This window comes from Bacillus cereus group sp. MYBK108-1 (assembly GCF_051917185.1).
GTDB lineage: Bacteria > Bacillota > Bacilli > Bacillales > Bacillaceae_G > Bacillus_A > Bacillus_A cereus.
Map to the genome: position 1 here is coordinate 171,106 of NZ_JBQAHZ010000007.1, position 50,654 is coordinate 221,759.

Here is a 50,654-nt window from a genome sequence, read left to right on the forward strand (position 1 = left end):
GCAAATGGCCATGCTTTTTTCACAAACTTTTTCACTGTCTTGTCCCCCTAATTAGGTTATTCATTTCCCACTATCAAATTTAATGGAAGACTATTAAGAGAAAATTAGCTGTATGTAAATTTTTTGTTAACTTATGTAAATATCAGTTATAATTTGTATAACTTTGTCTTTTTGTATCAATCATCCCGCCCTTTACAATTTAAATATAAACAAGTTGGATTTCATTTAACGTAAATCTCTTTTTTTACATTTTGACTCTATTTTTATGAAAATAAATAGAAATGCGGTGAGCCTTTATGAAAATAGTAAAGCTAAATGAGTCTTTTATTTTTGAATTACTTAATCTTTGCAAATCTGTTGGATGGTTACACGATGAAATTTTTATGAAAAAACAATTCGAAATGTATCTTTCTATCGGCACACTTGTAGGTTACATTCATGAAAACAAACTCATTGCGACTGGAGGAGTATTTCCCTTTCCAAGTAACTTCGCTTCCATTGGTATGTTAATCGTTCACCCTAATTTTCAAGGACGCGGATTAGGGCGCATGTTGCTAAATCATTGCTTGGAACAAATTCATCCAAAACAACCCATTGCACTTATTGCGACAAAAGCTGGCGAACCTCTATACACATCATGTGGATTTCAAACAGCAACAACGATTCATCGTTTTGAAAAGCAGACTATTAAGACGTATCCTTCTCACTTACAACAAGTACAAGAAGAAGACCTTATATCTCTTACTTCTCTGGATCAAATTGCAACTGGTATGAATCGTTCTCTACTTTACTCTTTGCTATTACCAAGGGCCGTATACTCTTTTAAAATTGAAAGAAATAACTGTATAGAAGCTTTTTCATTATGCATACAAAAGGGCAATATATTATGTATCCATCCACTTATCGCCAAGCAAGAAGAAGATGCTATCCAATTATTAAAAAAGATATGTGAATGTTGGAATGGTATAGTACGAATTGATGTTCCACACTCACAATTTACATTTCGTCAATTTCTTCAAACAGAAAATTTCCAAGAAACGCTCCTTTCACCTCTTATGATAAAAAATGGTAGCCAACTTCCTGGAAATCGTAATATGCTATTTGCTATGATAGATACAGCGTTATGTTAGAAAGGAGACACCTAATTGAAGCGATTTAGCTATTTTATGGTAGGTTGTCTTACTCTTACACTATTAGTAGGATGTAGTGCAGCAGAAAAGCCAGTAGAACAAGTAAAACAAGTTAAAAATACAATTACAGCGAAACTAGCTACCGAGGAAAAAATGGTAGAAATAGATGGTCAAACCATTTACTTTAAAAAGATTGGTAATGAAAAACCACCTTTACTTATGATTCATGGCTTTGGAGGGTCATCAGATGGTTTTCAAAAGATTTACTCCGATTTAGCAAAAGATCATACAATTATTTCTGTAGATGCTTTAGGATTCGGGCGCTCATCTAAGCCAATGGATTTTTATTATTCTTTTCCAACTCATGCAAATTTGTATTATAAATTAATGAAAAAACTAGGGTATGATTCATTCGCAATACTGGGGCATTCCATGGGGGGAGAAATTTCTCTAAATTTAACATATTTATATCCTGAAGCAGTTACTCACCTTATTTTAACTGATGCTACAGGTGGCCCTCATACATTCGTTAATAAACAAGGCTCACCAAAACCACAATTGTCGACTGATTTAAATGCCGTTTCTTCTATTACAGATTATGATGAAAGCAAAGTGAAATTCAAACGTAATGATGAAGAGCATTATAATAAAATGAAATTATGGCCTAGACGTCTTAAAATTAATGCAAATGAAATAAAACAGCCAACTTTAATTATATGGGGCAGAAATGATAGTAGCGTTTCCTGGAAAGAAGGAGAAACGTATCATCAATTCTTAAAAAATAGCACTTTACATATTATTGAAAAAGGTTATCATGCACCATTTCGCCAAGAACCACAAGAATTTGTCGGGTATGTAAAAGATTTCTTTAAGAATAATCCGATTAAAGTTGAAAAATAACATAAACGGGTATCTCAAAATGAGATACCCGTTTTCATATATTAAGCAGCTTGCTTTTGGCGTTTTGGAGTTTTTGATCCTAATACTTTCGGGATAACGAAGCCATCCATTCCAAATTTCCCAGCGTTCATACCGGAAACAAGAACAAACATAGATAAGATAACCATCTCAGGGTTCACACCAATTGACCCACTAAACATATAGGAAAAGTTCATTACAAGACCAAAAAAGACCGCTGTTTTTGTTAAACAGCCTACAATTAAACCAATTCCGACTAAAATTTCTCCCCATGTTACAAGTGTATTAAACAAATCTACATTTTGAATTGCAAATTCTTGTAAGAATGATGCCCACCAAGATTGAACAGCCGGTTGTGCACCTTTAGATTTTTCAATTGCCCCTTGCAAATAACCTGTTGCATCGAATCCTTTTCCTTGTAGTTTACCGATTCCAGCCATTAACCATGTGTAACCAAGATATACTCGAATTACTGCTAATGCAAAAGAAACTGCTTTGTTTTCTCTTAAAAATTGAATAACCATATCTTCCTCCTAAAGTTGTAATTAAGTTAGTTACAGATAATATAATAGCATTAGTTACTTATTTTTCAAACGTTAATTATGAATAATCTGTGACATGCGTATGAAACATTAAAAACTAACGTTTATATAGTAACTTTTATTACCTGTAAAAACTTGAACATATCATACCACAAGTGATAACCATTTTCATTGAAAAAAAATGTAAAAAAAATGTGAGTTAAATGTGAAACACGTTTATTCGAATATAGAATAAACGTGTTTCACGCTAATTATAGAATCGAAATGTATGTGTCTCCTCATCAATTAAACTCGCTTCTTGAAAGGCTTCTTCTAACGTTTTCCCATGGTTAATAACCCCATAAAATAAGCGTATAGTAAACATAAGTGCTGCATTTCCATCTACATAATCAATCGATCCAATATATGATTTCGCACCACTATGTAAAAAAGATTTTGCTAGATTTTGCTCCCCTAACGTGCACCCGCTATTTACAATATGTGTATTATGCAATTTTGCATATTTATAAATTTCTTCTGTACCAAAATACCCTCTCGGTTCATCTTGTTCATATACTTCTTCGCCTAACTCTTCCATGACAAACTTCCCTTCTTCACCATGAAAGCAAAAAATAATATAATTAATATCGTTAAATAAGTTCTTTCCAGAAAGAACTTCCACAAAATCTTTCGGTCTACCAATCCAATATGTCACAACCCTTGCACCAAAATATTCAAGAGATGCTCGGATTGATTGCGCCTCTAAATCCGAATTAAAACCAACTACTAGTGCAACATTCAACATACACCCACCATCCTATAATTAGATCTCCTCAATCAAAATTTTAAGGGATACATCCATTTCATATATACCCGCTTCTTGCAAAAAATCAGATCTAGTTAAAACGACTTTCTGTAAATATTGCCTATATGCTGTAATTGTCCCGTCGTGAGATACAATGCAAATTCTTTCAGCGCCTAGCTCACAACACCAAAGAAGAAATTCATCTACGATTTGCTGAAAACGATTCTCTGAAATAGTATTTATACCTTCCGTCCATAGCTGTTTATTTGTACTTTTCTCTATCGAAAAATGTGGAAGTAAATTTGTTATTACCCCCTGATCTACTATGTGGTCACATGGTAATGTTTTTGCTCCTTCTCGATAAGGAAAAATACGCGGAGATACATATGGATGAACGATTTTTTGACAAGCAACTTTCGCACTCCATATTGTCGCCGTTTGCAAAGTTCTAAGTGTAGGACTAGCAATTAATATATCCGCCTCTTGTAATGGCACATTGCATTGAAGTAATTTAGCCTGATTCCTTCCTTCATCCGTCAATGGCGGATGAAGCACTTTTAAACTTGATGGCAAATCCCTTGTATGTTCTCCTTCCCCGTGCCGAACAAAGACGATTTTCATCCCCTTCCTCCTCTCATTATGAAATCCTCTTACATATTTCTTCCCTATCTCATACTTTATTCCTGCTATATGAAAACCAATATGTAAAAAACATTTGACATGAAACTTTGTAAAATATTACAATATTCTATGTAAAAAACTTTTTACATAGAAAGGAGAATTACATATATGAAATGGATAATTGTCTTTATTGGAATGATTGTATGGGGATATATAAACGGCTTCTTTAGTAGTGATAAAACTGCTAATCCTTGGATTACAGATGATGAACGTGAAACAAAAATTAAGCAAAAAGCAATTACGGCAAGCTGGTCCGGTGTTTTTATGTTTTGTACCATTAGCCTCTTAAATAAATGGTTAGGTTTAAGCACAAACGATAAATCACCGTACTTACCAGACACTATCGCAGCTATTTTAAAAGAAAATGTAGAGTTACAAGTTTTACTCATGCTATTTGTTATGTATGGAATATTTTACTTACATTATCGAAGAAAATTAAGTGCCTAACTTCTAACTCATGATTATCCTCCTAAATGGTTATAGTAATCATGACAAAATGAAAGGAGAGATATAAACATGAGTAACTCGAATGAATTTTTAGATACACTACATGAAAAACAAGCAAAAGATGAACAAAATAGAAAGCGCCAAGGGAACGGAAACCCAGCGAAAAAAAAGCCAAATAAAACACATAAATAACAGTAAAAAACTGCCTAAAACAATCTTTTAGGCAGTTTTTTATTCTTCTTTCACCGAGATAACATTTTCCCAATTCCATTTCTCATAATACCACTCTGGTACATCTACATTTTCAATCCACTTCTTTTCATGTTTTCCATCACTATGAGCTATCCATATATCAGCTTTCTTACGATCTGAACGTATCCATATTAATTGATTGCTCTTCTTCATGAAAATTGGATGATAATCGCCTTGCTTATTAGATGACTTTGTAATTTGATATTGTTTATCGCTTGTGCTATTTATCTCATATAAAGATGGGAATGGCCTTTTTTCTGGCAGAGTTTCAAACCCTCCCTCTTTTGCTCGTGAAACGATAATTACATTATTGTTCTTCCATGTAAAATCCCAATCCACATATCCTTTCGGCGTAAATGTTTGCTGCTGGAGTACTGGCAGTTCTTTTATTTTTAAATGTTTATTCTCTAATGCAACTCTCCCGCTTCCTTCAATATAAGCCAATATGTTTTTTGATGGCGCCCATTTGAACCATTCTGTATTTAATAGCATTTGATCTACTATTTCAAACCGACTACCATCTGCTCGAACTAAGCAAAGCGTATTACTATCAGCTGACCATGAAGCTGTCGGTACCGCTAAAAATGAAATCCACTTTTGATCTGGTGACCACTTAAAGCCACTTGCTACTAGCGCTAGAAAATCATCATGTTCATTTGGCAATGCATACAAATGCTTCATTTTGTGAGGATTCATATGTGCATCTTTTTGCACTTCATATAGCTGAGCCCCTGTCCATCCTGTTGGAAGTAAGTGCGCTTCAGAGGATACAAGAAAGTTCTTTCCATCAGGATACCATGCATAATCTCCCACACCAGCCGATACATTTTCAAAATCTGCATTCTTTTTTTCTACATCAAATGTATTCAATGTACCTGTAAATATAAATGCAATTATATTTTCTGTTGGTGACCATTGATAATTCGATGCTTCTGAGTGAAACGGCGTAACTTTCTTTCCATCTTTCAGCCGATATAACTCAAGAATATTTTGTTTCTCCCCTTTTACATATGCCAGCCATTCTCCATCATGTGACCACTTTGGCCCTGTTATGTTCTCTCCTTTTGTAAGTTGTTTTTCTTTCCCATCAACTTTAATCCAAAGGTTATGATGACGAATAAAAGCAACTTTCACACTATTATTTTCTGCGCTAGTAATAGCGATAGAACATAAAAACATAAACAACACTACACTACCACTTACTATTAGCCTTTTCATACCATCACTCCATTTCCCTCATAGCATTCCTCACTTTCTTCCTACAATATGTGAAAAATATCGATTCGACATAATCAGAAAAAATTCCCCAAGAAATTTTCAATTCATAGAGGATTGGTATGAATTATGTCGAAAGTATAGTTTAGCCAACATTTATATTTATAAGTTCTAACTAAAATGTAAGATTACATTTCTGAATATTGGCACTTTTTATTAGGGGGAGTATCAATGAAAAAAACTACATCTACACTATTAAGCATGGCGCTTGTCTTTTCTAGTTTTGGAGCTTTAAGTGCTCATGCTGAATCACTACAAAAGGAGAAGCAATTTAGTCCACAATTAAAAACAACGATTGAACAGTGGGGAGAACATAAAATCGCTCAAAATGTTGAAACGAAAACAACAAAAGAAATATCAGTAATTGTAGAATTACAACATGCACCTCTCGCTGCTCAAAGTAATATTCAGCATGCTCCAGATTTACAAAATAGTAATGCACAGTCTTATCATGCTGAGCTCAAAAAAGCACAAGAAGATACGACTAAGAAAATAAAAGAAAAAGCACCTGGTGCAAAAATTAAAGAAGTGTATAATACGTTATTTTCCGGATTCTCTATTTCAATTCCTGGAGATCAAATTACCTCTCTTGCCTCTTTACCTGAAGTAAAAGCAGTCTATCCGAACTTAACATATAAATTGCATGAAACATCAAAAAGTGCTACTAACGAAGAAGCACCAAATATCGGTGGACCGACAATTGGTGCACCTGAAGCGTGGAATTTAAAAGATCCATTTGGCAAACCGCTTGATGGAAAAAGCATGAAAGTAGCCATTATCGACTCTGGCGTAGACTATACACACCCTGACCTAAAGGCAAATTATATCGGTGGATATGACACGGTTGATGAAGATAACGATCCAATGGATGGTAACGTACATGGTACTCATGTAGCTGGAATTATTGCGGGTAACGGAAAAATTAAAGGCGTTGCTCCAAACGCTTCTATTCTAGCCTATCGTGTAATGAATGACGGTGGCACTGGTACAACAGATGATATTATCCAAGGAATTGAGCGAGCAATTCAAGATGGTGCGGATGTGTTAAACCTCTCCCTTGGGCAGGATTTAAATGTACCTGATCAGCCTGTAACATTAACGTTAGAACGGGCAGCGAAACTTGGTGTTACTGCTGTCGTTTCAAATGGAAATGACGGACCAAAACCTTGGTCTGTTGATGCTCCCGGTAACGCAAGTAGTGTCATTTCTGTTGGAGCATCTACGGTTTCTATCCCGTTTCCAACATTCCAAGTAACTGGTTCCAGCAAAACATATCAAGGGTTACCATTATCAAAATCCGATTTTCCAATAGGAAATGATTCTCCTCTTGTATATGTTGGTTATGGCAATCCAAGTGATTATGCAAAACAAGATGTGAAAGGGAAATTCGCACTTATTTTACAAGGTACTTCTAGTACATTAGTAAAAGCAGAACAAGCGAAGCAAGCTGGTGCACTTGGTGTGTTATTAATCTCTAGCGAAAAAGAAATTAATATGATGCCGGAATATTTTTCACGTGAACATCTAGCTGTCCCAGTAATGCAATTATCAAACACAAATGGGGAAGAATTAAAAACTTTAATTACAAAACGAAAGAAAAATATAAAAATTGGACAACCAAAGCAAACAGAACTTATCGGTAACTTTAGTTCAAGAGGACCATCACAAGGAAGTTGGCTAATAAAGCCTGATGTTGTTGCACCTGGAGTACAAATTACTAGTACAGTACCGCGAGGCGGCTATGAATCGCATAACGGAACAAGTATGGCTGCTCCGCAAGTAGCTGGAGCGGTTGCCCTCTTGCGTCAAATGCATCCTGATTGGACGACAGAACAATTGAAAGCGGCTCTTGCCAACAATGCCAAAACATTACATGATGTCAATGAAAATGCATACCCTGTTATGGCACAAGGATCTGGTTTAATTAACATTCCGAAAGCAGCTCAAACAAATGTATTAGTAAAACCTAACAATGTCAGCTTCGGTCTTATTAAGCCCAATAGCGGAAAAGTAAAACTGACGCAAAATGTTACATTACAAAACCTTTCTAGTAAAAAGAAAAGTTTTTCAACTCGTGTGGAATTACTAGATGCAAACACAAACACAAAAGTAAGAGCTTCTGTCCCTTCATCGATTAGCATACAACCAAATAGTAGTACCGAAAAACCATTTACTATCAATGTAGATAGCTCACTACCACAAGGTGTGTATACTGGAAATGTATATGTAAAAGAACAAGGGGCAAAAGAAGAAATTCGAATTCCATTCACATTTAGTATCGATCCTAAAGATTATAAACGTATCGATGGACTTGAAATTATTAATTCTACTTTTAGCCCAAATGGCGACCACGTACTAGATGATAATCTCATCAACTACTATTTAGTTGCGCCTGTGGATGATGTCACATTGCATGCAAATTTAGTTACGAAAGAACGTGTAACGTATCAAGGGATTATCCATCAAGCTAAAAATGCAACTCCTGGATACAAACCTTTCAAATGGAATGGTACAAAAGCCGATGGCACTCCTTTAGCTGACGGGCTATATCAAATCGAAGCAGTTGCTTCTAATTCTGGCGGAGAAACAAAACAAACAGCTGCTGTATTTCTTGATCGAACTGCACCTAAGTTAACATACGAAGTTGACCAAGAAAATCTCGTAATTAAAGGAAAAGTTGATGATATTCTACTAGATTGGATGTCAGAATCTGGTTGGATAGCACCTGGTATTCCAGTGAGAATGCAATATGAAATTAATGGAAATGGTGTATGGGACCAGGCATTCCTGAACCCTTGGGAGAAAAGCTATGACATTTATTTCGATCGTACTCAATTACAAGAAGGAAAAAATACTATTCACATTGTAGCAACTGATGCAGCTGGCAATACCTCTAATTTAACTGTTAATTTAGAAGTGAAATAAAGTGAAACTTTAATCAGTGGAGATTTCGTTCATCCCCACTGATTATTAGCCTTCACCAATCGGGAGTTACGGGCAGTTAATCTCCCCTCTCACTTCTTTACTCCAACCGAATTTTGAGGTAGGAATTTTACTGCTCATTAACACGGGATAAAAAATTTTTGTTGACAATTTTTTTAATATAGTTTTATAATACAAAACATAGTTTAGTTGAACGAATTATATATCGGCTTTGAAGGAATACTAGTAGCGACTTATATCACTGTCTCAGAGAACTGATGGTTGGTGCGAATCAGTACATATACAAGCGTGAATTACAATTCTGGAGCTTCTTTCCCGTAATGCTTTTTATGCATGAAGAGAAAGACGGATCTTTCCGTTATCGTAAAGTGAGTGGTAAACAATTAGTTGTTTACAAATAGGGTGGTACCGCGATTTTTATCGTCCCTATCGGATTTTCCGATAGGGACTTTTTTGCGTCCATCCTCTTACACAATTTCATATATACGCGTTGAAAGAATCGCAGTAGTATCTTATATCCCTGTTACAGAGAGCTAATGGTCGGTGGAAATTAGCACATATATAAGTATGAATTACAATTCTGGAGCTTCTTTTTCGTAGTGCTTTTATGCATGAAGGAAAAGACGGAATTTTTCCGTTATCATTAATTGAGATGTAAGTATATTTTCACTTACAAATAGGGTGGTACCGCGATTCTTTCGCCCCTATCGGACTTTCCGATAGGGGCTTTTTCTATTTCTCACAGAAACAGATGTTAAATAATTCCGAATCTTATGATAAAATTTTATAAGCGCTTACAAAAATGAAAGGAGGTGATACAAGCTATACGAAATCGATATTCAATTTTATTGAAAAAAAGGAGGATGTCTAAATGACAAAGAAAACAGAAATTCCATCACATTTAAAACCATTCGTATCCACACAACATTATGATCAATACACACCGGTGAATCACGCTGTGTGGCGTTATATTATGAGACAAAATCATAGCTTCTTAAAAGACGTTGCTCATCCAGCCTATGTGAACGGACTACAATCATCTGGTATTAATATAGATTCAATTCCAAAAGTAGAAGAAATGAATGAGTGTTTGGCACCAAGTGGCTGGGGTGCTGTAACGATTGACGGACTTATTCCCGGCGTAGCATTCTTCGATTTCCAAGGACACGGATTACTACCAATCGCAACAGATATTCGGAAAGTAGAAAATATCGAGTACACACCAGCGCCAGATATCGTACACGAAGCCGCAGGACACGCACCGATTTTACTTGATCCTACATATGCAAAATATGTGAAACGTTTTGGGCAAATTGGTGCAAAAGCTTTCTCTACAAAAGAAGAACATGATGCATTTGAAGCTGTTCGTACATTAACGATAGTAAAAGAAAGCCCTACTTCTACTCCTGATGAAGTTAAGGCTGCTGAAAATGCTGTAATTGAAAAACAAAACTTAGTTTCTGGTTTATCAGAAGCTGAACAAATTTCACGTCTTTTCTGGTGGACAGTAGAATATGGATTGATTGGAAATATAGATGATCCAAAAATATATGGTGCTGGTCTCCTTTCTTCTGTTGGCGAAAGCAAACATTGCTTAACAGACGCTGTAGAAAAAGTTCCATTTTCTATCGAAGCATGTACAGGGACAACTTATGACGTAACAAAAATGCAACCACAACTATTCGTTTGCAAGTCCTTTGAAGAATTAACAGATGCGCTTGAAACATTTTCTAAAACAATGGCCTTTAAAACAGGTGGAAAAGAAGGTTTAGAAAAAGCAATTCGCTCTGAGAACTATGCAACAGCTGAGCTAAATAGCGGATTACAAATTACAGGTACATTTAGCGAGACAATTGAAAACGATGCAGGTGAATTAATTTACATGCGAACAAATTCGCCAACGGCATTAGCACTTCATAATAAACAGTTAGCGAATCATTCTACTTCTGTACACAGTGACGGATTTGGAACACCAATTGGATTACTCACTGAAAATATTGCATTAGAAAATTGTACAGACGAACAACTACAATCATTAGGAATTACAATTGGAACTATCGCTGAGTTTACTTTTGCAAGTGGTATTCATGTAAAAGGAACAGTAACAGATATTGTAAAAAGCGATAAGAAAATTGCTCTTATTTCCTTTATCGATTGCACAGTTACTTATAACGCCCGCGTTTTATTTGATGCTTCATGGGGCGCATTTGATATGGCTGTTGGCTCACAAATCACTTCAGTATTCCCAGGTGCCGCAGATGCAGCAGCATTTTTCCCAATGGATGAAGAAGTTCAAGAAATTCCTGCTCCACTTGTACTGAATGAACTTGAACGTATGTATCAAACAGTTCGAGATATTCGAAGTGAGGGGATTTTACACGAAGCGCATATCGATCAATTAGTAGCAATTCAAGAAGTATTAAATAAATTTTATGCGAAAGAATGGTTGCTGCGCCTTGAAGTATTAGAGTTACTTTTAGAGCATAACAAAGGGCATGAAACATCTGCAGCATTACTACATCAACTTTCTACTTTCACAACTGACGAAGCTGTAACACGCCTTATTAACAATGGTCTTGCGTTACTTCCAGTAAAGGATGTGAAAAATGATGCTAAGATTAACTGAAGAAGAAGTTCACGAGGAATTATTGAAGGTAGATAAATGGATGGTAAAAGATGAGAAATGGATTGAACGAAAATATATGTTTTCCGACTACTTAAAAGGAGTCGAATTTGTCTCTGAAGCCGCCAAACTATCAGAAGAACATAATCACCATCCATTTATCCTTATCCAGTATAAAGCAGTTATTATTACTTTGTCATCTTGGAATGCAAAAGGTTTAACGAAACTAGATTTTGAGCTTGCAAAACAATTTGATGAACTATTTTTACAAAACGAAAACGCAATTATAAGAAAATAAAAAAGAGAAGCCTTTTTAGGCTTCTCCTTTTATTTTGAAATGGATACAATGTCCAAATGGATCCTCGACTTGTAATATTCCATCTTTGTACGTAGCAATCTTGCCAATATTTTTTAAGCTTTCACATACTTGCTCTTTTTGTTTTTCATCCGCTAGTACAATTGTGAAATATTTTAAACCAACAGAACCTGGCATTTGCGGTGGTACCCCTTCACCTTGCCACGTATTTAAACCGATATGGTGATGATAACCACCTGCTGATACGAACAACGCTCCATTACGAGCTGGGATCGTTACTTCAAAACCAAGACCATCAACATAGAAACGTTTCGCTTCCTCTAAATCAGCTACATGGAAATGAATATGCCCCATCACAGTACCAGCTGGAAATCCATTCCATGTACTTCCTTGCTGTAATAATTCTTCACCAGCTAACGGGTTACTAACAAATGGGAGTTCTCCATTCTCATCACGCCAAACTTCTTTTTGTCGATCATGATAAATTTCAATCCCGTTTCCATCTGGATCAGCTAAATAAAGAGCTTCACTAAAGTAATGATCGGCTCCGCCATGTAGTGGATATACCATCTCTACAAGATGACGAAGAACATTCGCTAAATCCTGCCTACTTGGTAATAAAATTGCGTAATGATATAACCCTGTTCTTGCTCTTTGTTTCGGAAAAGCTTCTTTCTTTTCTTCAATGATAAGAAGTGGTTCATCATTTTCATTCCCAAATGTAACGACTTCTTCTTCTTCTTTTAGCACCTTCATACTTAGTACTTCCGTATAAAACTCTAGTGATTTCTTTACATTAGATACGTATAAATGAACAACATCAAGTGTTGTATCGGGATGAAGTTGAAAACTCATCTTGTTAGCCCCCATTTAAATTAGTTCTTCTTTGACATTTTTTCTTTTAAGAAATTATCTACAAAACCATCAGCTTTTGCAACAAATAAATATGCACCCATTGCTAATAATGCAAGTTCTAATTCGAAACCAGGATTTTTTCCATCTCCCAATAAACCAGCTGACCATTTCACTTTTACGATTGCTCCAACCATAACAAGCGCAAATAATAATCCAATATATCTTACACCTAAACCTAGAATTAATAATAAGCCTCCAACTAATTCAAATGTTGCTACACCGTATGCAAGTCCTCCTGGTAAACCAATGCTTGTAAACCACCCTGCAATATTGTCAATTCCTGATTGGAATTTTGTTAAACCGTGCATGAAGAATGTTACCCCTAACACGATACGAATAATTAAGTTACCAATATGTTGATTCATTTCTTTCTCTCCTTTATAGTTTTCTTATACAAAACTTTTATTTACATTACAAAACATACACTAATTTTTTTTATTCGTCAATTCATTTTCACTGGGAAAAAATATATTTTTTTTGCTATGATACAAATAGTTGTTTACAAAAAGGAGCTTGATTTTATGAATATTGGTTCTGCAATACGTGAAATTCGTCAACGTAGGGGCATAACAATCGCACAAATTTGTGAGGGAACAGGTCTTTCTAAAGGATTTATGAGTCAGGTTGAAAATAATAAAACATCACCATCTATCTCAACTTTAGAAACGATCTCCAATTTTTTAAACGTTCCCCTTCCCTATTTATTGTTAGAGCAAAAAGATCGATTAAAAATTGTCAAAAAAGAAGAACGGAAATACAGTGTATACGGCAAAGATGAGCAAAGAATTGAACATGTTGCGGAGCAAGGGGGCCTTCGCCTATCTTTAGTAGAAATCCCTACTGGATTCCCGAAAGAAAATTCACCAAATGCCCATGAAGGGGAAGAATGTCACCTTGTATTACGCGGAAAATTAGAAGTTCAGCACGGTGAGGATATTGCAATTGTAGAAGAAGGTGATTCTTTCTCATGGAATGCATGCGTTCCTCATATTGTTCGTAATATAGGAGAAGAAACTGCATTATTACTCATCTCTAGTTATGCAGAAAATCGAAAACGTGTTTACTAAATAATAAAAAAGAAGCCTGTTAAACAGGCTTCTTTTTTATCCCCTTATAATTCCATAACTTGTCCCAACTAGTACAGTCTTCTCATGCTGATTGCGATAAACTGACTCGATTGAAACTTTTTTATAGCCTTCCATTTGCTCAACATTTGTTAAAGTTAGTTCACAAGTGATTGTATCTCCTGTGAAAACTGGTCTAATAAACTCACTTACTAATTCTCTTGCTATGTAATGTAACTCTTCTCCCACTTTCGTCCCAATGCTAGCAGTCAATAAACCATGAACCATTAATCTTCCATTTTCATCGTATTCCACATGGTGTCTACCTTTATCACCGGTAATATTTGCAAATTCAAAAACTTCTTCCTCAGTAAATCTTCTTTCATATTTAAATACATCCCCAGCTTTTACACTCATTTTTATCCCCCTAATAATAAACAGAATTTTCTTTTATTTTATCATAAAACGAGCCTCAATCCATTCTCTATTATCAAAAGTCTCAAAATTACCTCGCTATACTTTTTTACTTTCCATTCATTTATCGGTGACCATCTCTTTTTGCGACTTGATATCCATAATACGCACATGTTCCATTTCTCGATAGCTCTCTAACTTCAAATCCACAGCTTCTATAAAAATCAAAATTGTTCGCTGATGTATGCGCAAACCAATCACCGTGGGGAAGTTTTTGCAGGCAAAGAGCTACAAGCTTCTTACCTAATCCCTTCCCTCTATATTCACACTTCACAACTAAATTTACTATGTTCGCAATCATAATTCCATCAGAAATGACTCTAACCATCGCAATCATCTCTTCCTCATCCCAAATTGTGAAAGCCCATGTTGAATTTTCGAATGCTATCGTAAATTTTTCAATTTGCCAAGAAGGGATATTATCATTACTCCAACCGGCATCTTCAAATAAAGCTTTAATTGCATATGCTGGTACACTACTCGTTCCCTCACGAATAATAAGTCCATTATGATAAATGTACATGTAACCCCTCCCTTTATTTTCATATACCATTCTTCAAAAAATGCAATTTACCTTTAAAAAAGTAATTTTTTCATCCAACACGCTTAATAGAATAAACTAGAGCATCGATTCCATGAAATGACGTTGTTTTCTCGTAGCTGAGCCCAGTTTTTCTAGCAACAAATATTGAGGCGGGATGATTCGGATTAATAAGAGAAATTAATTTATTCATTCGTAATGCTTGGAAACCATAGTCACGAAATGCTGCCGCCGCTTCTTTTGCATACCCTTTTCCCCAATACTGAGGAAGTAACCAATAACCAATTTCAATTTCCTCTTTTCCATCTATTTTCTGCTTTACCAGCCCTGCATGACCAATTCTTGTTCCCGTTTCCTTTTCAATCAATACAAATAAACCGAGACCGTTTTTATAGCTAGGAATCACCCATTCCTCCAGACTTTTTTTACACTGCATATATGTTTTTAATGTCCCATTTCCAATATAACGCATTACCTTCTCGTTCCCCCATAGTGAAGCGTAGAACTGTAAATCATCCATTGTATATTTGCGAATTTGTAAACGTTCTGTATGAAACATGCTGGCACTCCTTTCCACTAATTTATTCTTCATTTCACGATCATGTTTTGTATGTATACGGTATGTTACTATTTATTATAAAGTGAAACTTTAATCAGTGGGGAATTTTGTTCACCCCACTGATTATTAGCCTTTACCAATCGGACGTTTACGGGCAGTGGATCTCCCGTCTAACTTCTTTGCTTTAACTGAATTTTTAGGCGAGAGTCTTACTGCCTGGAAAATAGCGGGATAAATGAACCAACGATAAAATTCAGAATATTCATTCTAAACAACTAAAAAAAGCAGTAGACAACTATTGTCCACTGCATCCATATCATAACTAGCATAAAGAAAACTACAATTGAGGGGGGTGTAGGATTTTCAAATATACTAGATACTTATCCCGTTCTAACGGGCGGTAAACTTTCCAATTGTTTCAAGTGAAAAGTTTACCGCTCATAAGAACTTCCTTCGTTCATTAAGATAGTATTGCTAGATAATCATATACACGCTTAGATTTCTCTCCACCCATTCGTGCATGTTGAAGAAGAGAAATACCATGAGGGCCAGATGCACGCAATGCTTCTGGTTGAGCTACTAAAATAGCTTGTACAACTTCTAATTCACCAAGCATAGCTGCTGCAAAAATATCCATCCGAGCACCCTTTTCTAGTAAATAAAGAGCAATATCTTTACGACCTACATGTGCCGATGCGCCTAACGCACTTTCCCAATCTGATCCACCCCAATTATAAGAAGCGTGAAGTAAGCTTGGTGATTCAACCAATAGCTCTTGTACTTTCTCTAAATCCCCGTGAGCTGCCATAACAAATTCTCTTACTAATTCAGTGGTAATACGCTCTTCTGTTTGCATCGCTCTTCTCCCCTTTTAGAAATTCGTTTCGGTGTAAAAAAAGGCTTGTCACTTCCCTGAAAAATATCTACATCTATGCCAAATACATGTTGAAACATTTCATGGCATAGTACTTCTTCTGGTATACCATCATACTGAATCTTTCCTCGCTTTAATACAAGTAAACGATCACTATATTGAGCAGCTTGGTTAATGTCATGTAAAACCATTATAATTGTCATTCCAAACTCCTCATTTAATCGTTTCACAAGTTCCATTACTTCCAACTGGTGAACGATATCTAAAAAGGTTGTTGGTTCATCCAATAATAAGACATTTGTACGTTGCGCTAGCGTCATCGCAATCCAAGCACGTTGCCGTTCCCCTCCTGATAAAGAATGTAAAAGACGATATTCATACCCTTCAAGATTTGTAACAGACAATGCCCAATCAACAATTTCTTCATCTTCTTTATTTAAGCGGCTACTCCATGATTTATGTGGACCTCTTCCGAACTCAATTAGTTCTTTCACTGTTAAGTCTAATTGATGATCATGCATTTGTGGTAACATTGCTAATTGCTTCGCTACATCAGCACTCTTCATCATATGAATATTTTTCCCATCTAAAATGATGTCCCCTTCGCTTTGTTTCAGTAGCCTTGCTATTAAACGAAGCAAAGTAGATTTTCCCGATCCATTCGGACCAATTAAACTAACGATTTCTCCAACCTTAATATGTACATTCATATTTTGCATTTGAAATCTTTCAGAGTGTGCGTAAAACACTTTGTTAACGGAAATCACTTTGTTTTCCTCCTCTATGAATTAAATATAAGAAGAACGGACCACCTAAGAAGGACAGTAAAATACCAACAGGCAATTCGATTGGGTCAAACCAACTTCGAGCTATTGCATCCGCAAAAACAAGTAATACCCCGCCGCCAAGGCATGATAAAGGTAGCAAATATCTATAATCATTTCCAACTAATAAACGTAGCATATGTGGTACGACAAGACCGACAAATCCAATAAGACCAGACACACTTACTGCAATTCCAGCTAATAATGTACTTACTACGATTAAATAAAACCGACTTTTTTCCACATTATGTCCTAATAACTTTGCCATTTCATCTCCAAGCATTAACACTCGAATATGCTTAATACCAAAGAAAGCTAATATAATGGCGAATATTGCATAATAAATAATCATGTTTAAATGTGCCCAACTTACACCACCAATACCGCCCGCTAACCACGGTAACACCGATTGTACTTTGTCACTATGTAATAACATTAATGCTGACGTTGCTGCACCAATTAATGCATTGATCGACACCCCTACTAAGACGATTCTTGAAGGTGGTGCCCCTTTTTGCCATGATAAAGCATAAATAACCATCGCTGTTATGAAAGCTCCCAAAAACGCCCCTAGTGGTAAAAAAGCTAGATGCTGTGGGAATAAAATCATGATGACAATTGCTACAAGGCCTGCTCCAGATGAAACTCCGATAATACCAGGATCTGCAAGAGGGTTTCTCATAACCCCTTGTAGCAGTGTACCAGATGCAGCTAAACATGTTCCTACTATAAACCCAATAAGCACTCTCGGTATGCGAAGATCCCATACAATTCGATGAACTGTCGAACCTTCCTCTTGTATACCTGTTAAAATATCTCGTATAGAAAAGGATAAACTTCCTGCGAAAAGACCGTACAAGAGACCTAGGATTGTTAATACAACTAAAGTAACTGCTATTATCCATCTTTTTTTCGCAAAAGGATGTTCCTTTTCTCTTACTACTTCACTACTTTCCATACGTATCATTTCCTTACATCTTGTATACTTTTATACATAAAATCCATTGCTTCTGTAACTTTTGTACCAGGATTAGATCCAAATAAATCAGGTGGCAAAATAACTACGCGGTTTTGTTTTACTGCCTCTAAATTTTTCCACGCTTCATTTTTCATCATTTCGCCTTCGAATGCTTTTTTCACACTTTTTGGATCTCCGTGTGTAATTAAATAAATCACATCTGGATTCGCCTCAATAATACGTTCTACACTTAGCTGTGCATATTGCGGATATTCTTTCGTTTCTGGAAAATCAGAAGCAATATTTTTTCCGCCTGTTTTTTCTAAAATATCACCTGATAAAGATGTTGGTAATGCCGCTAAATAAGTACCTGGTGCGCCATACACTAGCAATGCTTTCACATCGCTCTTTTTCTCATATTTCTTCATTTGATCATTCATTTTTTGATTAATTTCTTTTGCTTTATCTTCTTTCTTCATTACCGTTCCATATAATTCAATATTCTTTTGAATATCTTGTACAGAATTCGCAGAAGAAATGATAACTTGCGTTCCTTGTCCTTCAACCGTTGGCACATTCTTTTGGAATCCATTGTTAGCAACAAGTACATCGGGCTTTAAACTAGCAATTTGCTCAAAATTCGGTTGATGTGCATTCCCAATTACTTGTGCTTTCTTTAACTCCTCTGGAAGAGTTAATTTCGTATCCGGGCGACCTACTATTTTTCCACCTAAAGCATGAATAATATCCATGTCCCCCATACTTAATGTTGCAAAACTTTCTGGCACTTTATCGAATGTTACCTTTCTTCCTGATAGGTCGGTAATTTCGATTTTCTCTTTTCCTTTTTCTGTTTTGGTTGCAGACGCTTTTTCGTCCCCTTTGGCACTGCAACCTATTAACAAGAAAAAAATAGATAAAATCGCTGTAAATAGCGTAATAGATTTTTTCATTCCTTCACCTCTAATTGATAATGATAATCATTAACTACTATTCTACTTTAATTGATAAGGATTATCATTGTCAACACGAAACGCATACATTTTTCTACAAAAAACAAAAAGCGTGACAAAAAGATTTTTTCTTTTCGCCACGCTCTAGTTAACAATATTATTCACATTCATTTTCCTCTAGCTGGTCACGCATCACTTTCACACGCTGAAAGAAAAAGAACGATAAACTTAAAAATATAACGACGCTCCCCATCATAACAAAAAATTGGATTGTCTCTTTTGCTCCATTCGGAATCAACAAGCCAACCATTAACAATGTACTTACAGCGAGAAGAATTTGTCCGAACCGAGTATAGTCTTCTATTTTTCCTTTTAATTCTTTCATTATATTCTCACTCCTCCATTTCACTGTATCATATTCTATGAAACTGAAAGACCAGTAAATACAGCCATTCTGGGAGATGTTTTCCAATAAAAAAAGAGCCGCTTTACTGCGGCTCTTTTTTAATCATTATTCACCTTTATATGCTTCCATATAAATTTCTTTCAGTTCTGAAATAAGCGGCAACTTTGGATTAGCAGTTGTACATTGATCTTCAAAAGCTCTTTCTGCTAATACTCCAACAACCTCTTCAAATTGCTCTTTATCTACTCCTTGTCCTGCAATACTCATGTTAATATTTAAGCTTTTTCCAAGCTCAATAATTGCTTTGACGAGTGATTCCACCCCTTCTGCTACCGAGCTTGCTGGAAGCCCGAGCATTCTCGCTATATGTGCATATCTTTCATCTGCCACAAAGTGCTCATATTTTGGGAACAATGCGTGTTTTCTTGGCTTAATAGCATTATAACGGACTACGTGCGGCATTAGAATGGCATTTGCGCGTCCGTGCGGAATATGGAATTCTGGTCCAATCTTATGTGCTAAGCTGTGATTAATACCGAGGAAAGCATTTGCAAATGCCATACCTGCAATTGCAGAAGCGTTATGCATTTTTTCTCTTGCTTCTTCATCATTTCCATCTTTATATGCTCTCGGTAAATATTTGAATACGAGATCAATAGCTTTTAATGCTAATCCATCTGTATAGTCATTTGCCATAACAGACACATACGCCTCAATTGCATGTGTTAAAACATCCATACCAGTATCTGCTGTTACATGTGGTGGTACTGTCATTACAAATTGCGGATCAACAATTGCTACATCTGGTGTTAATTCATAATCTGCGAGCGGATACTTTATATTATTTTTCTTATCTGTAATAACCGCAAATGGTGTCACTTCTGATCCCGTTCCTGATGTCGTTGGAATCGCAACAAACTGCGCCTTATTTCCTAATTCCGGATATTTACATGTACGTTTTCTTATATCTAAAAACTTCTGTTTAATACCATAGAATGTCGTTTCTGGATGCTCATAGAATAACCACATTCCTTTTGCTGCATCCATAGCTGAACCACCACCAAGTGCGATAATTACATCTGGCTTAAAGCTTCTCATCATTTCCGCACCTTTAAAAACAGTTTCATCTGATGGATCTGGTTCGACCTCAAAGAAAACTTCAACTTTCACATCATTTGCATGCTTGTTTAAATAGTGCGCGACTGTATCGACATAGCCATGTTCAACCATTCCAGGGTCCGTTACAATAAATGCACGTGAAATGTTAGGCATATTTGCTAAATAAGCTGTAGCATGTTTTTCAAAATAAATTTTTGGTGGCAATTTGAACCACTGCATATTCTTTTTTCTATTTGCCAGCCTTTTTATATTTAATAAATGAGTGGCTGTTACATTTTGGGAAACTGAATTCTTTCCGTATGAACCACAACCAAGTGTAAGTGATGGAATAAATCCATTATATATATCCCCTATTCCACCTTGTGATGAAGGTGCATTTACAATGAGACGGCAAGCTTTCATACGTAACCCAAATTGCTTTTGCACATCTTTATTTGTAGAATGGATAACTGCTGAATGTCCTAAACCACCGAGGTTCAACATTTCTTCGCAATATGTAAATCCTTCTTCTAATGAATTCGCCTTCACACAAGCTAATACTGGACTCAGTTTCTCACGAGATAACGGATATGCTGCTCCGATACCTTGAATTTCAGCTACAAGCATTTTTGTATGTTCAGGAACAGTAATCCCAACTAAATCGGCAATATACTGTGCTGATTTCCCTACAATATCACTATTTACTGCACATGTATTTTCATTTATAACAAGCTTTTCTAATTTTTTTCTTTCTTCTTCTGTTACAAAATAACAATTGTTTTCAATCATTTCTGTTTTAACATCATCATAAATTTCTTTATCGACAATGATTGCTTGTTCCGATGCACAAATCATACCATTATCAAATGTTTTCGATAAAATTAAATCATTAACAGCTCGTTTTACATGTGCTGATTTTTCTATATAACACGGTACATTACCAGGACCAACGCCTAACGCTGGTTTTCCAGTAGAGTAAGCTGATTTAACCATACCAGCGCCTCCAGTTGCTAGAACGAGTGCTACACCATCATGGTTCATTAATTGTTTCGTCGCTTCAACAGACGGTCTTTCAATCCATTGAATACAGTGTTTTGGTGCACCAGCTTTCATCGCTGCATCATATACTGTTTTCGCCGCTGCCACAGAACATTTTTGTGCGGAAGGATGAAATGCGAAAATAATTGGATTTCTTGTTTTTATCGCAATTAACGCTTTAAACATTGTTGTCGACGTTGGATTCGTTACTGGCGTTACCCCAGCTACCACACCGACAGGTTCCGCGATTTCTATTATTTCTTCATGAGAATCTTCGTGAATAATTCCTACCGTTTTATCTTGCTTTATACTATGCCAAATATATTCAGTGGCAAAAATATTTTTAATGCATTTGTCTTCATATACACCACGGCCAGTTTCTTCAACTGCCAATTTTGCTAGCGGCATATGTTGATCAACACCTGCTAATGCCATTTCATGAACAATGTTGTCAATTTCCTCTTGTGTAAAACTTTCTAATGCTTGTAAAGCTTGTTGACCATTATTTACTAGCGTATCAATCATCTTTTTTACTTCCTGCATTTCATTTACAACTTTCTCTTTGACTACCATGTAAATTTCCTCCTATTCTACTATCACGGTCCTTATATGTCCCTATAGGTCAAAATAAGTCCCTATTAACATAAAAAAATAGAGATGCTTTCCTACATGAATTTAATTGTTTGTGAAATGTTTCACAAATTTGTTCGTGAGTAACATTTCCTGAATTCAATATACATGAAATCATTTCGTTTGTGTATGTCTATTTTGTGAAATGTTTCACAAAATGATGTAAAAAAAAACACACTGCTAATATAGAGCAGTGCATTTTTTTATTATGCTAACGCTTGTGCTAAATCTTCAATTAAATCTTCACCATCTTCAATACCGACAGAAATACGAATTAATGTATCTGTAATTCCTAATTCTTTGCGGCGATCAGCTGGGATTGATGCATGTGTCATTTGAGATGGAATAGAAATTAAACTTTCTACTGCTCCTAAACTTTCAGCAAGTGTAAAGTACTGCAATTTCTCAAGTACTTTATTTAATGTCTCTTCACTATCTACATCAAATGAGATAATAGCACCAAATCCATTTGCTTGTTCTGTTGCTAATTCGTGGTTTTGATGTGATTCAAGACCTGGGTAATATACTTTATTTACTTTTGGATGATTATTTAAGAACTCAGCAATAGCGCGTGAATTCGTTTCATGTTCTTCCATACGAATTCCTAACGTTTTTAAACCACGAAGTAGTAAGAAGCTATCTTGTGGCCCAAGAATACCGCCTGTTGAGTTTTGTACAAAGTGAAGATCCTCTGCTAGTTGTGGGCTATTTACAACTACTAGACCTGCAACTACGTCACTATGACCTCCTAAATATTTCGTTGCGCTATGAAGCACAATATCTGCTCCTAAAGAAATCGGTGACTGCCAATATGGCGTCATGAATGTGTTATCAATAATTGTTAATAAGTCTTTCTCTTTAGCAAGAGTAGATATTTTCTTAATATCAGTAATTTTTAGTAGTGGGTTCGTTGGTGTTTCTACATAAATTGCTTTCGTATTTGGACGAATCGCTTCTTCAACTTCCTCTAAGTTTGTTGTATCTACAAATGTATGCTCAATACCGAAACGGTTTAATACTTTCGTAATAACGCGGTATGTTCCGCCATACACATCATCTGTTAAAATAACGTGGTCACCTTTTGAGAACAACATAATTGTCGCTGTAATAGCAGCCATTCCTGAACCAAATGCAAATCCAGCATGCCCATTTTCTAATACAGCAATCATTTCTTCTAAAGCTGCACGTGTTGGGTTACCTGTACGTGAATATTCATATCCTTGATGCTTACCAACTGCTTCTTGTTTGTACGTACTTGTTTGATAAATCGGTACGTTTACAGATCCAGTTGAAGGTTCTCCTATGCGAATACCATGAATTAACTTTGTCTTTGCTCTCATTTTTTATTCCCATCCTTTGTATATGTCTTTACTTAAATAGCGCTCACTGCTATCTGGAAAAATGGTTACAATATTTGTACCTGGTGCTGCCTTCTCTGCCTCAAGTAAGCTCGCATGAAATGCTGCTCCTGAAGAGCTTCCAACGAGAAGTCCTTCTTTTTGCGCTAATTCTTTCACTCGTAAAAATGCATTTCGATCAGAAATCGTATGAATTTCATCAAAATAAGATGTCTTCAAAAATGGGGGGATAAATTCCAGTCCAATTCCTTCGGTCTCATGTGAACCAGCCTTACCACCATTTAAAATAGATCCTTCTGGCTCTACGATAACTGTTTTAATATCTATATTTTTTTCTTTCAAGTAAGATGCAGTCCCCATAAACGTACCGCCAGTTCCTGCTCCAGCAACAAATATGTTAATCTCTCCATTCAATGCGTCCCACAGTTCAGGTCCTAATGTTTTAAAATATGCACGAGGATTTGCCTCATTTGCGAACTGACTTGGAGAGTATGAATTCGGTATTTCATTTACTAACTCTTTTGCTTTAGCAATTGCACCGGTCATTCCTTGCTCAGTCGGTGTATGCACGACAGTTGCACCTAGTGCTTTCATTAATTCTTGTTTTTCAATACTAAATTTCTCTGGTACACAAACAATAACACGTAAATCATGTTCTAATGCTGCAAGTGCCAGTCCAATACCAGTATTCCCAGCAGTCGGTTCAATAATTGTTCCACCCTGGGTAACAAGCCCTTTTTCTAGCGCATCTTCGATTAATTCTCTTCCTAAACGATCCTTAACGCTTCCGCCTGGATTATAAAATTCAAGCTTTGCAAATAAACGGACCCCTGTTGGAAGTGAAAAACGAGTAATTTCTACAATTGGTGTATGACCAATTAACTCATGAACTCCACGATATACATTCATCGTGTTCTCCCCCTTGTTTGCCAATAAAGAAAAGGCAACTGTATGTATTTTCTTTATATGAGACAGTTGCCTTTTTGTTACATTACTTTAACTCTTCTAACACTTTTACGATAAAGTTTGTAGAATGAAGAGCTGCTTGATCTAAAAACTGATCAAATGAAACATTTGATTCTTTACCAGCAATATCAGAAAGTGCGCGAATGATAACAAACGGAATTTCATATTGGTGGCATACTTGTGCAACAGCTGCTGCTTCCATTTCTACCGCATAAAGATTTTCAAATTTATCACGGATGGCTGCAACGCGGTTCGGATCACTCATAAATGAATCACCTGTTGCAATCATACCTTTTACAACTTGAATATTTTCTTCAGTCTGCATACATTTCTCAGCTAATGCAACTAACGCCTCATCAGCTTTAAATCCAGGCGGCATTCCTGGTACTTGACCATATTCATAGTTAAATGCTGTTACATCTACATCATGGTGACGAACTTCAGTGGAAATAACTACATCACCAACGTTTAGAGAATGATGGAATCCACCAGCTGAACCAGTATTAATTACTTTTTCAGGCTTATATTTTTCTAATAAAATTGTCGTTGACATCGCTGCGTTTACTTTACCAATACCAGACTTTAACAAGATTACTTCATGCCCTGCTAATAGCCCTTTCGTAAATTCACAACCAGCAACCGTTTCTGTTTCTGCTTGTTCTAATTTGTCACGTAAAATACGTACTTCTTCTTCCATTGCTCCAATTACAGCAATTCTCAATCTAATCCCTCTTTCTATTGCTTAGTTGCCTCCATTACCCAAACGAAATGATTTAATCTCGTGAAAGTTACATGGAAGCCATTGTTTTCAAAAATAGTCTGCATAACTGGAATACGTGTATAGTATTCCGTTTGCAAATCGTTTGCTAACTGGTGGAAACCTCTTTCTTTTGCTGTTTCAACAGTTTTATCATATGCATCTTGATCTGCAAATATCGTATCAGCAAACACTATTTTACCACCTTTGTTTAGCAATTGACTATACTTCGCAATCGCTACATTTTTTTCATCATCTGTTAAATGATGAAATGCATAGGTGCTTACAATGGTATCAATTGAATTTGGAACTTCAAACGAAAGAAAATCACCCTCTGTAATTGAAAATTCTTTTGGCAATTTCTCTTTTGCAATCATGCGCATTTCACGCGACGGTTCTATACCGTAAACTGTGCGGCCAGCAAGTAATAATTTATTTGTTAAATTACCTGTACCGACACCAAATTCTAATACATTACCAAATGACTTGTTAACTACATCCTCTAGAATGTCCTCATAATGAGAGAAAACTTCTTTATATTGTATATCTTCGCCTTGTACAAATGAGTCGTACGTATGAGCCCACTCATCAAATAAACCATTAAATTCTGTACCCATAAAAATTCCCCTTTTTCTTATCGGTTTTATCAGTATGATATTCCCTCTTTCTAAAAATGTCAATTGAAATGTACATGGTATTTCCTTCTTTTCTTTGTTACACTATAGTTGATTACATAGGAGAGGGGCCGTCTTCATGTCATTTACCTTTGAAATGTTAGAAGATAAAGTAGAGTTTTTTGAAGCGGGAGACTTAGCTTCTTTAGAACGAAAAATTAGTGAACAAATTGATAATAATAAAGCACTTATGCTTGAAGTTCATCACATCTCTCATCAAATGGTTATGGATCCTGAAAGCAAAAGACCGTATTATAGCGCGGTTGTTCATTTTAAATTAAAGAAATTGCGTTAACAAAAAAGAGAAGCTCCTAAGGAGCTTCTCTTTTTTAGTTTAGAGTTTGAACAAGTACTGGTTTCCAGCCCTCATTGTCTACCCAATCAATATTTACGTAATATCTTTTCCCACTTTGCTTATCTTGAACATCACCATAAGCTTTGCTCTTTCCAGTTTTGTCTCTTCCAACAAAATGGAATACTAATTGCTCTTTCGGTATCTCAACACCTGCAGCAATTGCACTTTGCATCTCATTCCAATCTGATGACCCTTGTTTAAACGTCATCGCCGGTGATGAACCTTGTTCTGTTCCTACAGCTTTCCAAGAAGGTTTTGTGTAAGCCTCTTTTGCCTTAGATACAGTTTTTTCAGCTGATACTTTCTCGTTAGCTTTCGCTTCTTCTTCAGCTTTTTTCTGTTCTTCTTCAGCCTTTAGCTTCTCTTCTTCAGCTTTTTTCTTAGCTTCTGCTTGCTCTTGTTCTTTTTCTTTTTTCTTAGCAGATTCTTTATCTTCTGATTTTCCAGCTTTCTCATTCTTTGTTGTTTGTTGAGAGACTTTCTTATCAGTAGAAGATGCTTGCTCTTTCGTACTAGGAACGAACAATTGATATGCTACAATAGCTACTAATAGTAATACAATAGCGATTGCAATATTTAAAACACCGTTTTGACGACGTTTTTGTTGTTTCTGTTGGAATCTTGATCCTCCTGCCATTCTCCAAACCTCCATGCAGTTTTTCCTAATTGCTATTGTAACATTAAATCTAGAAAGGTTGAACATTTACAATGATATTTTCATGAAATGAAGACATTTCACTATAAATTGCAAGATTACTTTTCATTCTCCAATTGATAGATTGCTCCCACCATATCTTTAAAAGTAGGTGTAACTTTATTCACTTTGCTATCAGTCTCTAGATCAACAACAACTAAAGCATATCTTGGATTCTCATACGGAAAATAACCTGCAAACCAGCGATTCACCCTCGTCCCTTTCCCCGTTTGCGCTGTCCCGGATTTTCCAGCGACACTTAGTGGCAACGAACGGAATGCCGTTCCTGTTCCTTTCTCCCTTGTTACAACGCCTCTTAATAACTCTTGTAATGTTTTCACTGTTTCATACGAAAGCTGTTTTCCATTTAACGTATGGCTCTCAAATGTAAAAAAATCCGCTCCATTTTTATATACTATTTTTTCAACAGCTTTCACTTCCATCTTTTCTCCATTCCTCGCAATCGTCGCCATCATATTTGCAATTGCTAGAGGTGATATACGTACATCTTTCTGTCCAATCGCTGTTTGTTCTACCGCTTTTTTATTACTTTTATTTTCTTCATTCCCCCAAATAGTAGTGCCTTTCTCTTCTGGCATTTGCTCAAAATGAGGTGTATGAAATACAGAACCTTTCCATCCAACCTTTTCATTTGCTCCTAGAGCTGCTACGTATGTTTCTAACACCGTCCTATCCTTTTGTAATAGCTCGTTACCTAACTCGGAAAATGTCCTGTTACAGCTCCTAGCAAAGCTCTCTTTAAAGTTAAGCGTACCCATCCTAACTTGCGGGTCGTTTTCACCATATAAATCTTTATTACAGTTAAATGTCCGATTAAACAAATTTACTTTTTGATCAATGACTGCAGCTGCAACTACTATTTTAAAAACAGAGCCTGGAAAATGTGGCGTTAACATTTGATTTTCAAGTGTAGTTTTATATAAATTCTCATCCCTTACTTGTAAAGACGGCTTACTAACCATCGCTAATATTTCATTTGTCTTTACATCAAGTAATACTAATCCCCCCTTCTTTATTTCGTTTGCTTCAATCACTTCTTCTGCTTTTTGCTGCAACTCTTTATGTAAAGTAGTTTGAATCCTAACTGGATAAAATGGATTTCCTGGTGAAGTGTATTTCGCTTGCTTTCCGAAAATTGGTTCTCCTTGCCGATCTACTTGATATAATACTTTTGCCTCTCCATCAGTCAATAGAAATTCATCAAATGATTGCTGTAATCCTGAAATACCTATCGGCGTTTGTTTTGAAATTTTTTTCAATTCTCCATATCGCTTTTGAAATTCCCTTTCGTTCTCCCCTACATCACCAATTAAATGACTTATCTCTCCAGTTTGTTTTAATCGCACTTCAGCTGCTACAATACCTAATACATGTAATTCATTTACCTTCTCCATCTGCTCTCGTGTCACTCGAAATGGAGCAGTTTCTCCTTGTAGTGTAAATGCATTTTTGTTATTTTTCATTTGTCTTCTAATCTCTTGTCTCGACACACCAATGATATGCGCGATTTTCTCTAACATGTCATTTTTTATTTGTAAAAATGGAAAAATAATTAAAACAGGATATTTTTCCTCACCTATTTCTTTACCATTACGATCTATAAACTGCCCACGTCCATCGTCTACTGTAATGGATTGTGTGCGTTGCGTAACACTTTTTTCTATTAAATTTATTTTGCGATCAGTAAATGATTCTGTATCTATAATTTGAATTTGGATTAAACGACAAAGCAATAAAAACATAACGCTCATAAAACAAATTAAAACAATTGTAATTCTCCGTTTTATTTTCATAAAAAAACACCTCGTCTATTGTAGTTTAGACGAGGTACTATTTTATTTATACAAGCTCCAAAACAAAAATAGATATTATATAAAGCTATTATTGTTTTTTTGGCTTCTCTAAAAATTTCGTAAGAAGCGATTTAAATTCAGTTTCATTCACTCCAGTGTTTTTAGCAACTTCAATTACAGTAGTTGTTACATTAGCCGCTACCTTTAAATATTCCTTACTAAAATTATCCATTTCATTTCTTTTTTCTTTTGCATTCTCAACTGTTACAGAATCAATACAAGTAATCATCTTATCTACAATATGTAAATAATTATTTTGTGCATCTATTATTTTTTGAACGTCATCTTTATTACTTACTTTCGATTGTTTTAAATATGTATATGCTTGATTCACTTCATCTTTTAAAATTTTATCATTATTCTTCGCCTGTTCTTGTAACATATTCTTCATATCATCTATTGTTTTTTGATCCATCGAATCTCGCAATAAATAATCTGGATTCCCAATCGCATAATCGTACTTAATGGTTACATCTTGAAATATTTTCATCACAATAGCTAGTTGATACGCTACATCAAAATCATTGAATTCCTTTTTATCTTGTGGATTTTCTAAGGCTTTTGAACTCTCTGTTGCTTTAATATCCTGTTTTTCTTCTTGCTTCACTTTTTCTCCCTTTGATGATGTAGTTTCCTCATTCGTTCCGCAAGCAGCCAGTCCTAATATGGAGATACTACAAATCAATCCTGTAAAAATTTTATGTTTCATAATTAGCCCCTTTTCCCTTTTGAAACCTATATTCTCCAATTATGATATCAAAGTTTAAAGTGTTTTTTTGACATTTTTTGTCGAATCACTCTAAGGTTTACACAAATTTTTTTATACTACAGATAAAGTGAAACTTTAATCAGCCTGACGCCCACCTAACTTCTTTGCTTCCGCTGAATTTTGAAATGAGGGTCTTACTGCCTGGCAAGTAGCGGGATAAAAAAAAAAGATTCTCCCGATAGGAGAATCTTTTTTTTATTTTACAGAGACAATCTCTACTTGCATTTCTCCGCCTGGTGTTTGGATTGTTACTTTCTCACCAATTTGCTTACCTAATAAGCTTTTTGCGATTGGAGAATCGTTAGAAATTCTTCCTTCGAATGGATCAGCTTCCGCGCTACCTACGATTGTGTATGCTTCTTCATCTCCGTTTGGTAATTCTTTAAATGTTACTGTTTTACCTAATGTAACAACAGTTGATACTTCGCCAGTATCTTTAATAATAACTGCGTTACGAATCATATTTTCTAATTGTGTAATACGTCCTTCTACGAACGCTTGCTCATCTTTCGCTGCATCGTACTCAGAGTTCTCAGAAAGATCCCCGAAGCTACGTGCGATTTTAATACGTTCTACTACTTCTTTACGTCTTACTGTTTTTAATTGCTCAAGTTCGTTCTCTAGTTTTTGCTTACCCTCTTGCGTCATAGGGTATGTTTTTTCTGTTGACATATTTTCCACTCCTTTTATATACCAATCCCCCGAAAAAAAGAGGAGTTCCATATGAAAACTCCTCCGCTTCCATTGTTAGCGGAGGTTTCTAGTACCCTTGCACTAGCGGAGTTGTCACATACAACCCCGTATTTCCAATTCTTCTTTATATAAAGAAGATATGTATGGAAAGTTGATATAAATATGCCCTCACCTATATATAGATGAGGTTGCATGTTTCATTGTATTCGATAGGAAGGGAAAAAATCCCTTCCTATCGTATATCTTTTACTATGCTATTACAAATTTACTTTTTGTTCAAGAATTGTTGCAATTTTTGTCACCATAATATCAATTGCAACGTGGTTTTGTCCACCTTCAGGGATAATAATATCCGCAAATTTCTTAGAAGGCTCAATAAATTGATTGTGCATTGGACGTACAACATTTACGTACTGATCAATAACTGAATCCATCGTACGACCGCGCTCTTTAATATCACGCTGCATGCGGCGCAGAATACGAAGGTCAGCATCCGTATCAACGAATAATTTAATGTCCATTAACTCGCAAAGACGTGGGTCTTCTAAAATAAGAATTCCTTCTAAAATAATTACATCTTTCGGCTCAACTGGAATAATTTCTTCTGAACGCGTATGCAATGTATAGTCATATACAGGCTTATCAATTTGCTCATATGCAAGCAACTGCTGCAAATGTTCAATTAACAGATCATTATCAAACGCAAGCGGATGATCATAATTTGTTTTTAAACGCTCTTCCATTGGTAAATGGCTTTGATCTTTGTAATAATAATCTTGCTCTAAGATTAAAATAGAATGACCTTTAAAATGGTCAAAAATCGCTTTCGTTACACTCGTTTTACCTGATCCCGAACCACCAGCAATTCCAATTACAACAGGCTTATTCGTCCCCATTCGACTATCACTCTTTCTTATTGAAGTATGCTTTTGCGCATCATATTATTCACATACACTCGTTGATCCACTTTGAATTTCACGATTTGCAACGGATGTCTCGCTGCATCTAATTCGTTTCCATCCTCATCCCAAATTTTCTCCACCGTTTGCGTAAAGTTTTCTATTTCTGGTCCAAAGAACTCCACTTCATGTCCTGGTTTGAAATGATTACGTTGCTCAATCGTTACGATGCCCGTTTCTTCATTATAATCTAACACTAAACCAGCAAAATCATACGTTGTTTTCTTACTATGATTTCCAAACATTTGCTCTTGATGTCCTGGAACCCCTTCAAAGAATGCAGGAGCTGTATCACGATTTGCACATTTATCAAGCTCATCTAACCATTCTTGTTTAAACTCAAAGTTATCTGGATCCGCACAATAAGCATCAATTACTTTACGATATACAGTTGCTACAGTCGCTACGTAATGGATTGATTTCATACGTCCTTCTACCTTTAAGCTATCGATTCCGATTTCAATCATTTTCGGAATTGATAAAATTAAATTTAAATCTTTTGGACTCATCGCAAAGTGAGCATCTCCTTCTTGGAAGAGAGGAAGCTCTTTTGCATCTTTATGTTGTGATACTGTTTGAACTAAATCATAATCCCAGCGGCAAGATTGGCAACAACCACCACGATTAGAATCACGCGCTGTCATATGGTTACTTAATGTACATCTTCCTGAATATGCGATACACATTGCACCATGTACGAATGCTTCAATTTCAATATCCACTTTTTCTTTAATTTCTTTCATTTCTTCATAGCTTGCTTCACGAGCTAATACAAGACGATGTAAACCTTCTTCTTTCCAATACTGTGCTGCTTTCCAGTTGGATAGTGATTGCTGTGTGCTTAAATGCACCTCAACAGAAGGCGCTACGCGTTTACAAGTCTCAATGATAAGCGGATCAGCAACGATAATTCCCGTTACGCCAGCTTTTTCAATCCCTTTTAAATATTCCTCTAGCCCGTCCATATTTTCATTATGTGCAAAGATATTTGTTGTTACGTATATTTTTGCTCCATACTTCTTTGCAAACTCAACGCCTTCTGCCATTTCTTCTAGCGTAAAGTTACCTGCATTCGAACGAAGACCAAATTCTTGTCCACCTAAATATACAGCATCTGCCCCGTAATGGATAGCTACTTTTAATTTTTCTAAGTTACCCGCAGGGATTAACAGTTCAGGTTTCTTCACAATAACACGTTTGCCATCGATCACTCGTGAAATTTCTTGTACAGTCATTTCCTACACCCTCCTCGTTTAGTAAACCGTTTCTTTAAAGAAGAATCCTGTATCTAACGGACGATTTACTGGTTGCATTTCTTCTATTTCTTTATATAGATCATCTTTCACGTCATAATATGCATCACGATCTTCTACGCATAAATCAATCGCTTGACGATATTTCTTCGTTACTTCAATAATGTATTCAGAGCTTTTTAGTACACCGTCGATTTTTAAGCTATCAACTTCAGCTTCGATTAGTTCCTCTAATTCATCGATGAAACAAATATCGTTCGGACTCATAATGTGAGTACCATTTTCATCTTCATAAATTGGATATTTATTGTTACGCTCTGGGTCATATAAGAACATATTCTCTTCATATTTTTTCTTTTCAATGTCAAGATTACGTCCTTGATACTCAAAGTAGTTTCCTACTAATGAACGCTTCGATTGGAACATACAAGTCATACCGTGAATTTGTACTTCTAGTTCCACTTCAGCATTTTCTTTTAAATCAACAATTTCATCTAAGCTCAGCTCACGAGCTAATACAGCGCGCTTCGCTCCTCTTTGTCCCCAGTAGTTACAAGTGAACCAGTTTGTTGCTGTCGTTTCTGTATTCCAGTGCAACTGCATATTTGGTGCTACTTCGCGAACAGCCATTAATACCGCTGGATCTCCGAAAACAATTGCATCTACATTTACTTCGTTTAAAAATGAAACGTAATCTGTTAATTCTTCTACTTTATCGTTGTGGAACATAGCGTTCATGGCTACGTATACTTTCACACCATTTTCATGTGCAATCTTCACAGTTTGTTTTACATCTTCACGTGAAAACTCCCCTGCTAAACGTAAACCAAACTTTTGCTCACCGATCATTACCGCATCTGCTCCTGCTTTCGCAAGAGGTTCGATATCCGCCACCGCTCTTGGCGTTACTAACAATTCAGGTTTCTTCATACCTTGGTCACCCTCTCTTTTTACTAACAGCTACTCCATCACCAATTGGGAAAATCGTTGTATCATATCCTTCATGATTCATAAGCCACTCATTGTACGTCTTAATACGACGGATTAAACCACGTGTACGTCTGTTTTCAATTTTCTCTTTTGTCGTTACAAGGCCGTGGTACATAACATTATCTGAAATAATTACTCCACCAGGATTTAATAACGGTTCATATAAGTCAAAAAAGCGACGATACTGTCCTTTTGCTGCATCAATAAAAATAACGTCAAATGTCCCGTGTTCTTTTACTTGTTCACCTGTCTCTAACGCATCACCGTAAATAACTGAAATACGATCTGTTACTGGGGAACGTTCTATATATTCAAGTGCTTTTTCATATCTCTCACGATTGCGCTCAACTGTCACAATACGTGAATTTAGAATAGCTTGCATCATACGAATACTAGAATAACCGATTGCTGTTCCAAGTTCTAAAATGCTTTTCGGTCCAATTAAACGTAAAAATTGCAGCATAAATTCCATTCCAAGTCGATCCATAATCGGCACATGATTTTCTGTTGCATATTCTTCCATTTCAAGAATTAATTTATCTTTCGGATCAATAAATGATAATAGGTACTCGTTAACTGCATCCTCCATAAATGGTCCTCCTTATTTACATGGAGAAGTGCCTCTATGACGTCTTTTCACACATAGAATGCAATAAAAATACAAGCCAGCTTTACCCTTAGCTTGTACGTCCCGTTTTGATATTAAAAACGATTCTTCTGCCAGTTTTTAACCCGATATATTTTACCACAAAAAAGAGGGATGTGCGACTTTTTTCGCTATCCCTCCCCATTTCACTGTTTTTTCGTAATGTATTTTTGCTTTAATGCATTATGCTCTTCTAATGTTTTCGCATAATACACTTCACCACTTGGTGCAGCTAAGAAATAATAATAATCTGTTTGCGCAGGTTCTAACGCAGCTTCCACTGAATGTTTACCAGAGTTTGCGATCGGCCCTACCGGCAATCCTTTTACAACATACGTATTATACGGTGAGTTGACATTTAAATCTTCGTATAATACACGTTGTTTATGCTTTCCAAGTGCATATAATACCGTTGGATCCGTTTGAAGCGGCATACCTTTTGCTAAACGATTATAAAAGACGCTAGAGATCTTTTGACGATCTGTAAAACCAGTTGCCTCTTCTTCAATAAGTGAAGATATTGTTAAAAGCTGATGAACATCCCAATTCTTCGCTTTCATTTTCGCCTCATTTTGAACAATGATTGCATTTGTTTTCTCAAGCATTGGAATTACAATTTCTTCTAACGTCGTATCTTTCTTATAAAACGAATACGTTGCAGGATATAAATAACCTTCTAATGGGTATTTAATATTACTATCAAAGATTTTATCCGTTAATAACTTCGGATACTTTTGCTGCATTTTTTGAATAAATGCTTTATCGTTTAATTGACGCGTAACATCATCTTTATTCCACTTTAGTTCTGTCGCAATCGTTTCTGCAATTTCAGTTATTTGCGCCCCTTCTTTAATCGTCACTTTATAAAGAGCTGGACGATGCACGTTGCCAGATGACATTTGTTCGATCACATCTTCAGCATTCATTGAAGGATTTAATAAATATGTACCTGCTTGTAAACTTTTCGATTTAGCCTTTGTATAAAAACTAAAAACTGTACCGTTTTTTACAGCGCCTTTTTCTTCTAAAATTTCTCCAATTTTACTTGTAGATGATCCTTTCGGAATTTCTACTTCAATCTCTTTTTTATTCCCGCTATCAACTGGTCCTAATGCGGATGAAATATACGCATAGACTGAACCACAAACTAAAAGCAGTGCAATAATCGAAAATAAAAAGATGCGTCTACGCTTCTTTTTCACTTGATTCTCTATCAAAACATTTCCTCCTTACTTAATTGTAGACCGTATGTACACCTTTCTATACAGCACGATGTAAAAACGCAACAAATTCACTTATCTTTTTTAATTGACACTTTATTTTTCTACAATCCGTCTCATTATACTACAAAGACTTACACAGTTTCGACAAAAAATCTTTCATTTTACATATAAATACAAAAAAAGATGGACTGTATGTCGTCCATCTTTTCAGTACTTATTATTCAGCTTCTTGCTCATCAGCTAGAGTGTTGAACATTTCTTGTACCATTTCCCACTCTTCTTCAGATTCGATTGGAAGTAAAGTTCCGCCCTCTTCTTCATTTTGCTCATAAGCCATTGCATCATAAATTTGGTCTCCATCTTCGTCTACTTCACCGATTGGAGAGAAGACTACGTATGATTTTTTGCCAAATTTTTCAGCGTCAAAAGTGAAAATAATTTCACATAAATGTTCGTTACCTTTTTCGTCTACAATTGTAATTTGATTTTCTTCCATTTTGGTCACCTCTTATTTACTATCTAAAAATCCTTGTAAGATTACGACTGCAGCCATCTTATCAATTACTTGCTTTCGCTTCTTACGGCTTACATCGGCTGAAATGAGTAGACGTTCCGCTGCCATTGTTGACAAACGCTCGTCCCACATTACAACGTCTAATTGTAACAGCTCTCGTAGGTTTTCTGCAAATTGTTGGCACGCTTCACCACGTGGGCCAATTGTACCATTCATATTTTTAGGTAAACCTACTACTATTTTGTCCACATTGTACTGCTTTACTAACTCAGAAATACGATCAAAACCAAAGTGACCTCGTTCTTCGTTAATCTTAATTGTTTCTAATCCTTGTGCTGTCCAGCCCATCTCGTCGCTAATTGCAACTCCGACTGTTTTTGTACCTACATCTAAACCTAATATCCGCATAAACTACTCCTCACGATGATGTTTCAAGTAAGACTTCACAAGCTCTTCAATTAACTCATCACGTTCAAGCTTGCGAATGATGCTACGTGCATCTTTATGGCGAGGTATGTATGCTGGGTCTCCACTTAATAAATAACCGACGATTTGGTTAATCGGATTATAGCCTTTTTCTTGAAGTGCATCATACACAGTTAAAAGTACATCATTTACATGGACACTCTGTTTTTCATCTTGAATGCTAAACTTCATTGTTTTATCAAAACCGTCCATTTCAAGCACCTCACTTATATAGTAAGTATAGGGAGAAGAACTTCTCCTCTCCCTACCATTGTACACTACTATCTCTTTATTTTGAAACAGATTTAACGTACTCTTGTACAAATGCTAAAGCTTCTTCGACTTGAGCTGGGTTTTTACCACCTGCTTGTGCCATATCAGGACGGCCACCACCGCCACCGCCGCAACGAGAAGCTACTTCTTTCACAAGTTTACCAGCATGGTAACCTTGGCTAATTAAGTCTTTCGTTACACCTGCTAGGATGTTTACTTTATCGTCATTAACAGACGCTAATACAACAACTGCTGACTCTAATTTATTTTTCAGACCATCCATCATCGTACGTAAGTTGTTCATATCTGCAACATTTACTTTCGCTGCTAATACATTCACACCATCAACTGTCATTACAGAATCAGTTAAGTTTCCAGCTTCGATATTGCTTAATTTCGCAGCAAGAGATTCATTTTCTTTTTGCAGTTGTTTCACTTCAGCAAATAGACCATCAACTCTTGTTAAAATATCTTTCGGATTTGTTTTCATTTTTCCTGCTGCTTCTTTTAATAAACCTACTTGATCGTTCATTAATTCGTATGCAGACTTACCAGTTACTGCTTCAATACGACGAGTTCCTGCACCAATACCAGACTCAGCAACGATTTTGAAAATACCGATAGAAGCTGTATTATCAACGTGACAACCACCACAAAGCTCTAAGCTGTAATCGCCAACTTGTACAACGCGTACAACATCTCCGTATTTTTCACCGAATAATGCCATTGCGCCCATTTCTTTCGCTTCTTCGATTGCTTTTTGAGAAATCTCAACATCAATACTTTCCCAAATTTTTTCGTTTACCATACGCTCAATTTTTTCTAATTCGTCAGCTTGTACTTGACCGAAATGAGAGAAGTCAAAACGTAGACGTTCAGAAGTTACAAGAGAACCTGCTTGGTTAACGTGTGTTCCAAGTACGTCTTTTAATGCTTGGTGTAGTAAGTGAGTTGCTGTATGATTTTTTACAACGCTACTACGGTTTTTCGTATCGATAATAGCTTTTACAGCCGCATCTTTCGTTAATGTACCTTCTTCAACAACAACTTTATGCAAGTTTTGGCCGTTTGGTGCTTTTTGTACGTCTTTTACAAGAACTTTCACACCATCTGCAAGAAGGTAACCACGGTCTGCAATTTGTCCACCACTCTCAGCATAGAATGGTGTTACATCAAGAATTAACTGTCCTTCTTCACCAGCTTGTAAGCTGTCTGTGTATTCGCCGTTTTTCACAAGTGCAACAACGTTACTTTCTGTTGCAACTGTACCGTAACCAACGAATTCGCTCGCTACTTTAATTTCTCCAAGGACACCACCTTGAACTTGCATAGAATCAACGTCTTGACGAGCAGCACGTGCACGCTCACGTTGTTTTTCCATTTCATTTTCAAAACCTTCATGATCAACTGTCATGCCAGCTTCTTCTGCATATTCTTCTGTTAATTCAATTGGGAAACCGTATGTGTCATATAGACGGAACGCATCTACTCCAGAAATAACAGTTGTTTTTTCTTCTTTTGCTTTTGCAATTACTTCAGCTAAAATCGCTTCACCATCATGAAGTGTTTCATGGAAACGCTCTTCTTCGTTCTTCACAACTTTCGCAATGAAATCTTTCTTTTCAAGTACTTCTGGATAGAAGTCTTTCATTACTTCTCCAACAACCGGTACTAATTCAAACATAAATGGACGGTTGATGTTTAATTTCTTCGAATAACGAACAGCGCGGCGTAATAAACGACGTAATACATAACCACGGCCTTCGTTAGATGGAAGAGCACCGTCACCAACAGCGAATGTTACTGTACGGATATGGTCAGCAATTACTTTGAATGCCATATCTTTTTCTAAATCGCCATTACGATATTTTTCACCAGAAATTGTTTCTGTTGCACCAATCATCGGCATGAATAGGTCTGTATCAAAGTTCGTAGGTACATCTTGAACGATAGATGTCATACGCTCTAGACCCATCCCTGTATCAATGTTTTTCTTAGGAAGTGGTGTATATGAACCGTCTGGATTATGGTTAAATTGAGAGAATACAAGGTTCCATACTTCTAAGTAACGCTCGTTTTCTCCGCCTGGATATAATTCTGGGTCACTAAAGTCATTACCGTAAGCTTCTCCGCGGTCATAGAAAATCTCTGTATTCGGTCCACTTGGCCCTTCACCGATATCCCAGAAGTTTTCTTCTAAGCGGATAATACGCTCTTTTGGAACGCCCATTTTCTCATTCCAAATTGTGAATGCTTCTTCATCTTCTGGATGGATTGTAACTGATAGTAATTCTTTATCGAATCCGATCCATTTGTCGCTCGTTAAGAATTCCCAAGCCCATGTAATTGCTTCTTCTTTGAAGTAATCACCAATTGAGAAGTTTCCTAACATTTCAAAGAATGTATGGTGACGAGCTGTTTTCCCTACGTTTTCAATATCGTTTGTACGAATTGATTTTTGAGCATTTGTAATACGTGGATTTTGTGGGATTACACGTCCATCAAAATATTTTTTTAATGTAGCTACACCACTATTAATCCATAGAAGAGATGGATCTTCATGCGGAACTAGTGATGCACTAGGTTCTACTGCATGTCCTTTTTCTTGGAAAAAGTCTAAAAACATTTGACGAATTTGTGCGCCTGTTAGTTGTTTCATTGTATTTTCCTCCTTAAATATAAAAAACTCCCGTCCCTATAAAAGGGACGAGAGTTAACTCGCGATACCACCCTAATTATGAATTGATTACAATAACAATCAATTCATCACCTCATGGTGCCGTAACGTGGCAAGACGGCAGTGATTAGCTGCTCTCAGGATTAGCTTTCTGTTACCCTTCATTTAAAGCTTCTTTCAGCCATATGGAAGCTTCTCTCTATAAATGGACTGTAACGTACTTGTTCCGTCATTGATTTAATGTATTATATGACTAAATATAATAGAATTCTCTTAAGTTTGTCAATGTAGATAATCATTTATATTGTATTAATTGCTTATTAATCATAGGTATTCTACTATTCATTCTTAACAGCCTTTTCATATATTATGCGTTTATTAACAAATCGGAATCTCCTTATAAGAATGATTTATAAAAATTTCTAAATATTACTTTTTTTGCTATAATTAAATTATTGTTAATAAAATAAAGGAGCGATCACAATGACAACCTTACTTAGCAAAGCTAAAAACATATTAGCGACTGACGAAACGATATTATTTTACGCAGCATGTTCATTAGACATATTTATTTATCGTTCCGTCGCAAGGCCAGGATTGCTAATTTTAACGAACAAAAGACTATTCTTTTATGGGCCAGATGTAAGTAAGAATCCAATATTTGAAGAGTACTCTTTCGCAAAAATTTCTAATCTAAAAGAACAAAAGCGTCTTTTCAACAATCAAATTATATTTATGTATGATAACGAATGGAAAAAAATAAAACATATTCAAACAAATGATGTGAGCTCCCTCATTCAAAAAATACACGAGCAACTTTCTAAATAAATATATGATTAGCCCTCTATTTCTTACATAGAGGGCTTCTATACTTACACATCTTCTTTTTTCAAGAGCGGTCTCACATGAACAATGACAGTGCGAATAACTGCTAAAATCGGAACCGATATTAGCAATCCTACAATCCCAGCCACCTCTCCCCCAACTAGTAAGGCAAGCATAATAATAACGGGATGCATACGAAGTGACTTACCAACGATGTAAGGCGATAAAATGTTACTCTCCACAAATTGCAAAATCGCAATCGTGATCCCCGCCTTAATAAGTAAACTCGTTGATACTGTTGCTGCAATCATTAACGTCGGGATCGCTCCTAAAATAGGACCGAAGTATGGGATTATATCCGTTACCCCAATAATAATGCCAAGCAATAATGGATATTTCATACCGATAAACCAAAAAGAAAGAGCTGATACTCCCCCTAATACTAAACAAACAAATAACTGTCCTCGAATATAGCTTCCAAGTGACTTATCAATTTCTTTCGCAAGCATTTGCCCCGTACCTCGCCATTTACTTGGGACTAGTTTCCAAAAGATATGATAAAACTCACCATAATCTTTTAATATGTAAAATACAATGAACGGTATTAAGAAAATAATGAGCAATGAATCGAGTACACCACGAGCTGTACTCATCACTTTATTTAAAAGCGCTTGAATCTTCGTTTCCACACCCACAAAAAGTTGCTTCACCTTTTCATGAATGAACGAAGGGAAATTCGCTGTTTGTTCTGTAACGCCATCCATCCACGAATCGTACATCTTTGTAAACTGGGGAAATTGTTCATTAATCTCTTGTAACTGTTTAATAACGACTGGTGTTCCTTTATAAATCCCATAACCAATTCCGCCAAAGAAAAGGATATAAATGAGCAAAATGGCAAGTGTACGGGGCATCCCTTCCTTATGAATTTTTTCAATTAAAGGGTGCAATAAATACGCAATAAAACACGCGATAAGAAACGGCGTGATTGCTACTTTAAATACAAAAATAATCGGTGCCCATAGCGGCTTAATTTTTAAAAAGACGAGCAGACAAAGAAAAACAAGTAACAATAATCCTAAACGATATATCCAAATGATTTTAAGATTCTTCACATGAAAAACCTCCTCCACCTTTATTTTGAAAATAAATGGGGTAGGTTATGTGCGAAACTTTTAAAATCTTTTCATACGGACCATACTGTTTTTTAAAGACGTACATATAAATAACATAACAAGGACAACCACCCCTGAGAATACAGCATGAATTAATATAATCAGGAGGGCTAATTATGGTTTTGTTTATGCTTGGATTATCAGCACTTTTTATGATTCTTGAATGGATTTGTATCGGGTTCGGTATTTGGAAGGGGTTCTTTATTCATTCCTCACGTAAAGAAAAAGCGAAGCAATTATGGCAGTATGGAATACTTGGCGTTGGCTGCTACGGTCTATCTTATCTTTTCTCAGAGATCGGACTTTTTTATTTGCATATGGGTGCATAAAAAAACTCCCTTGTCTACAAGGGAGTTTTTCAATTTATCGAAATGATTATAAGTAAGACTTAATCATCTTACGTGCTTTTTTCATATTGCGTTTTGAAAATACATCTTGTTTACGAGCATATTGATATGCTGCAGCTCCAACACCTAATGCGATTAATGAATTGCGTAGATTCAAAGTAAATCCCCCTTTTCGTTATCCGATCGTTCTTTCATTCTCATCAAATAAATCATCAAGAGAGCTTAATGAACCGTCTTCCTCAACTTGATGTGTATGGATTTTCCCCTTTGAAACCGATAATTCGATATAACAATTCCAGCAATAAAATTGGTTGACACCTATTTTTCCAATGTCTTTCCCTTTGCAATTTGGACAAATGAACATATGGCTTTCATCTCCTTACAGTCTCCCAGATTCTATTCGCCATTATGTCCAAACTGCATTCATTTATACATTACTGGAGCCTTTCAACGCTATGCGTTTGAAAGTTTCACTATATAATTTCACCTTGTTACATGAAATCATACGGTGAAATGTTTTCCACGTCCATTTCCTCGCCATTAACTGTGACCATCTGTACTTCTCCTTGTGATTCTTGCAAGCGACTAGCTAAAGTTGTTTGACGCATTGCATCATCAAGGCGATTTACACCAGATTGGAAAGCTGCTTCCTCCCCGCAAATAATAAGGAACTTCTTACTTCTTGTAATACCCGTGTAAATTAAATTACGACGTAACATACGGTTGTAACTTTTCACGATTGGCATAATAACAATCGGAAATTCACTACCTTGTGATTTATGAATAGAACAACAATATGCATGCGTAATTTGATTTAAATCGGGCTTCGTATACGTTACCTCAATTCCATCAAATGAAACGATAATCATATCTTGTTGCTCAACGTTTTCTTTTGCATAAAACACCGAAACAATTTCCCCAATATCACCATTAAACACTTGGCTCTCCGGCTGATTCACGAGTTGCAGTACTTTATCACCTCTTCGGTACACAACATCACCGTAAGCAATTTCTTTACTCTTTTCCCTCTTCGGATTAAATACTTGTTGCAGCGCTTCGTTTAATACATTAATACCAGCAGGCCCGCGGTACATCGGTGCTAATACTTGAACATCCCTTGCACTAAAGCCTTTTGTTTTAGCATTTTCGCAAACTTTTTTCACAACCTCAACAATTTGAGCCCCTGTACAGCTGATAAACGAACGATCTTTTTTGTTTTGCGCTAAATCTGGTGGTAGAGTTCCATTTTTTATCGCATGGGCAAGTTGAATCACTGATGAGCCTTCCGCTTGACGATAAATTTCAGTAAGCTTCACTGTCGGAACTGCGCCTGCATTTAATAAATCTTTTAATACTTGTCCAGGTCCTACAGATGGCAACTGATCTTCATCACCTACAACGATAACTTGAATATTCGTCGGCAACGACTTAAATAGCTGATTTGCAAGCCAAATATCAACCATTGAAAATTCATCGATAATAAGGAGCTTACCTTGGACAGGATCCGTTTCATTACGCTGGAAAGATCCTTCTGGCGTCCAACCAAGTAAACGGTGAATTGTGCAAGCTGGAAGTCCTGTCGATTCACTCATCCGCTTCGCTGCTCTTCCTGTTGGAGCTGTTAATAGTATTGGAAATGGATTATCATCACTGTATTCATTCGGATTTAACGATAATCCGTGAAGTGACGCATACATTTCAACAATCCCTTTAATAACTGTTGTTTTCCCTGTTCCTGGTCCACCTGTCAATAACATCATCGGTTTATGAAGTGCCGTTTGAATTGCTTCTTGCTGAAACGGTGCATATTGTACGTTCAGTTGTTCTTCAATTTCACCTAACGTTTTTAACACTTCCGCTTCTGGAAATGAAGGTGTTTCTTCTTGATTCATAAGCCTGCGAATAGACTTTACAACACCTTTTTCAGAGTAGAATAACGTCGCTAAATACACTCGTTCTTCTTCTATGATGACTTTCCCTTCACTTTGCATCGTTTCAATACAACCTATAATATCTTCCTCAGTCACTCTTCCTTCTTGATTGTTTAAAAGTGACATCGTTTCTCTTACAAGTTGATCTTTCCTCATATAAACATGACCAAGTTGTAATGAGACATTCTCTAATGTGTAAAAACATCCCGCTCGTACACGGTCGTCATGATTACCCGATATCCCTAACGCACGCCCTATATCATCCGCTCTTCCAAAACCAATCCCGTCCACTTCTTCAATAAGTTGATACGGATTATTACGAATCACTTCTAATGTCATCTCTTTATATTGCTGGTAAATCTTAATAGAAAGTTTCGTTCCAAAACCGTAGCCATTTAAAAAGCTCATTACTTTCTCTAATCCTTGATGTTCAACAATTGTCTCATATATTTCCTGAGCCTTTTGTTTATTAACAACACCATTTAATGCCTCAGGGTCATCCATAATTTTAGAAATAGCATGTTCTCCGAGATGGTCCACAATTTTTTCAGCTGTACGCTTTCCTATCCCTTTAAATAAATCACTCGCTAAATATTGCACCATACCTGCTTTTGTTTGCGGCAATTCTTTTTTAAATGTTTCAACCATATATTGTTTTCCATACTTTGGATGGTCCTTAAAATGACCAGTCAATGTAAACACTTCATCTTCATGCATGCGGGGAAAATGACCGTTTATCATTACTTTCTTTTCGTCATACGTTTCATTCGTTTCAATGACTTTCATACTGACAACGGAATAGAGGTTTTCTTCGTTGTGGAAAATGGTATGAAGAACTTGCGCTTTTATAAACTTTTTCTCTTCCTCAAACAAATCCATTGCATGTTGATTTCCCATCTTTCCTCTCCTTTCCGATATTTTCACTTTAATGAGCAGTACATCCCCCACCTTTTTAGATGAGGGATAACTACCCATTAAACTATATTTTTATCTTATTCAGCTTCTTGCTCTAATAAACGAACGCCATTACCCGCTAAAAAGTGATCTGGCTGAATTTCAGTTGCTTTCTTAAATAAAGCGAGAGCCTTCTCATTATTTTCCTCAAATACGTACGCAACACCTAAATTGTAATACGCATCTGCATGCTCTTCATCCATTTCTAATACCTTTTCAAAATAAGGTTTCGCCTCTTGAACATGTTCTAATCGCGCGAAGCAAAGTCCGCACTGGAATACAGCTTCTACATCGTTTTCATCTAATTCTGTTGCTCTTTGTAAGAATGGTAGTGCAAGACGATCATTTCCAAGCTGTACATGTGTGATACCTAACATAAATGTTACATCAGCTGATTGTAATCCAGCTTGCATTGCTTGTTCAAATACAGCTTTCGCCTCAGTAAATTGCTCTTGGCCATAATATACATTTCCTAAACCATAATAGGCAGCTGCAGATTTATCATCTAACTCTAGTGCGCGTTTATAAAATAAAATCGCTCGCTCGCTATCACCTAATACGTCTAATAAATTTGCAAAATTAATGTATCCAAGCGCATCTTTCGGATTTTCTTCGATTGCTTCTGTAAAATTTTTAGCTGCTTCTTCCCAGTTTCCTTCTTGCATATATTGAATACCTGTTTCAAGTTTGTTTGACATGTCCTTCACCTCTACAACAAATTATAACAAAGAATGTATTTTCCAAGCGAACGAAAATTCGCTTTATGTAAAAGAAACCTCTAACCGCTAATCGGCAGAGGCTTCTCGTTTATCCTAAATAATCCAATTTCTTACCACTACGGTATACTTCATCAATTGTAGCACCGCCTAAGCACTCATCTCCATCATAGAAAACGACTGCTTGTCCTGGTGTAATTGCACGAATTGGCTCATCACAAAGAATACGAACTGTATTTTCATCAACGATTTGAACCGTTACTTTATTGTCTTCTTGACGATAACGGAATTTCGCCGTGCACTTAAATTCTGTTTCTTTTTCTTTGTTACTTACCCATCCTACATTCGTAGCAATAACTTCATCACCATATAGAAGTTCGTTATGGAATCCTTGATCAACATATAAAATGTTTTCTTTTAGATTTTTCCCAACAGCAAACCATGGATCACCATTACCACCAATTCCAAGGCCATGACGTTGTCCAATTGTATAATACATTAAACCGTCATGCTTCCCTTTCACTTCACCAGATAATGTTTGCATTACACCTGGTTGTGCCGGTAAGTAGTTACTTAAGAAATCTTTAAAGTTACGCTCACCAATGAAGCAAATACCTGTACTATCTTTTTTCGCCGCTGTCGCTAAGCCAGCTTCTTTCGCCATTTCACGAATTTGCGGTTTCTTTAATTCACCTAACGGGAACATTGTTTTTGATAATTGCTCTTGGCTTAATTGATTTAAGAAATATGTTTGATCTTTATTGTCATCAACGCCGCGAAGCATTTTATATTCGCCGTCCATATAAGCAACGCGTGCATAATGGCCTGTTGCCACATAATCCGCACCAAGCGCAATTGCATGCTCTAAAAATGCTTTAAATTTAATTTCTTTATTACACATTACATCTGGGTTTGGTGTACGACCAGCTCGATACTCATCTAAGAAGTACGTAAATACTTTATCCCAGTATTGTTTTTCAAAGTTTACTGCATAATACGGAATACCAATTTGGTTACACACTTCAATTACATCATTGTAATCTTCTGTTGCTGTGCAGACACCATTCTCATCTGTATCATCCCAGTTTTTCATAAAAATTCCGATTACATCATAACCTTGCTCTTTTAATAAAAGTGCTGCTACAGATGAATCGACGCCACCGGACATTCCGATGACAACGCGTGTTTCGTGAGGTAGTTTGTTCATCATGTCACCTCCCATGCTAATTTTGTGTTAATCGCTTCACGATTTTCACTGTTTCGTACGCCGCTTTTTCAATTTGCTCTTTCGTATTTCCAAGTCCAAAACTAAAGCGTACGGATGAACGTATTTGATCGGAGTCTTTTCCAAACATCGCTACTAATACATGTGATGGATCAATCGAACCAGCTGTACAAGCAGAACCGCTTGATACTGCAATGCCAGCAAGGTCTAAGTTCACAAGAAATGGTTCAATGTTCATTCCTGTAAAACTTACATTAAGTACATGCGGTAAGCGATGTTCTAAGTTTCCGTTTACCTCGAAAGTAATGCCTTCATTTTTGAAGACAGATACCATTATATCTTTAAACTCTTCATATTGGGCATTTTTTTGCTCACGAGTTTTTTCAGCTATAAGAATTGCATGCTGAAGCCCAGCAATACTAGGCACATTTTCCGTACCAGCACGGCGTTTTCTTTCTTGCTCTCCGCCTATTAATAACGGTTCAAATTTCACATTTGCACCAGCGAATAAGAACCCTACACCTTTTGGCCCATTAATTTTATGAGCTGAAATTGATAATAAATCAATTCCAAACTCTTTCACATTAATTTCTACTAAACCGTAAGCTTGTACCGCATCTGTATGGAAATAAGCTTGATGATCTTTTAGCAACTTTCCTATTTCCACAATTGGTTGCATTGTCCCTACTTCATTATTCCCAAACATAACAGATACAAGAATCGTCTCTTCTGTTAATGCCTTTTGTATGTCAGAAACTTGAATAAGCCCTGTTTCATCGACAGGTAAATATGTCACTTCAAACCCTTCACGCTCTAACAATTCGCACGTATGCAAAATCGCATGATGTTCAATTTGCGTCGTTATTATGTGGTTACCTTTATGACGGTTCGCACGTGCTACACCGATAAGCGCTAAATTATCAGCTTCTGTACCACCGCTCGTAAATATAATTTCATTCGGATTCGCATGAATGCTGCGTGCACACACTCGTCTCGCCTCATTTACTGCATGGCGAGTTTGACGTCCATAAAAGTGAATACTAGACGGGTTCCCGAATATTTCTGTCATATATGGAATCATCTTTTCGACCACTTCTGGGTGAGTCGGAGATGTCGCAGCATGATCTAAGTAAATGCGTTCCATTAAATCTCCTTCTTTCCAAATCGTTTCACAAGGAATTAAATGTAAAACATATAGCCCCCGTGATTTTCTTCCTCATAACGTACTAAATCTTCTAACGTTGTACTATCTAACACTTCTTGCACCGCATCACGAACACGCATCCATAACTGGCGCTGTGCTGGCTCTTCTTCTTCTATCATTTCTACAACACTAATCGGTCCCTCTAATACACGGATTACATCCCCAGCTGTAATGTTAGCCGGTTGATCAGATAATACATATCCGCCGTATGCCCCGCGCGTACTCTTTACAAGACGAGCGTTACGAAGTGGTGAAATTAATTGCTCTAAGTAATGCTCGGATAAGTCATGCGCCTGCGCAATTGATTTTAATGAAATCGGACCTTCACCAAACTTTTTTGCAAGATCAATCATAATTGTTAAGCCATAGCGGCCTTTTGTTGAAATCTTCATCTATTTTGCACCTCTTTTCAAATTTTCACTTCTATTGGTTATATCTTATTTATAAAAAGAACACAATTTAAAATCCTATGAAATTATAGCATAATATAGTATTATAAGAAATTTCAACTTGTGTATCAAAATGATAACATAAAATCACATTGAAAAACTCGGAAATTATTACAATTGAAAGAAAAATGAAAATATTAACCTTCATTTTTCCCATAAAACAGCATCCTATTTCAAATTCCGTAGAAAAAAATGATACGATAGAACGAGATTATATATTAAGGGAGACGGTCCAAATGAAACAACCACTCGCACATCGAATGCGCCCTACAAATATTCAAGAAATTATTGGGCAACAACATTTAGTTGGTGAAGGAAAGATTTTATGGCGAATGGTCCAAGCCAATCATTTTCAATCTATGATTTTATACGGTCCTCCAGGTACAGGAAAAACATCCATTGCCAGTGCAATTGCAGGAAGTACCGGTACCCCGTTTCGTCTATTGAACGCTGTTACTCACAATAAAAAAGATATGGAAGTTGTCGTACAAGAAGCGAAGATGCATCGACACCTCGTTTTAATTTTAGATGAAGTTCACCGTCTAGATAAAGCAAAGCAAGACTTTCTATTACCTCACTTAGAAAGCGGACTTCTTACTTTAATTGGTGCTACGACAAGTAATCCATTCCATGCAATAAACTCCGCTATTCGAAGCAGGTGTCAAATTTTCGAATTACACGCACTAACAGAAGAAGATATTTTAATTGGGTTAAAAAGAGCTTTAGAAGATAAAGAAAAAGGGCTTGGAGAATATGCAGTAACGGTAACAGATGAAGCACTACATCACTTTGCAAACGCCTCTGGTGGTGATATGCGTTCCGCTTATAACGCACTTGAGCTTGCTGTATTATCTAGCTTTACTACAGACGATCAAGCGGCTGAAATCACACTCGAGATTGCAGAAGAATGCTTACAAAAGAAGAGCTTCGTCCACGACAAAGGCGGCGATGCTCATTATGATGTATTATCAGCATTTCAAAAATCAGTGCGCGGAAGTGATGTAAATGCAGCACTCCATTATTTAGCACGCCTTATTGAAGCAGGTGATTTACAAAGCATTGGCAGACGCCTTCTTATTATGGCTTATGAAGATATTGGACTTGCTAGCCCACAAGCTGGACCACGTACACTAGCTGCAATTGAATCAGCTGAACGAGTTGGATTCCCAGAAGCACGCATCCCACTTGCAAATGCCGTTATCGAGCTATGCTTATCACCAAAATCAAATTCAGCTTATAAAGCACTTGATGCTGCATTACACGATTTACGCAACGGTCAAACAGGTGACATTCCAAGCCATTTAAAAGATAGTCATTACAAAGGCGCAGAATCACTTGGAAGAGGCATTGGATATTTATATCCGCACGACCATCCAAACGGCTGGGTAAGGCAACAATACTTACCTGATAAAATAAAAAGCAAGCAATATTATAAACCGAAAACGACAGGAAAATTTGAGCAAGCACTTTCTACTGTTTATGAAAGATTACAAACTTCGAATAAAACGAAAAATAAAGGGTAACATAAACGAAAACGTCACCATTATGGAGGCTTCGCTTATGAAAACACGTCAAGATGCATGGACAAAAGAAGATGATCTCCTTTTAGCAGAAACTGTTTTACGACATATTCGCAGCGGAAGTACACAAATAAAAGCATTTGATGAAGTTGGCGATGCGTTGAACCGGACTTCAGCAGCTTGCGGCTTTAGATGGAATGCTGAAGTAAGACCGAATTACGAAGATGCGGTGCAGCTTGCAAAAAAACAACGTAAAGAATTAAAACGTTCTGAAGCTAATATAGAAAAAGATCGGTTCACGAAAACGAAACAACTCGTAATTGACGCCGATTTTTCAGAAGATATTACGCCAAGTAAACAAGATCTTACAATGCAAAATGTCATTTCATTTTTACAAAATTTAGAACATAACAATCCTTCACTTGTAAAGTTGCAAACTGAAAATGATGTATTACAAGCTCAACTCACCTCTCTGCAAAAAACGAATCATGAACTTGAAACGAAATTAGCAGTACTCACAAAAAAACAACAAGCAATCGAAGAAGATTACGCGATGCTTGTTCGAATTATGGATCGTGCTCGAAAACTTGTTTCAGTCGAAGAGCAAGAAGAGCAAATTGCCCCGATTTTCAAAACCGATCAAAATGGGAATTTAGATATTATTTATTCTGCAGAGAATTAAAAACAGGGATGTCACTTTTTTAACTGAGTGACATCCCTGTTTGTTTTCGGTGAACCATATATAGATATCGGTAAATGAAATTATATTAACGGTTTTTCGAATATATCTATCACAACTTGCAATATATCAGCGATTTTTCAAATTTATCTATCACAACTTGCAATATATCAACGATTTTTCAAATTTATCTATCACAACTTGCAATATATCAACGATTTTTCAAATTTATCTATCACAACTT

At 36.3% G+C, this 50,654-nt stretch carries 54 protein-coding genes and 3 other annotated features (1 of these 57 running past the window's edge); of the genes, 13 read left to right on the forward strand and 41 right to left on the reverse strand.

Annotation, left to right across the window (positions count from 1 at the left end; all coding sequences use genetic code 11):
* A protein-coding gene (locus tag ACTFSL_RS13175) for an alkaline phosphatase (RefSeq protein WP_000714912.1) crosses the window boundary here: on the reverse strand, nt 1–35 show its 5' portion. 1,351 nt of this gene lie to the left of the window's left edge; 35 of the gene's 1,386 nt are visible here — the first part of the coding sequence; its start codon is at nt 33–35; its stop codon lies off the left edge, out of view.
* 261 nt (nt 36–296) lie between these two features.
* Between ACTFSL_RS13175 and ACTFSL_RS13180 the strand changes: the two genes are divergently transcribed.
* Entirely contained in the window at nt 297–1,130 is an 834-nt protein-coding gene (locus tag ACTFSL_RS13180; protein ID WP_440041826.1) for a GNAT family N-acetyltransferase, read from the forward strand.
* A gap of 15 nt (nt 1,131–1,145) precedes the next feature.
* A complete protein-coding gene (locus ACTFSL_RS13185) occupies nt 1,146–2,030 on the forward strand; it encodes an alpha/beta fold hydrolase (protein WP_000819810.1) in 885 nt (294 codons plus the stop codon).
* 41 nt (nt 2,031–2,071) lie between these two features.
* On the opposite strand, the gene ACTFSL_RS13190 is transcribed toward ACTFSL_RS13185, so the two are convergent.
* The 3 genes from ACTFSL_RS13190 to ACTFSL_RS13200 form a co-directional block, all read right to left on the reverse strand.
* Entirely contained in the window at nt 2,072–2,572 is a 501-nt protein-coding gene (locus ACTFSL_RS13190; protein WP_440041827.1) for a DoxX family protein, read from the reverse strand.
* A gap of 265 nt (nt 2,573–2,837) precedes the next feature.
* Nucleotides 2,838–3,374, reverse strand: coding sequence for a hypothetical protein (locus tag ACTFSL_RS13195; protein ID WP_000935633.1), 537 nt, complete (start codon nt 3,372–3,374; stop codon nt 2,838–2,840).
* Nucleotides 3,375–3,392: 18 nt separating this feature from the next.
* Nucleotides 3,393–3,995 carry a histidine phosphatase family protein gene (locus ACTFSL_RS13200; protein WP_440041829.1) on the reverse strand — a complete coding sequence of 201 codons (603 nt, stop codon included), beginning with the start codon at nt 3,993–3,995 and terminating at the stop codon, nt 3,393–3,395.
* Nucleotides 3,996–4,163: 168 nt separating this feature from the next.
* Here ACTFSL_RS13200 and ACTFSL_RS13205 point away from each other — a divergent pair, with 168 nt between their 5' ends.
* A complete protein-coding gene (locus ACTFSL_RS13205) occupies nt 4,164–4,502 on the forward strand; it encodes a hypothetical protein (protein WP_000871150.1) in 339 nt (112 codons plus the stop codon).
* Between the two features lie 69 nt (nt 4,503–4,571).
* Nucleotides 4,572–4,694 carry a DUF4023 domain-containing protein gene (locus ACTFSL_RS13210; RefSeq protein ID WP_000071866.1) on the forward strand — a complete coding sequence of 41 codons (123 nt, stop codon included), beginning with the start codon at nt 4,572–4,574 and terminating at the stop codon, nt 4,692–4,694.
* Nucleotides 4,695–4,733: 39 nt separating this feature from the next.
* Here ACTFSL_RS13210 and ACTFSL_RS13215 read toward each other — a convergent pair whose 3' ends face one another.
* Complete coding sequence (locus ACTFSL_RS13215) at nt 4,734–5,972, reverse strand: TolB family protein (RefSeq protein WP_440041830.1); 1,239 nt, start codon at nt 5,970–5,972, stop codon at nt 4,734–4,736.
* A gap of 228 nt (nt 5,973–6,200) precedes the next feature.
* Between ACTFSL_RS13215 and ACTFSL_RS13220 the strand changes: the two genes are divergently transcribed.
* From ACTFSL_RS13220 to ACTFSL_RS13230, 3 genes are all read left to right on the forward strand, one after another.
* Complete coding sequence (locus tag ACTFSL_RS13220; RefSeq protein ID WP_440041831.1) at nt 6,201–8,954, forward strand: S8 family peptidase; 2,754 nt, start codon at nt 6,201–6,203, stop codon at nt 8,952–8,954.
* A gap of 220 nt (nt 8,955–9,174) precedes the next feature.
* Nucleotides 9,175–9,403, forward strand: a binding site (T-box leader).
* Between the two features lie 50 nt (nt 9,404–9,453).
* Nucleotides 9,454–9,681 (forward strand) — a binding site (T-box leader).
* Nucleotides 9,682–9,843: 162 nt separating this feature from the next.
* Entirely contained in the window at nt 9,844–11,598 is a 1,755-nt protein-coding gene (locus ACTFSL_RS13225; RefSeq protein WP_420685174.1) for an aromatic amino acid hydroxylase, read from the forward strand.
* Complete coding sequence (locus ACTFSL_RS13230) at nt 11,579–11,893, forward strand: 4a-hydroxytetrahydrobiopterin dehydratase (RefSeq protein ID WP_000979538.1); 315 nt, start codon at nt 11,579–11,581, stop codon at nt 11,891–11,893. Before ACTFSL_RS13225 ends, ACTFSL_RS13230 begins: the two co-directional genes overlap by 20 nt.
* A gap of 15 nt (nt 11,894–11,908) precedes the next feature.
* Here the strand turns inward: ACTFSL_RS13230 and ACTFSL_RS13235 are convergent, their stop codons facing one another.
* Both ACTFSL_RS13235 and ACTFSL_RS13240 read right to left on the reverse strand, forming a co-directional pair.
* Nucleotides 11,909–12,766, reverse strand: coding sequence for a VOC family protein (locus ACTFSL_RS13235; protein ID WP_440041832.1), 858 nt, complete (start codon nt 12,764–12,766; stop codon nt 11,909–11,911).
* Between the two features lie 20 nt (nt 12,767–12,786).
* Nucleotides 12,787–13,191 carry a DoxX family protein gene (locus tag ACTFSL_RS13240; RefSeq protein ID WP_001071553.1) on the reverse strand — a complete coding sequence of 135 codons (405 nt, stop codon included), beginning with the start codon at nt 13,189–13,191 and terminating at the stop codon, nt 12,787–12,789.
* Between the two features lie 156 nt (nt 13,192–13,347).
* On the opposite strand from ACTFSL_RS13240, the gene ACTFSL_RS13245 reads away from it, so the two are divergent.
* Entirely contained in the window at nt 13,348–13,893 is a 546-nt protein-coding gene (locus ACTFSL_RS13245; protein ID WP_001020693.1) for a helix-turn-helix domain-containing protein, read from the forward strand.
* A 36-nt stretch (nt 13,894–13,929) separates the two neighbouring features.
* On the opposite strand, the gene ACTFSL_RS13250 is transcribed toward ACTFSL_RS13245, so the two are convergent.
* The 13 genes from ACTFSL_RS13250 to ACTFSL_RS13310 form a co-directional block, all read right to left on the reverse strand.
* The gene (locus ACTFSL_RS13250) at nt 13,930–14,307 is read right to left on the reverse strand and encodes a MaoC/PaaZ C-terminal domain-containing protein (protein ID WP_000111564.1); all 378 of its coding nucleotides are present in this window, start codon (nt 14,305–14,307) and stop codon (nt 13,930–13,932) included.
* Nucleotides 14,308–14,428: 121 nt separating this feature from the next.
* Complete coding sequence (locus ACTFSL_RS13255; RefSeq protein WP_000276126.1) at nt 14,429–14,887, reverse strand: GNAT family N-acetyltransferase; 459 nt, start codon at nt 14,885–14,887, stop codon at nt 14,429–14,431.
* 70 nt (nt 14,888–14,957) lie between these two features.
* Complete coding sequence (locus tag ACTFSL_RS13260) at nt 14,958–15,497, reverse strand: GNAT family N-acetyltransferase (protein WP_004408018.1); 540 nt, start codon at nt 15,495–15,497, stop codon at nt 14,958–14,960.
* A 427-nt stretch (nt 15,498–15,924) separates the two neighbouring features.
* The gene (locus tag ACTFSL_RS13265; protein WP_001192766.1) at nt 15,925–16,320 is read right to left on the reverse strand and encodes an ankyrin repeat domain-containing protein; all 396 of its coding nucleotides are present in this window, start codon (nt 16,318–16,320) and stop codon (nt 15,925–15,927) included.
* Nucleotides 16,287–17,105, reverse strand: a complete 819-nt coding sequence (locus tag ACTFSL_RS13270; RefSeq protein ID WP_000626552.1) for an ABC transporter ATP-binding protein — start codon at nt 17,103–17,105, stop codon at nt 16,287–16,289. The genes ACTFSL_RS13265 and ACTFSL_RS13270 overlap by 34 nt, the downstream gene beginning before the upstream one ends.
* Nucleotides 17,092–18,120, reverse strand: a complete 1,029-nt coding sequence (locus ACTFSL_RS13275) for a FecCD family ABC transporter permease (protein ID WP_002024813.1) — start codon at nt 18,118–18,120, stop codon at nt 17,092–17,094. The genes ACTFSL_RS13270 and ACTFSL_RS13275 overlap by 14 nt, the downstream gene beginning before the upstream one ends.
* Before the next feature lie 5 nt (nt 18,121–18,125).
* The gene (locus tag ACTFSL_RS13280; RefSeq protein ID WP_000748457.1) at nt 18,126–19,073 is read right to left on the reverse strand and encodes an ABC transporter substrate-binding protein; all 948 of its coding nucleotides are present in this window, start codon (nt 19,071–19,073) and stop codon (nt 18,126–18,128) included.
* 157 nt (nt 19,074–19,230) lie between these two features.
* Nucleotides 19,231–19,458 (reverse strand): YrhC family protein, encoded by a 228-nt coding sequence (locus tag ACTFSL_RS13285; protein ID WP_098584550.1) that lies wholly within the window; start codon nt 19,456–19,458, stop codon nt 19,231–19,233.
* A 126-nt stretch (nt 19,459–19,584) separates the two neighbouring features.
* On the reverse strand, nt 19,585–22,188 hold the full coding sequence (gene adhE / locus ACTFSL_RS13290) for a bifunctional acetaldehyde-CoA/alcohol dehydrogenase (protein ID WP_063537511.1): 2,604 nt from the start codon (nt 22,186–22,188) through the stop codon (nt 19,585–19,587).
* A 263-nt stretch (nt 22,189–22,451) separates the two neighbouring features.
* Complete coding sequence (locus ACTFSL_RS13295; RefSeq protein WP_001201908.1) at nt 22,452–23,585, reverse strand: bifunctional cystathionine gamma-lyase/homocysteine desulfhydrase; 1,134 nt, start codon at nt 23,583–23,585, stop codon at nt 22,452–22,454.
* Between the two features lie 3 nt (nt 23,586–23,588).
* Complete coding sequence (locus tag ACTFSL_RS13300) at nt 23,589–24,512, reverse strand: O-acetylserine dependent cystathionine beta-synthase (protein ID WP_001103883.1); 924 nt, start codon at nt 24,510–24,512, stop codon at nt 23,589–23,591.
* A gap of 82 nt (nt 24,513–24,594) precedes the next feature.
* On the reverse strand, nt 24,595–25,290 hold the full coding sequence (mtnN, locus tag ACTFSL_RS13305; protein WP_001217026.1) for a 5'-methylthioadenosine/S-adenosylhomocysteine nucleosidase: 696 nt from the start codon (nt 25,288–25,290) through the stop codon (nt 24,595–24,597).
* Nucleotides 25,291–25,304: 14 nt separating this feature from the next.
* A complete protein-coding gene (locus tag ACTFSL_RS13310; RefSeq protein WP_440041834.1) occupies nt 25,305–25,943 on the reverse strand; it encodes a class I SAM-dependent DNA methyltransferase in 639 nt (212 codons plus the stop codon).
* A 136-nt stretch (nt 25,944–26,079) separates the two neighbouring features.
* On the opposite strand from ACTFSL_RS13310, the gene ACTFSL_RS13315 reads away from it, so the two are divergent.
* Nucleotides 26,080–26,295 (forward strand): YrzA family protein, encoded by a 216-nt coding sequence (locus ACTFSL_RS13315; RefSeq protein WP_000010984.1) that lies wholly within the window; start codon nt 26,080–26,082, stop codon nt 26,293–26,295.
* Between the two features lie 34 nt (nt 26,296–26,329).
* On the opposite strand, the gene ACTFSL_RS13320 is transcribed toward ACTFSL_RS13315, so the two are convergent.
* The 13 genes from ACTFSL_RS13320 to alaS form a co-directional block, all read right to left on the reverse strand.
* On the reverse strand, nt 26,330–26,992 hold the full coding sequence (locus ACTFSL_RS13320) for a YrrS family protein (protein ID WP_000897098.1): 663 nt from the start codon (nt 26,990–26,992) through the stop codon (nt 26,330–26,332).
* A 116-nt stretch (nt 26,993–27,108) separates the two neighbouring features.
* Nucleotides 27,109–28,863 (reverse strand): peptidoglycan D,D-transpeptidase FtsI family protein, encoded by a 1,755-nt coding sequence (locus ACTFSL_RS13325; RefSeq protein ID WP_440041835.1) that lies wholly within the window; start codon nt 28,861–28,863, stop codon nt 27,109–27,111.
* Between the two features lie 88 nt (nt 28,864–28,951).
* A complete protein-coding gene (locus tag ACTFSL_RS13330; protein ID WP_000680869.1) occupies nt 28,952–29,632 on the reverse strand; it encodes a hypothetical protein in 681 nt (226 codons plus the stop codon).
* 255 nt (nt 29,633–29,887) lie between these two features.
* Entirely contained in the window at nt 29,888–30,364 is a 477-nt protein-coding gene (greA, locus tag ACTFSL_RS13335; RefSeq protein ID WP_000102591.1) for a transcription elongation factor GreA, read from the reverse strand.
* 278 nt (nt 30,365–30,642) lie between these two features.
* Entirely contained in the window at nt 30,643–31,281 is a 639-nt protein-coding gene (udk, locus tag ACTFSL_RS13340) for a uridine kinase (protein WP_000537078.1), read from the reverse strand.
* 17 nt (nt 31,282–31,298) lie between these two features.
* On the reverse strand, nt 31,299–32,579 hold the full coding sequence (locus ACTFSL_RS13345) for a peptidase U32 family protein (RefSeq protein WP_000217974.1): 1,281 nt from the start codon (nt 32,577–32,579) through the stop codon (nt 31,299–31,301).
* An 18-nt stretch (nt 32,580–32,597) separates the two neighbouring features.
* Complete coding sequence (locus ACTFSL_RS13350; RefSeq protein WP_000742801.1) at nt 32,598–33,527, reverse strand: peptidase U32 family protein; 930 nt, start codon at nt 33,525–33,527, stop codon at nt 32,598–32,600.
* Between the two features lie 7 nt (nt 33,528–33,534).
* Nucleotides 33,535–34,176 carry an O-methyltransferase gene (locus tag ACTFSL_RS13355; RefSeq protein WP_440041836.1) on the reverse strand — a complete coding sequence of 214 codons (642 nt, stop codon included), beginning with the start codon at nt 34,174–34,176 and terminating at the stop codon, nt 33,535–33,537.
* Between the two features lie 203 nt (nt 34,177–34,379).
* Nucleotides 34,380–35,450 (reverse strand): endolytic transglycosylase MltG, encoded by a 1,071-nt coding sequence (gene mltG, locus ACTFSL_RS13360; RefSeq protein ID WP_440041837.1) that lies wholly within the window; start codon nt 35,448–35,450, stop codon nt 34,380–34,382.
* A 223-nt stretch (nt 35,451–35,673) separates the two neighbouring features.
* Complete coding sequence (locus tag ACTFSL_RS13365; RefSeq protein ID WP_000392247.1) at nt 35,674–35,952, reverse strand: DUF1292 domain-containing protein; 279 nt, start codon at nt 35,950–35,952, stop codon at nt 35,674–35,676.
* 12 nt (nt 35,953–35,964) lie between these two features.
* Nucleotides 35,965–36,378, reverse strand: a complete 414-nt coding sequence (ruvX, locus tag ACTFSL_RS13370) for a Holliday junction resolvase RuvX (RefSeq protein WP_001221193.1) — start codon at nt 36,376–36,378, stop codon at nt 35,965–35,967.
* Between the two features lie 3 nt (nt 36,379–36,381).
* Nucleotides 36,382–36,648: an IreB family regulatory phosphoprotein gene (locus ACTFSL_RS13375; RefSeq protein ID WP_000348590.1), complete on the reverse strand. Its 267-nt coding sequence runs from the start codon at nt 36,646–36,648 to the stop codon at nt 36,382–36,384.
* 76 nt (nt 36,649–36,724) lie between these two features.
* Entirely contained in the window at nt 36,725–39,367 is a 2,643-nt protein-coding gene (gene alaS, locus ACTFSL_RS13380) for an alanine--tRNA ligase (protein ID WP_440041838.1), read from the reverse strand.
* Nucleotides 39,368–39,407: 40 nt separating this feature from the next.
* Nucleotides 39,408–39,627 (reverse strand) — a binding site (T-box leader).
* 241 nt (nt 39,628–39,868) lie between these two features.
* Between alaS and ACTFSL_RS13385 the strand changes: the two genes are divergently transcribed.
* Nucleotides 39,869–40,213: a PH domain-containing protein gene (locus ACTFSL_RS13385; protein WP_000209577.1), complete on the forward strand. Its 345-nt coding sequence runs from the start codon at nt 39,869–39,871 to the stop codon at nt 40,211–40,213.
* Between the two features lie 44 nt (nt 40,214–40,257).
* On the opposite strand, the gene ACTFSL_RS13390 is transcribed toward ACTFSL_RS13385, so the two are convergent.
* Complete coding sequence (locus ACTFSL_RS13390) at nt 40,258–41,325, reverse strand: AI-2E family transporter (RefSeq protein ID WP_000793128.1); 1,068 nt, start codon at nt 41,323–41,325, stop codon at nt 40,258–40,260.
* 176 nt (nt 41,326–41,501) lie between these two features.
* On the opposite strand from ACTFSL_RS13390, the gene ACTFSL_RS13395 reads away from it, so the two are divergent.
* Nucleotides 41,502–41,714, forward strand: coding sequence for a hypothetical protein (locus ACTFSL_RS13395; RefSeq protein WP_000242535.1), 213 nt, complete (start codon nt 41,502–41,504; stop codon nt 41,712–41,714).
* Nucleotides 41,715–41,760: 46 nt separating this feature from the next.
* Here the strand turns inward: ACTFSL_RS13395 and ACTFSL_RS13400 are convergent, their stop codons facing one another.
* The 7 genes from ACTFSL_RS13400 to cymR form a co-directional block, all read right to left on the reverse strand.
* Nucleotides 41,761–41,889, reverse strand: a complete 129-nt coding sequence (locus ACTFSL_RS13400) for a YrzQ family protein (protein ID WP_001053553.1) — start codon at nt 41,887–41,889, stop codon at nt 41,761–41,763.
* Nucleotides 41,890–41,907: 18 nt separating this feature from the next.
* Nucleotides 41,908–42,096, reverse strand: coding sequence for a hypothetical protein (locus ACTFSL_RS13405; RefSeq protein ID WP_000469281.1), 189 nt, complete (start codon nt 42,094–42,096; stop codon nt 41,908–41,910).
* Nucleotides 42,097–42,223: 127 nt separating this feature from the next.
* On the reverse strand, nt 42,224–44,560 hold the full coding sequence (recD2, locus tag ACTFSL_RS13410; protein WP_000528082.1) for an SF1B family DNA helicase RecD2: 2,337 nt from the start codon (nt 44,558–44,560) through the stop codon (nt 42,224–42,226).
* Nucleotides 44,561–44,655: 95 nt separating this feature from the next.
* Complete coding sequence (locus ACTFSL_RS13415; protein ID WP_000066409.1) at nt 44,656–45,315, reverse strand: tetratricopeptide repeat protein; 660 nt, start codon at nt 45,313–45,315, stop codon at nt 44,656–44,658.
* Nucleotides 45,316–45,424: 109 nt separating this feature from the next.
* Complete coding sequence (mnmA, locus tag ACTFSL_RS13420; RefSeq protein WP_001038010.1) at nt 45,425–46,540, reverse strand: tRNA 2-thiouridine(34) synthase MnmA; 1,116 nt, start codon at nt 46,538–46,540, stop codon at nt 45,425–45,427.
* Between the two features lie 16 nt (nt 46,541–46,556).
* On the reverse strand, nt 46,557–47,702 hold the full coding sequence (locus ACTFSL_RS13425) for a cysteine desulfurase family protein (protein WP_440041841.1): 1,146 nt from the start codon (nt 47,700–47,702) through the stop codon (nt 46,557–46,559).
* 35 nt (nt 47,703–47,737) lie between these two features.
* Nucleotides 47,738–48,154, reverse strand: coding sequence for a cysteine metabolism transcriptional regulator CymR (cymR, locus tag ACTFSL_RS13430; RefSeq protein WP_000704116.1), 417 nt, complete (start codon nt 48,152–48,154; stop codon nt 47,738–47,740).
* Nucleotides 48,155–48,447: 293 nt separating this feature from the next.
* Here cymR and ACTFSL_RS13435 point away from each other — a divergent pair, with 293 nt between their 5' ends.
* Both ACTFSL_RS13435 and ACTFSL_RS13440 read left to right on the forward strand, forming a co-directional pair.
* Complete coding sequence (locus ACTFSL_RS13435; RefSeq protein ID WP_000812943.1) at nt 48,448–49,734, forward strand: replication-associated recombination protein A; 1,287 nt, start codon at nt 48,448–48,450, stop codon at nt 49,732–49,734.
* Between the two features lie 37 nt (nt 49,735–49,771).
* The gene (locus ACTFSL_RS13440) at nt 49,772–50,413 is read left to right on the forward strand and encodes an RsfA family transcriptional regulator (RefSeq protein WP_440041843.1); all 642 of its coding nucleotides are present in this window, start codon (nt 49,772–49,774) and stop codon (nt 50,411–50,413) included.
* The last annotated feature ends 241 nt before the right edge of the window (nt 50,414–50,654 follow it).

Coding starts and splice junctions, on each gene's coding strand:
- ACTFSL_RS13345 (WP_000217974.1), bottom strand. CDS start 32,579: ATGACTGTACAAGAAATTTCACGAGTGATCGATGGCAAACGTGTTATT.
- ACTFSL_RS13365 (WP_000392247.1), bottom strand. CDS start 35,952: ATGGAAGAAAATCAAATTACAATTGTAGACGAAAAAGGTAACGAACAT.
- ACTFSL_RS13295 (WP_001201908.1), bottom strand. CDS start 23,585: ATGAGAGCAAAGACAAAGTTAATTCATGGTATTCGCATAGGAGAACCT.
- ACTFSL_RS13210 (WP_000071866.1), top strand. CDS start 4,572: ATGAGTAACTCGAATGAATTTTTAGATACACTACATGAAAAACAAGCA.
- ACTFSL_RS13215 (WP_440041830.1), bottom strand. CDS start 5,972: ATGAAAAGGCTAATAGTAAGTGGTAGTGTAGTGTTGTTTATGTTTTTA.
- cymR (WP_000704116.1), bottom strand. CDS start 48,154: ATGAAGATTTCAACAAAAGGCCGCTATGGCTTAACAATTATGATTGAT.
- ACTFSL_RS13225 (WP_420685174.1), top strand. CDS start 9,844: ATGACAAAGAAAACAGAAATTCCATCACATTTAAAACCATTCGTATCC.
- ACTFSL_RS13280 (WP_000748457.1), bottom strand. CDS start 19,073: ATGAAAAAATCTATTACGCTATTTACAGCGATTTTATCTATTTTTTTC.
- ACTFSL_RS13415 (WP_000066409.1), bottom strand. CDS start 45,315: ATGTCAAACAAACTTGAAACAGGTATTCAATATATGCAAGAAGGAAAC.
- ACTFSL_RS13260 (WP_004408018.1), bottom strand. CDS start 15,497: ATGAAGAATAAATTAGTGGAAAGGAGTGCCAGCATGTTTCATACAGAA.
- ACTFSL_RS13255 (WP_000276126.1), bottom strand. CDS start 14,887: ATGTACATTTATCATAATGGACTTATTATTCGTGAGGGAACGAGTAGT.
- mnmA (WP_001038010.1), bottom strand. CDS start 46,540: ATGAACAAACTACCTCACGAAACACGCGTTGTCATCGGAATGTCCGGT.
- ACTFSL_RS13195 (WP_000935633.1), bottom strand. CDS start 3,374: ATGTTGAATGTTGCACTAGTAGTTGGTTTTAATTCGGATTTAGAGGCG.
- alaS (WP_440041838.1), bottom strand. CDS start 39,367: ATGAAACAACTAACAGGCGCACAAATTCGTCAAATGTTTTTAGACTTT.
- ACTFSL_RS13300 (WP_001103883.1), bottom strand. CDS start 24,512: ATGAATGTATATCGTGGAGTTCATGAGTTAATTGGTCATACACCAATT.
- adhE (WP_063537511.1), bottom strand. CDS start 22,188: ATGGTAGTCAAAGAGAAAGTTGTAAATGAAATGCAGGAAGTAAAAAAG.
- ACTFSL_RS13285 (WP_098584550.1), bottom strand. CDS start 19,458: ATGAAAGAATTAAAAGGAAAAATAGAAGACTATACTCGGTTCGGACAA.
- recD2 (WP_000528082.1), bottom strand. CDS start 44,560: ATGGGAAATCAACATGCAATGGATTTGTTTGAGGAAGAGAAAAAGTTT.
- ACTFSL_RS13350 (WP_000742801.1), bottom strand. CDS start 33,527: ATGAAGAAACCTGAATTGTTAGTAACGCCAAGAGCGGTGGCGGATATC.
- ACTFSL_RS13435 (WP_000812943.1), top strand. CDS start 48,448: ATGAAACAACCACTCGCACATCGAATGCGCCCTACAAATATTCAAGAA.
- ACTFSL_RS13230 (WP_000979538.1), top strand. CDS start 11,579: ATGATGCTAAGATTAACTGAAGAAGAAGTTCACGAGGAATTATTGAAG.
- ACTFSL_RS13425 (WP_440041841.1), bottom strand. CDS start 47,702: ATGGAACGCATTTACTTAGATCATGCTGCGACATCTCCGACTCACCCA.
- ACTFSL_RS13220 (WP_440041831.1), top strand. CDS start 6,201: ATGAAAAAAACTACATCTACACTATTAAGCATGGCGCTTGTCTTTTCT.
- ACTFSL_RS13265 (WP_001192766.1), bottom strand. CDS start 16,320: ATGCAAACAGAAGAGCGTATTACCACTGAATTAGTAAGAGAATTTGTT.
- ACTFSL_RS13355 (WP_440041836.1), bottom strand. CDS start 34,176: ATGGAGGATGCAGTTAACGAGTACCTATTATCATTTATTGATCCGAAA.
- ACTFSL_RS13315 (WP_000010984.1), top strand. CDS start 26,080: ATGTCATTTACCTTTGAAATGTTAGAAGATAAAGTAGAGTTTTTTGAA.
- ACTFSL_RS13240 (WP_001071553.1), bottom strand. CDS start 13,191: ATGAATCAACATATTGGTAACTTAATTATTCGTATCGTGTTAGGGGTA.
- greA (WP_000102591.1), bottom strand. CDS start 30,364: ATGTCAACAGAAAAAACATACCCTATGACGCAAGAGGGTAAGCAAAAA.
- ACTFSL_RS13180 (WP_440041826.1), top strand. CDS start 297: ATGAAAATAGTAAAGCTAAATGAGTCTTTTATTTTTGAATTACTTAAT.
- ACTFSL_RS13330 (WP_000680869.1), bottom strand. CDS start 29,632: ATGAAACATAAAATTTTTACAGGATTGATTTGTAGTATCTCCATATTA.
- ACTFSL_RS13205 (WP_000871150.1), top strand. CDS start 4,164: ATGAAATGGATAATTGTCTTTATTGGAATGATTGTATGGGGATATATA.
- ACTFSL_RS13375 (WP_000348590.1), bottom strand. CDS start 36,648: ATGGACGGTTTTGATAAAACAATGAAGTTTAGCATTCAAGATGAAAAA.
- ACTFSL_RS13200 (WP_440041829.1), bottom strand. CDS start 3,995: ATGAAAATCGTCTTTGTTCGGCACGGGGAAGGAGAACATACAAGGGAT.
- ACTFSL_RS13190 (WP_440041827.1), bottom strand. CDS start 2,572: ATGGTTATTCAATTTTTAAGAGAAAACAAAGCAGTTTCTTTTGCATTA.
- ACTFSL_RS13320 (WP_000897098.1), bottom strand. CDS start 26,992: ATGGCAGGAGGATCAAGATTCCAACAGAAACAACAAAAACGTCGTCAA.
- ACTFSL_RS13405 (WP_000469281.1), bottom strand. CDS start 42,096: ATGTTCATTTGTCCAAATTGCAAAGGGAAAGACATTGGAAAAATAGGT.
- ACTFSL_RS13385 (WP_000209577.1), top strand. CDS start 39,869: ATGACAACCTTACTTAGCAAAGCTAAAAACATATTAGCGACTGACGAA.
- ruvX (WP_001221193.1), bottom strand. CDS start 36,378: ATGCGGATATTAGGTTTAGATGTAGGTACAAAAACAGTCGGAGTTGCA.
- ACTFSL_RS13440 (WP_440041843.1), top strand. CDS start 49,772: ATGAAAACACGTCAAGATGCATGGACAAAAGAAGATGATCTCCTTTTA.
- ACTFSL_RS13245 (WP_001020693.1), top strand. CDS start 13,348: ATGAATATTGGTTCTGCAATACGTGAAATTCGTCAACGTAGGGGCATA.
- ACTFSL_RS13235 (WP_440041832.1), bottom strand. CDS start 12,766: ATGAGTTTTCAACTTCATCCCGATACAACACTTGATGTTGTTCATTTA.
- ACTFSL_RS13325 (WP_440041835.1), bottom strand. CDS start 28,863: ATGAAAATAAAACGGAGAATTACAATTGTTTTAATTTGTTTTATGAGC.
- ACTFSL_RS13275 (WP_002024813.1), bottom strand. CDS start 18,120: ATGGAAAGTAGTGAAGTAGTAAGAGAAAAGGAACATCCTTTTGCGAAA.
- ACTFSL_RS13395 (WP_000242535.1), top strand. CDS start 41,502: ATGGTTTTGTTTATGCTTGGATTATCAGCACTTTTTATGATTCTTGAA.
- ACTFSL_RS13250 (WP_000111564.1), bottom strand. CDS start 14,307: ATGAGTGTAAAAGCTGGGGATGTATTTAAATATGAAAGAAGATTTACT.
- udk (WP_000537078.1), bottom strand. CDS start 31,281: ATGGGGACGAATAAGCCTGTTGTAATTGGAATTGCTGGTGGTTCGGGA.
- ACTFSL_RS13310 (WP_440041834.1), bottom strand. CDS start 25,943: ATGGGTACAGAATTTAATGGTTTATTTGATGAGTGGGCTCATACGTAC.